This window comes from Faecalibacterium sp. IP-3-29 (assembly GCF_023347335.1).
Classification (GTDB): domain Bacteria; phylum Bacillota; class Clostridia; order Oscillospirales; family Ruminococcaceae; genus Faecalibacterium; species Faecalibacterium duncaniae.
Map to the genome: position 1 here is coordinate 2240679 of NZ_CP094471.1, position 57302 is coordinate 2297980.

Annotated in this window: 55 protein-coding genes and 1 other annotated feature (2 of these 56 cut by a window edge); of the genes, 18 read left to right on the forward strand and 37 right to left on the reverse strand. The window is 58.1% G+C overall.

Annotated elements, in window-relative coordinates:
* The 4 genes from MTP40_RS10700 to MTP40_RS10715 form a co-directional block, all read right to left on the reverse strand.
* Window positions 1-156, reverse strand: partial view of a branched-chain amino acid ABC transporter permease gene (locus MTP40_RS10700; protein WP_005931359.1) — the 5' end (the start) only. 858 nt of this gene lie to the left of the window's left edge; only the first 156 of its 1014 coding nucleotides appear in the window; the start codon lies at window positions 154-156; its stop codon lies beyond the left edge, outside the window.
* A gap of 13 nt (window positions 157-169) precedes the next feature.
* The gene (locus tag MTP40_RS10705) at window positions 170-1048 is read right to left on the reverse strand and encodes a branched-chain amino acid ABC transporter permease (protein ID WP_005931363.1); all 879 of its coding nucleotides are present in this window, start codon (window positions 1046-1048) and stop codon (window positions 170-172) included.
* 128 nt (window positions 1049-1176) lie between these two features.
* Window positions 1177-2379, reverse strand: coding sequence for an ABC transporter substrate-binding protein (locus tag MTP40_RS10710; RefSeq protein ID WP_156065601.1), 1203 nt, complete (start codon window positions 2377-2379; stop codon window positions 1177-1179).
* Window positions 2380-2645: 266 nt separating this feature from the next.
* Window positions 2646-3989, reverse strand: a complete 1344-nt coding sequence (locus MTP40_RS10715; RefSeq protein WP_207683942.1) for an MATE family efflux transporter — start codon at window positions 3987-3989, stop codon at window positions 2646-2648.
* A gap of 277 nt (window positions 3990-4266) precedes the next feature.
* Here MTP40_RS10715 and eno point away from each other — a divergent pair, with 277 nt between their 5' ends.
* Window positions 4267-5565: a phosphopyruvate hydratase gene (eno, locus tag MTP40_RS10720; protein ID WP_223384124.1), complete on the forward strand. Its 1299-nt coding sequence runs from the start codon at window positions 4267-4269 to the stop codon at window positions 5563-5565.
* A gap of 255 nt (window positions 5566-5820) precedes the next feature.
* On the opposite strand, the gene MTP40_RS10725 is transcribed toward eno, so the two are convergent.
* The 9 genes from MTP40_RS10725 to MTP40_RS10765 all read right to left on the reverse strand — a co-directional run bounded on the left by MTP40_RS10725 (window position 5821) and on the right by MTP40_RS10765 (window position 13043).
* Complete coding sequence (locus MTP40_RS10725; protein ID WP_243137945.1) at window positions 5821-6348, reverse strand: hypothetical protein; 528 nt, start codon at window positions 6346-6348, stop codon at window positions 5821-5823.
* A complete protein-coding gene (locus MTP40_RS10730) occupies window positions 6332-6808 on the reverse strand; it encodes a DUF4430 domain-containing protein (RefSeq protein ID WP_249259363.1) in 477 nt (158 codons plus the stop codon). Before MTP40_RS10730 ends, MTP40_RS10725 begins: the two co-directional genes overlap by 17 nt.
* A 130-nt stretch (window positions 6809-6938) precedes the next feature.
* Window positions 6939-7235 carry a DUF2442 domain-containing protein gene (locus MTP40_RS10735; RefSeq protein WP_249259364.1) on the reverse strand — a complete coding sequence of 99 codons (297 nt, stop codon included), beginning with the start codon at window positions 7233-7235 and terminating at the stop codon, window positions 6939-6941.
* 14 nt (window positions 7236-7249) lie between these two features.
* Window positions 7250-7510, reverse strand: coding sequence for a DUF4160 domain-containing protein (locus MTP40_RS10740; RefSeq protein ID WP_097773522.1), 261 nt, complete (start codon window positions 7508-7510; stop codon window positions 7250-7252).
* 53 nt (window positions 7511-7563) lie between these two features.
* Window positions 7564-8493, reverse strand: coding sequence for an ROK family protein (locus tag MTP40_RS10745; RefSeq protein WP_249259365.1), 930 nt, complete (start codon window positions 8491-8493; stop codon window positions 7564-7566).
* Window positions 8494-8654: 161 nt separating this feature from the next.
* The gene (locus MTP40_RS10750) at window positions 8655-10241 is read right to left on the reverse strand and encodes a mannitol dehydrogenase family protein (protein WP_117533413.1); all 1587 of its coding nucleotides are present in this window, start codon (window positions 10239-10241) and stop codon (window positions 8655-8657) included.
* Between the two features lie 8 nt (window positions 10242-10249).
* Window positions 10250-11350, reverse strand: coding sequence for a mannonate dehydratase (uxuA, locus tag MTP40_RS10755; RefSeq protein ID WP_156058461.1), 1101 nt, complete (start codon window positions 11348-11350; stop codon window positions 10250-10252).
* 226 nt (window positions 11351-11576) lie between these two features.
* Window positions 11577-12263, reverse strand: coding sequence for a GntR family transcriptional regulator (locus MTP40_RS10760; protein ID WP_097770429.1), 687 nt, complete (start codon window positions 12261-12263; stop codon window positions 11577-11579).
* Between the two features lie 135 nt (window positions 12264-12398).
* Window positions 12399-13043 carry a phosphatase PAP2 family protein gene (locus MTP40_RS10765; RefSeq protein ID WP_227611480.1) on the reverse strand — a complete coding sequence of 215 codons (645 nt, stop codon included), beginning with the start codon at window positions 13041-13043 and terminating at the stop codon, window positions 12399-12401.
* A 192-nt stretch (window positions 13044-13235) separates the two neighbouring features.
* Between MTP40_RS10765 and MTP40_RS10770 the strand changes: the two genes are divergently transcribed.
* From MTP40_RS10770 to MTP40_RS10795, 6 genes are all read left to right on the forward strand, one after another.
* Entirely contained in the window at window positions 13236-14141 is a 906-nt protein-coding gene (locus tag MTP40_RS10770; RefSeq protein WP_156069092.1) for a Cof-type HAD-IIB family hydrolase, read from the forward strand.
* A gap of 174 nt (window positions 14142-14315) precedes the next feature.
* Window positions 14316-15278 (forward strand): bifunctional 4-hydroxy-2-oxoglutarate aldolase/2-dehydro-3-deoxy-phosphogluconate aldolase, encoded by a 963-nt coding sequence (gene eda, locus MTP40_RS10775; RefSeq protein ID WP_097770432.1) that lies wholly within the window; start codon window positions 14316-14318, stop codon window positions 15276-15278.
* A 93-nt stretch (window positions 15279-15371) separates the two neighbouring features.
* Window positions 15372-16397, forward strand: coding sequence for a sugar kinase (locus MTP40_RS10780; RefSeq protein ID WP_005931436.1), 1026 nt, complete (start codon window positions 15372-15374; stop codon window positions 16395-16397).
* A 26-nt stretch (window positions 16398-16423) separates the two neighbouring features.
* A complete protein-coding gene (kduI, locus tag MTP40_RS10785) occupies window positions 16424-17272 on the forward strand; it encodes a 5-dehydro-4-deoxy-D-glucuronate isomerase (RefSeq protein ID WP_005931438.1) in 849 nt (282 codons plus the stop codon).
* 62 nt (window positions 17273-17334) lie between these two features.
* Complete coding sequence (locus MTP40_RS10790; protein ID WP_156060602.1) at window positions 17335-18135, forward strand: gluconate 5-dehydrogenase; 801 nt, start codon at window positions 17335-17337, stop codon at window positions 18133-18135.
* Between the two features lie 245 nt (window positions 18136-18380).
* Window positions 18381-18872 carry a cytochrome C gene (locus tag MTP40_RS10795; protein WP_207683946.1) on the forward strand — a complete coding sequence of 164 codons (492 nt, stop codon included), beginning with the start codon at window positions 18381-18383 and terminating at the stop codon, window positions 18870-18872.
* An 82-nt stretch (window positions 18873-18954) separates the two neighbouring features.
* Here the strand turns inward: MTP40_RS10795 and MTP40_RS10800 are convergent, their stop codons facing one another.
* The 5 genes from MTP40_RS10800 to MTP40_RS10820 all read right to left on the reverse strand — a co-directional run bounded on the left by MTP40_RS10800 (window position 18955) and on the right by MTP40_RS10820 (window position 24323).
* Window positions 18955-19851, reverse strand: coding sequence for an IS3 family transposase (locus MTP40_RS10800; RefSeq protein WP_249260079.1), 897 nt, complete (start codon window positions 19849-19851; stop codon window positions 18955-18957).
* Window positions 19800-20156: a helix-turn-helix domain-containing protein gene (locus tag MTP40_RS10805; RefSeq protein WP_197039581.1), complete on the reverse strand. Its 357-nt coding sequence runs from the start codon at window positions 20154-20156 to the stop codon at window positions 19800-19802. Before MTP40_RS10805 ends, MTP40_RS10800 begins: the two co-directional genes overlap by 52 nt.
* Window positions 20157-20273: 117 nt before the next feature.
* On the reverse strand, window positions 20274-21155 hold the full coding sequence (locus tag MTP40_RS10810) for an aldose epimerase family protein (RefSeq protein ID WP_117475961.1): 882 nt from the start codon (window positions 21153-21155) through the stop codon (window positions 20274-20276).
* Window positions 21156-21231: 76 nt separating this feature from the next.
* Window positions 21232-22722, reverse strand: coding sequence for a UxaA family hydrolase (locus MTP40_RS10815; protein WP_215698264.1), 1491 nt, complete (start codon window positions 22720-22722; stop codon window positions 21232-21234).
* 86 nt (window positions 22723-22808) lie between these two features.
* On the reverse strand, window positions 22809-24323 hold the full coding sequence (locus tag MTP40_RS10820) for a tagaturonate reductase (RefSeq protein WP_097770441.1): 1515 nt from the start codon (window positions 24321-24323) through the stop codon (window positions 22809-22811).
* Between the two features lie 317 nt (window positions 24324-24640).
* Here MTP40_RS10820 and uxaC point away from each other — a divergent pair, with 317 nt between their 5' ends.
* From uxaC to MTP40_RS10835, 3 genes are all read left to right on the forward strand, one after another.
* The gene (uxaC, locus tag MTP40_RS10825) at window positions 24641-26074 is read left to right on the forward strand and encodes a glucuronate isomerase (RefSeq protein WP_156069084.1); all 1434 of its coding nucleotides are present in this window, start codon (window positions 24641-24643) and stop codon (window positions 26072-26074) included.
* Window positions 26075-26239: 165 nt separating this feature from the next.
* Complete coding sequence (locus MTP40_RS10830; RefSeq protein ID WP_097770443.1) at window positions 26240-26965, forward strand: biosynthetic peptidoglycan transglycosylase; 726 nt, start codon at window positions 26240-26242, stop codon at window positions 26963-26965.
* A gap of 107 nt (window positions 26966-27072) precedes the next feature.
* Complete coding sequence (locus MTP40_RS10835) at window positions 27073-28425, forward strand: MATE family efflux transporter (protein WP_097773512.1); 1353 nt, start codon at window positions 27073-27075, stop codon at window positions 28423-28425.
* Window positions 28426-28480: 55 nt separating this feature from the next.
* On the opposite strand, the gene MTP40_RS10840 is transcribed toward MTP40_RS10835, so the two are convergent.
* The 4 genes from MTP40_RS10840 to MTP40_RS10855 all read right to left on the reverse strand — a co-directional run bounded on the left by MTP40_RS10840 (window position 28481) and on the right by MTP40_RS10855 (window position 31589).
* Window positions 28481-29188, reverse strand: a complete 708-nt coding sequence (locus MTP40_RS10840) for an LrgB family protein (RefSeq protein WP_186850867.1) — start codon at window positions 29186-29188, stop codon at window positions 28481-28483.
* A complete protein-coding gene (locus MTP40_RS10845; RefSeq protein WP_156060578.1) occupies window positions 29169-29630 on the reverse strand; it encodes a CidA/LrgA family protein in 462 nt (153 codons plus the stop codon). Before MTP40_RS10845 ends, MTP40_RS10840 begins: the two co-directional genes overlap by 20 nt.
* Window positions 29631-29761: 131 nt before the next feature.
* Window positions 29762-30697: a GTP-binding protein gene (locus MTP40_RS10850; RefSeq protein WP_249259366.1), complete on the reverse strand. Its 936-nt coding sequence runs from the start codon at window positions 30695-30697 to the stop codon at window positions 29762-29764.
* Between the two features lie 10 nt (window positions 30698-30707).
* Entirely contained in the window at window positions 30708-31589 is an 882-nt protein-coding gene (locus tag MTP40_RS10855; RefSeq protein ID WP_156058473.1) for a YitT family protein, read from the reverse strand.
* 325 nt (window positions 31590-31914) lie between these two features.
* On the opposite strand from MTP40_RS10855, the gene MTP40_RS10860 reads away from it, so the two are divergent.
* On the forward strand, window positions 31915-33030 hold the full coding sequence (locus MTP40_RS10860; protein ID WP_249259367.1) for a hypothetical protein: 1116 nt from the start codon (window positions 31915-31917) through the stop codon (window positions 33028-33030).
* A 58-nt stretch (window positions 33031-33088) separates the two neighbouring features.
* Here the strand turns inward: MTP40_RS10860 and MTP40_RS10865 are convergent, their stop codons facing one another.
* Window positions 33089-34306 (reverse strand): FtsW/RodA/SpoVE family cell cycle protein, encoded by a 1218-nt coding sequence (locus MTP40_RS10865; protein WP_242700807.1) that lies wholly within the window; start codon window positions 34304-34306, stop codon window positions 33089-33091.
* Between the two features lie 274 nt (window positions 34307-34580).
* Between MTP40_RS10865 and MTP40_RS10870 the strand changes: the two genes are divergently transcribed.
* The 5 genes from MTP40_RS10870 (at window position 34581) to upp (ending at window position 38180) form a co-directional block, all read left to right on the forward strand.
* A complete protein-coding gene (locus MTP40_RS10870) occupies window positions 34581-35783 on the forward strand; it encodes a hypothetical protein (RefSeq protein WP_207683952.1) in 1203 nt (400 codons plus the stop codon).
* Window positions 35784-35922: 139 nt separating this feature from the next.
* A complete protein-coding gene (gene tsaE, locus MTP40_RS10875; RefSeq protein WP_156075920.1) occupies window positions 35923-36348 on the forward strand; it encodes a tRNA (adenosine(37)-N6)-threonylcarbamoyltransferase complex ATPase subunit type 1 TsaE in 426 nt (141 codons plus the stop codon).
* Complete coding sequence (gene tsaB / locus MTP40_RS10880; protein ID WP_005931509.1) at window positions 36345-37076, forward strand: tRNA (adenosine(37)-N6)-threonylcarbamoyltransferase complex dimerization subunit type 1 TsaB; 732 nt, start codon at window positions 36345-36347, stop codon at window positions 37074-37076. The genes tsaE and tsaB overlap by 4 nt, the downstream gene beginning before the upstream one ends.
* An 8-nt stretch (window positions 37077-37084) precedes the next feature.
* Window positions 37085-37531, forward strand: a complete 447-nt coding sequence (rpiB, locus tag MTP40_RS10885; protein ID WP_005931511.1) for a ribose 5-phosphate isomerase B — start codon at window positions 37085-37087, stop codon at window positions 37529-37531.
* 22 nt (window positions 37532-37553) lie between these two features.
* Complete coding sequence (gene upp, locus MTP40_RS10890) at window positions 37554-38180, forward strand: uracil phosphoribosyltransferase (RefSeq protein WP_035393712.1); 627 nt, start codon at window positions 37554-37556, stop codon at window positions 38178-38180.
* A 61-nt stretch (window positions 38181-38241) separates the two neighbouring features.
* Here upp and MTP40_RS10895 read toward each other — a convergent pair whose 3' ends face one another.
* The 11 genes from MTP40_RS10895 to MTP40_RS10945 all read right to left on the reverse strand — a co-directional run bounded on the left by MTP40_RS10895 (window position 38242) and on the right by MTP40_RS10945 (window position 49570).
* A complete protein-coding gene (locus MTP40_RS10895) occupies window positions 38242-39261 on the reverse strand; it encodes a TPM domain-containing protein (RefSeq protein WP_098924618.1) in 1020 nt (339 codons plus the stop codon).
* Window positions 39258-40019 carry a LemA gene (locus MTP40_RS10900; protein ID WP_223384142.1) on the reverse strand — a complete coding sequence of 254 codons (762 nt, stop codon included), beginning with the start codon at window positions 40017-40019 and terminating at the stop codon, window positions 39258-39260. Before MTP40_RS10900 ends, MTP40_RS10895 begins: the two co-directional genes overlap by 4 nt.
* Before the next feature lies 1 nt (window position 40020).
* Window positions 40021-41175, reverse strand: coding sequence for a toxic anion resistance protein (locus tag MTP40_RS10905; protein WP_005931526.1), 1155 nt, complete (start codon window positions 41173-41175; stop codon window positions 40021-40023).
* A 131-nt stretch (window positions 41176-41306) separates the two neighbouring features.
* Window positions 41307-41930: a 5-bromo-4-chloroindolyl phosphate hydrolysis family protein gene (locus MTP40_RS10910; RefSeq protein WP_097773504.1), complete on the reverse strand. Its 624-nt coding sequence runs from the start codon at window positions 41928-41930 to the stop codon at window positions 41307-41309.
* Between the two features lie 185 nt (window positions 41931-42115).
* Entirely contained in the window at window positions 42116-42604 is a 489-nt protein-coding gene (locus tag MTP40_RS10915; protein WP_238077414.1) for a DNA-deoxyinosine glycosylase, read from the reverse strand.
* Window positions 42601-43491 (reverse strand): Cof-type HAD-IIB family hydrolase, encoded by an 891-nt coding sequence (locus MTP40_RS10920; protein WP_249259368.1) that lies wholly within the window; start codon window positions 43489-43491, stop codon window positions 42601-42603. The genes MTP40_RS10915 and MTP40_RS10920 overlap by 4 nt, the downstream gene beginning before the upstream one ends.
* Before the next feature lie 245 nt (window positions 43492-43736).
* Window positions 43737-44624, reverse strand: a complete 888-nt coding sequence (locus MTP40_RS10925) for a putative manganese transporter (protein ID WP_097773501.1) — start codon at window positions 44622-44624, stop codon at window positions 43737-43739.
* A 244-nt stretch (window positions 44625-44868) separates the two neighbouring features.
* On the reverse strand, window positions 44869-45942 hold the full coding sequence (gene leuB, locus MTP40_RS10930) for a 3-isopropylmalate dehydrogenase (RefSeq protein ID WP_249259369.1): 1074 nt from the start codon (window positions 45940-45942) through the stop codon (window positions 44869-44871).
* 11 nt (window positions 45943-45953) lie between these two features.
* The gene (gene leuD, locus MTP40_RS10935) at window positions 45954-46442 is read right to left on the reverse strand and encodes a 3-isopropylmalate dehydratase small subunit (protein WP_097770461.1); all 489 of its coding nucleotides are present in this window, start codon (window positions 46440-46442) and stop codon (window positions 45954-45956) included.
* Between the two features lie 19 nt (window positions 46443-46461).
* Window positions 46462-47721 carry a 3-isopropylmalate dehydratase large subunit gene (gene leuC / locus MTP40_RS10940; protein WP_098924611.1) on the reverse strand — a complete coding sequence of 420 codons (1260 nt, stop codon included), beginning with the start codon at window positions 47719-47721 and terminating at the stop codon, window positions 46462-46464.
* Window positions 47722-47917: 196 nt separating this feature from the next.
* A complete protein-coding gene (locus MTP40_RS10945; RefSeq protein WP_207683960.1) occupies window positions 47918-49570 on the reverse strand; it encodes a 2-isopropylmalate synthase in 1653 nt (550 codons plus the stop codon).
* Between the two features lie 61 nt (window positions 49571-49631).
* Window positions 49632-49888 (reverse strand) — a binding site (T-box leader).
* Window positions 49889-50268: 380 nt separating this feature from the next.
* Between MTP40_RS10945 and ftsH the strand changes: the two genes are divergently transcribed.
* Together ftsH and MTP40_RS10955 are read left to right on the forward strand one after the other, a co-directional pair.
* Entirely contained in the window at window positions 50269-52095 is a 1827-nt protein-coding gene (gene ftsH / locus MTP40_RS10950; protein WP_249259370.1) for an ATP-dependent zinc metalloprotease FtsH, read from the forward strand.
* Window positions 52096-52187: 92 nt separating this feature from the next.
* Window positions 52188-52817 carry a transcriptional regulator, IclR family protein gene (locus MTP40_RS10955; RefSeq protein ID WP_249259371.1) on the forward strand — a complete coding sequence of 210 codons (630 nt, stop codon included), beginning with the start codon at window positions 52188-52190 and terminating at the stop codon, window positions 52815-52817.
* A 115-nt stretch (window positions 52818-52932) separates the two neighbouring features.
* Here MTP40_RS10955 and MTP40_RS10960 read toward each other — a convergent pair whose 3' ends face one another.
* The 3 genes from MTP40_RS10960 to MTP40_RS10970 form a co-directional block, all read right to left on the reverse strand.
* Window positions 52933-54957, reverse strand: coding sequence for an InlB B-repeat-containing protein (locus tag MTP40_RS10960; protein WP_249259372.1), 2025 nt, complete (start codon window positions 54955-54957; stop codon window positions 52933-52935).
* A 449-nt stretch (window positions 54958-55406) separates the two neighbouring features.
* Window positions 55407-56336, reverse strand: coding sequence for a sugar phosphate isomerase/epimerase family protein (locus MTP40_RS10965; RefSeq protein WP_156069532.1), 930 nt, complete (start codon window positions 56334-56336; stop codon window positions 55407-55409).
* A gap of 354 nt (window positions 56337-56690) precedes the next feature.
* Window positions 56691-57302: the 3' portion of an ABC transporter permease subunit gene (locus tag MTP40_RS10970; RefSeq protein ID WP_005931572.1), read on the reverse strand. Its footprint extends 387 nt past the window's final position; only the last 612 of its 999 coding nucleotides appear in the window; the start codon falls outside the window, past its right edge; it ends in the stop codon at window positions 56691-56693.

Sequence of the window (57302 nt, forward strand, 5' to 3'; positions counted from 1 at the left end):
GATGATATTGATGCCCACCGTCATCAGCACCTTGTTCTGGTAGGTGGACAGGATATTCCGGGTCAGGTAGGAAAGCGCCACGAACAGCAGAGCCACCAGCACCGCGTTCATCAGGTAGCGCACGGGCATTTTGATCGTTTTACGGTTCTTATTCATCTTCCTGCCCTCCTTACACCTTTTCCTGCACCTTGCGGCCGAGGAAGCCGGTGGGCTTGAACAGCAGCACGATGATCAGGATGGCAAACGTGACGGCATCCTTCCAGGCGGAAAGGCCGATGGCGGAGACGAAGCATTCGCACAGGCCGATGGCAATGCCGCCGATCATTGCGCCCGGGATGGAGCCGATGCCGCCCAGAACGGCGGCAACAAAGGCTTTCAGGCCCAGCATGGAGCCCATGGTGGGGGTAGCCTGCGGGTAGGAGCAGCAGTACAGCACCGAGCCGATACCGGCCAGCGCGGAGCCCACCGCAAAGGTAAAGGAGATGGTACTGTTGACATTGATGCCCATCAGGCGGGCAGCGTCCATATCCTCAGAGACAGCGCGCATGGCCTTGCCCAGCTTGGTCTTCTGCACCAGAAAGGTCAGCACCAGCATGGACAGCACAGTGACCACCAGTGTGATCACGGAGGTCAGGCCCAGGGGCACACTGCCGATCATAAAGGTCTTGTTGCCGTAGTAGGAAGGGATGACCTTTGCGCCGGAACCCATCACCAGCTCAGCGGTGTACTCCAGGAAGAAGGAGACACCAATGGCTGTGATCAGCAGGGAGATGCGGGGCGCGTTGCGCAGCGGGGTGTAGGCGACCTTTTCGATCACCACACCCAGCAGGGTGCAGGTAATAATGGTGGCGCACACGGCCGTCACCGGGCCAAGGCCCAGCTGGTTCATAACGAACCAGGACATGTATGCACCCACCATGATGACATCGCCGTGGGCAAAGTTCAGCAGCAGGATGATGCCGTACACCATGCTGTAACCCAGTGCGATCAGTGCATAGATGCTGCCAAGGGACAAGCCGTTGATCAGCTGACTAAAGAACACTGTCATTGGATGGACACTTCCTTTCTTTCTACCAAAAAAGCGGAGACAACCTGTTCCGGCGGCCTCCGCAAGGGTACATCATTCTCTGGTTCCGGCATTCAGGCCGCACACCGGTGCGCGGCGCAGAAGCGGGATCAGAACATTTCCTTCAGTTCGGGTTTGCCGTCCACATAGGTCAGGATCGCAGTCTTTTTGACGGGATCGTGGTGCTCATCAAAGGTAAAGGTGCCGGTGATGCCCTCGATGGTGCCGGAGGCAATGGCATCGTTGACAGCCTGCTTGTACTCATCGGTACCGGCCTCCAGGCCGGCATCCTCAGCAGCCTGCACACCGTAAACCACGGTCTTGGCGGCATCGTAGCCCAGAGGAGCAAAGCCGTTGGGGTAATCCTCGCCGTACTCTGCCTTGTAGGCATCCTCAAACTCGGGGCTGGAGCCCTTTGCGTAGTTTGCGCAGAAGTAGCTGTCCTTCAGCTGATCGGCAGTGGCATAGCCCTCCAGGCCATCCCAGCCGTCGCCGCCCAGGAAGGGAACATTCAGGCCGACGCTCTCAGCCTGAGACAGGATCTGGCCCACCTCCTCGTAGTAGTTGGGGCAGAACACGGTCTCGGGGCCCTTGCCCATGATGCTGGTCAGCTGGGTCTTGAAGTCCACGTCGCCATCGGAGTAGCTCTCCTGATCGACGATGGTGCCGCCCAGGCTCTCAAACTCGTTGACGAAGTTCTCAGCCAGACCCTCGTTGTAGTCAGCGCCCTTTTTGAAGATGACGGCTGCCTTGGTGTAGCCCAGCTTCTGGTAAGCATAATCGGCCATCTTGATGCCCTGGAACGGGTCGGTGAAGGTGGCACGGAAGACATTCTCGTTCACGGTGTCGGTCTCGGCATCGTAGGTAACGGCCTCAGCGGTAGCGGAAGCAGTGACCATGGGCATGTTGTAATCTGCGCTCTCGGCAGCAACTGCCAGAGTGGGGGTGGTGGTGACATCGCCCACCAGAGCGGTGATGCCCTCGTCCACCATCTTGGTGAAGCAGTTGACAGCCTGCGTAGCATCGCCCTGCTCATCCTCGGTCAGGATCTCGATCTGCTTGCCATTGATGCCGCCGTCGGCGTTGACCTGCTTCAGGTACAGGGCAGCGCCGTTGACAACGGCCTGGCCGTAAACGGAAACGTTGCCGGTCAGGGGGCCCATCACACCGATCTTAATGGTGTCACCGGAAGCAGCGGCAGTGGAAGAAGCGGCAGTGCTGGAGGAGGAGCCGCCGCAGGCGGTCAGGACACCGGCAGCAGCCACGACACCGGCAGCGGTCAGAAAGTTGCGGCGAGAGATCATCTTTTTCATAATACAATATCCTCCTGTTGGAAGTTTTTCGTGTGATAGATGCACAAAGCAGGGCGCTTCCTTCAAAGCGGCCCTGCTTTGTGCGTGTATTCATTATAGTCTCGCCGGGCGGGTTGTGCAATTCACAAACCGTCCATACTTTTCCGGGCATTTTCCGGCATTTTATGTGAAAGCCGCCAAAAAAACCGTGTCATTTTTGGTTATTTTTTCATTTTGTTCACTTTGTTTCATCGTGACATGAAGAGCTTTCACCCATGTCAAAAAAGTTACAGCGTCGTTTTTTCTTCTGCCTGCCGGTAAATAGAGGTACGATAAAACACCATGGAGAGCACGGTGCCCACAAACCAGCCCACAGGCCAGGACAGCCAGATGCCGTTCACGCCCAGCCAGCGGGAAAACAGGATGGCCAGCACCACGCGCAGGAACAGGTCGGAAAGGGTGGTTGCCATAAAGCGGCCCATCATGCCGCAGCCGCGCATCAGACCATCTGAGGTCAGCTTGAAGGCCAGCAGCAGGTAGAAGGGAGCGATCGTCTGCAGGAAGGTCAGGCCGGTGTTGATGGCCTCGCCCGTGGGGCTGTTCATAAAGAGCATGAGCAGCTGGCGGCCTGCCAGCAGGTACAGGGCCGTGAAGCAGAGGCAGATGCTGCCCAGCAGTCTGACACCGGCCCCGAAGCCCGCCTTGACACGCTCGTTCTTACCGGCACCCAGATTCTGGGAGGCGTAGTTGGAAATGCCGCTGCCCAGCGTGGTCAGGGAGGAAATGAGCACATTGTTCAGCTTGGTGGCCGCGGCAAAGCCCGCGATCACGCTGGCACCGAAGGAGTTGACAACGCTCTGGATGATGATATTGCCCACTGAGACAAAGCTCTGCTGCAAAATGCTGGGGATGGCCACCACTGCGATCTGGCCCAGCATCTTCCAGGAGAACCAGACCCGCTCCCCCTCACTCGGGACAGCACGCACCCGCCGGGCCACCACCCACAGGGAGAGCACGCAGCTCACCCCCTGGCACAGAAAGGTCGCCCAGGCCACACCGGCAACCCCCATATCAAAGGCAGCCACAAACAACACGTCCACCGCGATGTTTGCCGTGGAGGAAACCGCCAGAAACAGGAACGGGGTGCGGCTGTCGCCCAGCGCCGTAAAAATGCCCGTTGCCACATTGTAAAGGAACAGGAAGGGCAGGCCCAGGGTGTAGATGTCCAGATACTCTGCCGAGTCGGCCATCAGCTCCGCCGGGGTGCGGATGAGTACCAGCAGGCTCCGGCAGCCCAGCAGGCCCACCGCCATCAGGGCACCGCAGAGCACCACCGTACCAATGAGCGCCGTGGTGACAGCGGTTTTCATGGTGTTGTAGTCCTTTGCGCCAAAGTACCGGGAAACGATGACAGAGCCGCCGATGTTGCAGCCGAATGAGAACGCCAGAAAGATCAGAGTGATCTCGTAGCTATTGCCCACAGCGGCCAGGGCGTTTTCACCGATCAGCTTGCCCGCCACAAGGCTGTCGGCAATGTTGTAGAGCTGCTGGAACAGGATGCTGCCGAACATGGGCAGGCAGAACTGCCACAGCACCTTGGACGGGGAGCCAACGGTCAGGTCTTTGTTCATGTAAAAAAATCCTCCTCAATCTTCGGTTCTCTCTTGTCCATCTATCATTTTACCGTCCCCTCTTTGGAATGTAAACCCACAAATCCACACACTCCCCCATCCTTTTCCCGCGTTCTGCCGGATACGCACCCGCCCCGGCGGGCATCCTATCAATGTTTACAGCGGCAAACATCCGCAGACCCTCTTGCGCAAGGGTGCAGGACGTGGTAGGATAAAGGCAGTTAGTTAGTTTCGACTATCTATATAATATCTCATCGAAAATCGGGAGGTTACTGTGATGAACTATCTGGAAATTGAATCTGTGATCGGCCGCGAGATCCTGGACTCCCGCGGAAATCCCACCGTTGAGGCCGAGATCACTCTGGCCGACGGCACGGTTGCCCGCGGCTGTGCCCCCTCCGGTGCTTCCACCGGCGAGTTCGAGGCTCTGGAGCTGCGCGACGGCGACAAGGGCCGCTATCTGGGCAAAGGCGTGACCAAGGCTGTGGAGAACATCAACACCGTCATCGCTGACGCGGTGGTGGGCATGGATGCCTCCGACATCTATGCCATTGATGCCGCCATGCTCCGGGCCGACGGCACCAAGGACAAATCCAATCTGGGCGCAAACGCCATTCTGGCGGTCTCCATTGCCGCCTGCCGCGCTGCCGCCGCTTCTCTGGAGATGCCCCTGTACCGTTTTCTGGGCGGCGTGAATGGCAACCGTCTGCCCGTGCCCATGATGAACATCCTGAACGGCGGCGCACACGCCACCAACACCGTGGACACGCAGGAGTTTATGATCATGCCCGTGGGTGCGCCCAGCTTCAAGGAGGCCCTGCGCTGGTGCGCCGAGGTGTTCCACGCTCTGGCTTCCATCCTGAAGTCCAGAGGCCTGGCCACCTCCGTGGGCGACGAGGGCGGCTTTGCCCCCAACCTGTCCAGCGACGAGGAGACCATCGAGACCATTCTGGCCGCCATCGAAAAGGCCGGTTATCAGCCCGGCAAGGACTTCATGCTGGCCATGGATGCCGCTTCCTCCGAGTGGAAGAGCCCCAAGGGCAAGGGCTTCTACAAGCTGCCCAAGGCCGGCACCGAGTACACTTCCAGCGAGCTGATCGCACACTGGAAGAGCCTGGTGGAAAAGTATCCCATCATCTCCATTGAAGATGGCTTGGATGAAGAGGACTGGGAAGGCTGGCAGGAGATGACCCGGGAACTGGGCGGCAAGGTCCAGCTGGTGGGCGATGACCTGTTCGTTACCAACACCGAGCGTCTGGCCAAGGGCATCCAGCTGGGTGCAGGCAACGCCATCCTGATCAAGCTGAACCAGATCGGTTCTGTTTCCGAGACGCTGGAGGCCATCAAGATGGCCCACAAGGCCGGCTACACCGCCATCAGCTCTCACCGCTCCGGCGAGACCGAGGACACCACCATTGCTGATCTGGCCGTTGCCCTGAACACCTGCCAGATCAAGACCGGTGCCCCCAGTCGCACCGAGCGCGTTGCCAAGTACAACCAGCTGCTCCGCATTGAGGAGGATCTGGGTGCAAGTGCCGTTTACCCCGGCATGGCCGCCTTCAACGTTAAGCGCTGATCTCCGCAGCTGCAACCTGCTTTCTTTCCTGTTTCCGCAAAAGAGGGTCGCTGCACATTGCTCCGTGCAGCGGCCCTCTTTCTGTTTTGATGGCTCACCCTCTCAGTCTCGCTGACGCTCGCCAGCTCCCCCAAAGGGGGAGCCAAGGGCAATCCCAGATATTGCAGCATCTGTCCTCTGTGATGTCTTGCCTCTCCCTTCGGGAGAGGTGGCATTGCGCAAGCAATGACGGAGAGGGTGAGGATGCCTTCCTTTTCAATTCACTCTCAGCTGCCGTTTGGCTGTCTGCAGCGCCCTGCGCAGGGGGCGGTAGAGCAGCAACATGATGACAAAATTTCCCACGCCGTGCATGGCATCGTAGGAAAGGCCGCTGAGCCACCAGCTCAGGGCAAAGGCCGGAGTTTTTGCCACCAGATACACCGCCGCACACAGGCCGCCGAAGCACAGGCCGTAGATGCCGCTGAACACCGCCCAGCCAAGTGCATTGTCCATCCGGCGCAGCAGCCATGCCAACAGGGCCAGCAGATACCAGACATACAGGTACATGACCCACCACAGCCCAAAGCCGTACAGCACGCCCTGCAGCAGGATGAACACCGTAACGGCCCCCGGCGTTTCCCGGGGCAGCTCCAGTGCAAACAGGATGACAAGCAGCGTCACCGGTTCAATGTTGGGCAGGCCGCTCATGGCCTGCTTGCTCACCACCAGCAGCGCACCCATCAGGCCGCTGAGCACCAGCCGCAGCACCCGGATGTGCACAGGCTCCTTACTTCGTGTAGACAAAGGCATAGCTGTCGCCATCGTGCAGCGCAATGTCTGCCACGCCCACGGTGGTCATCTCGCCGGTGGCATCGGTCAGGCACCACCATGCCTGATCCTTATCCCAGTCGGCGGTCTCGCCGTTGACGGTGGTCACAAAGCCTGCCGCAGCCTCCTCTTCGCTGATAAGACCGGCTTCCACCAGAGCATCGCTCAGCTTCTCGCCATCGGTCACTTCCAGCGTAAAGGTTTGGCTCTCGCCATCCGCACTGGTCACGGTAAATTCTGCCTTGACCTTGGCATCCTCAGCCTGCCCGGAAGCAGCCTCAGAGGAAGCGGCTTCACTGGAAGCTGCCACAGAGGACACGGCCTCAGAAGAGGCGGCACTGGATGCCGTGCCGGAAGCTGCACCGCAGCCTGCCAGCAGTCCGGCAGCCAGAGCGGCACTGATCACAACGGCCAGAAATTTATGCATGGTTTTCATAGAAAAAGAACTCCTTTGTTTGTTTTCCGCGCGCCCTGCGCGCAGGGTCTATCATATCATGGGCGCGCCCAAAAATCAAGGCACAGCGCAGTTACGATGATGCACCAGCGCTGTGCCTTTGTGTTTTGTTTCAGGATGCCTTTTCCAACGGGTCAACGACCACCGGACAGGTCTCATACAGCTCTATCGGGTCAAGGTCGATGCAATTGCAAGGGTCCATGTCACCGCTCACATCCCATGCCGCCGTGTCATTCAGCACCGTCAGCCGGTCACGGAAATAATCCGGGTCGCGCATAGGCTCGAACACTCCCCCCTGTTGCAACAGGGGCTTTGCATCATACAGGCGGACAGAGCCATCACTGAAATACAGGTAGATGGTAAAATTTTCCCCTGCAACAACCTGCAATACTTTTGGAATATATTCCATACTGTACTCCCCTTTCAAATCAATGGTGCCACATGATTCAAGGGCTTTGCATCCCTGGCAAGTTCCCAGTTCTGCATCAGCTCATCTTTATGCAGCTCACACCATGCCAGAATCAATTTCAACTGGCGGCTGGGCAATGCACCACGGATAACACAGGAGTGCTGAATATCCACCAGTGCTTTACATCCACCATATTCCGCATGGAAATGCGGTGGGTTATGGTCACTGTAAAACATTGTGATCCGAATCCCGCAAAACAAACTGATTTCCGGCATTATTCCGCCCTCCTGTCACGCCCAGTATAACACAGCTTCGTGCGTTTTGTCCATCAATTTTCCAAAAACGCCTTCTGGTAGCTTGCAAAAGCACCGATCTGGTTGGCCTCGCTCAGGAATCGGCAGAGCACGATCTCCGGGCGGGGCAGGCAGCGGGCCTGCGCTTCACTGAAGGGATGGCCCCGCAGGATGTACTCTTCATATACCTCGTTCAGGGTCTCCACAAGGATGGGCTGCTTGCTGATGCCGCCGCCGATGGCCACTTTCTCCAGATCCAGCAGAACGTTCAGGTTGTAGATCTGCACGGCAACGGCCCGGCAGAAGCTGTGCAGGGCCTCGTTGGCCTCGGTCTCCCCGGCGTGGACCGCCTCAAAGAAGATGCGTCCATCCATGGGCGCATCGGCAGGCAGACCCTTGCGGGCGCGGTAGCCGCTCAACAGGCCGCTGGTACTGCACTGGCCGGCCATGGTCTTGGAAGGGTCGCTCCAGGCATCGGCGTTCGTATTCATAAAGCTGTATTCGCCTGCCGTGCAGTCCCGGCCGCGCACCAGTTTCCCATCAATGATCAGGCCGCCGCCCACACCGGTACCGATGATGAACACTGCTGCGTTCCTGCAGCCCTTCAGCGCGCCCCGCTCCAGCTCCGCAATGGCAGCCGCTTTACCGTCATTCTCGATCCAGACCCGGCAGCCGCAGGCCTCGGCCAGCCGGGGACCGACAGGCGTACCCACATTGTAGGCCAGCGAGAGTGCCCCGCCGCCCTTGACCACGCCCTGTTCGGCATCAATGAAGCCGGGCAGGCTCAGGGCAATGCCGTCCACCTCGTCCTTGTGGGGCAGGTAGATCTCCCGCAGGGTGTTCAGGAAGTGTTCCTGCGAATCCGCCGGGGTAGGCGTGCTGCCCGTATCGGTCCGGTTCAGCTGCTCATCCATCACGGAATACTTGATCTCGGTGCCGCCCACATCAAAAACCATTACTTTCATGTACAGACCCTCCTGCGCTTTTTTTCTATTATTGCAAATCGCTCTCCAAATGTAAAGAGCCATGCGCTCCGCCATGCCGGAAAACAAAAAAATCCCGCACTGCGGCAAAGCAAAACGCAGCGCGGGAACGAAGATAGCTTAATTCAGGATCGTGTCAGCGCTCAGCGGGCGACAACATACTTGTGCAGGGTCTTGCGGACTGCGCCGTTGCCAGCGTACAGCTCCTTGACCATGCCCTCGATCTGCTCACCCAGGCCGACCTCGTACAGGTCAACACCGAACACATCGGCACGGCTGTACAGGTTCTTCAGGCAGCTGAAGTCCTGCTCGCCTTCCTTGACTTCCAGAGGAGCCACGATGGCCTGCAGCTCAGCCAGCATCGGATCGGGAGAGATCTCAAAGGCCTTGCCGTTGTCATCAATGCCCTTCAGGTAGCGGGCATAACCTGCCAGCACCAGGGGGATCAGCACCAGATTGGACTTGTCCAGACCGCGTGCCTGATATGCCTTGATGGTCTCGCCGAAGCGGATGGCCAGCTTCTGAGAGGTATCGGTAGCGATACGCTGGGGAGCATCGGGCATGAAGGGGTTGGGCAGACGGCGGTTGATGACAGCACCGATGAACTCATAGGGGTTCAGGACACCGGGATCAACGACCACGGGCATTGCCTCGATATAACCGATCTTCTGGATGAAGGAACGCAGATCCTCGTCGGCCATCTCGGCGCTGATGAGGGTGTAACCCAGCATGCAGCCGTAGATGGACATTGCGGTGTGCAGGGGGTTCAGGCAGGTGCACACCTTCATCTTCTCGATCTTGTCAACGGTCTCGCGGTCGCAGTACAGCACACCGCCCAGCTCCAGCGGAGGACGGCCGTTGGTGTAGTGATCCTCGATGCACAGGTACTGGGTCTCCTCTGCGTTGACAAAGGGAGCAGTAAAGGTGTGCTTCTCGGTCACGATGGTGTAGTTGTCCTCAAAGCCGTCCTTGGCCAGCATATCCTGGACCTTTGCGTCGGGACGGGGAGTGATCTTGTCGATCATGCTCCAGGGGAAGGTGATCTTGGTCTCGTCCTGAACGTATGCCAGGAACTCAGCGGGAACCAGACCCTGCTCGACCCACTTGGAAGCGTAGGCGTGGACAGCGCTCTTGACCTTGTCGCCGTTGTGAGAGCAGTTATCCATGCTCTGAACGGTCAGGGGCAGCTTGCCGGCCTTGAAGCGCTCGTACAGCAGAGCGGTGACCTTGCCCATGGCCAGAACGGGGGTCAGGCCGCGCTCCAGGTCAGCAGGAGCAACGCCGTAGCCCTTCTCGGTGATGGTGAAGGAGATCATCTGCAGGCTGGGGTTCTGGAAGATCTCGACCAGACGAGCCCAATCCTCGCCAAAGGAGTAATCAGCCTTCAGGCTCTCAGTCACGGAAGCAATGACCTTCTTCTCGATGTCGCCGGTGGACTTCAGGCAGACCAGCAGGCTCAGGTTATCGTAGGGCTGGTAAGCCTTGTCGATGATCTCGTAGTCAAAGCTCTCAGCAACGATGACACCGCGGTCATACTTGCCGCTGTTCAGGGCCTCGTTCAGGATGGCAGCGGGGAAGGCACGGAAGATATTGCCTGCGCCGAAGTGCACCCAGGTGGGCTCTGCGTGGGTCTTGGCCTTGACAGCCTCCACGTCAAACTTGGGCAGCTCGTAGCCCTTTTCTGCCCACTCGGCGGACAGATTGCCGTTCTTGATATCAGACAGCTTCATAATAGTACTCAGCCTTTCTTTTTCTCTTCGTCCAGACGGTCCAGCAGGTCCCAGACACCCAGCATGTACTGGATACCCAGAGCACGGTCATACTTGCCGTAACCGGGGCGGCAGTTGCCGGGGCCTTCCTCCCACAGCTGACGGCCGTGGTCGGGGCGGATATAGCCCTCGTAGCCGCCGTCATGGTAGGCGCGCAGGATCTCGATGATGCCGGTCTCGCCGCAGCAGTCGCGGTGAGCAGCCTCGGAGAAGTCGCCGTTGGGGAAGTGGTGGATGTTGCGGATGTGAGCAAACGCAATGCGGTCGCAGTGCTTGCGGACGATCTCGGCAACATTGTTGTTGGGGTTTGCGTTCAGGCTGCCGGAGCACAGGGTCAGGCAGTTGTACTCGTCGTCCACCATGCTCAGGAAGCGGTCGATGCTCTCAGCATCCACCAGCAGGCGGGGCAGGCCGAAGATATCCCAAGGGGGATCGTCCATGTGGATGGCCATCTTGATGTCGCACTCGCGGCAGGTGGGCATCAGAGCTTCCAGGAAGTACTTCAGGTTCTCCCACAGCTTTTCCTTGGTAACAGGGGCATAGGCCTTGAACAGCTCGTCCAGCTTTGCCATACGCTCGGGCTCCCAGCCGGGGAAGGTCATGTTGTACTTCTCGGTGAAGCCCAGGATGTAGTCGGCCATGGCCTTGTAATCGTCCTGGATCATGTCCTTCTGGTAGAACAGAGCAGTGGAGCCGTCGCCGACGGGGTGGAACAGGTCGGTACGGGTCCAGTCAAAGATGGGCATGAAGTTGTAGCAGATGACCTTGACACCGAACTTGGACAGGTTGCGGATGCACTGCTTGTAGTTCTCGATGTACTTGTCGCGGGTGGGCAGGCCGATCTTGATGTCATCGTGGACATTGACAGACTCGACCACGTCCATGTCGAAGCCGTAGGCGTGGATCTGATCGGCGACCTTCTGGATCTCGTCGATCTCCCAGATCTCACCAGGCATCTTGTTGTGCAGTGCCCAGACGATGCTGGTCACGCCGGGAATCTGCTTGATGTCGTTGAGGGTGATGGGATCGTTGCCCTCACCGTACCAACGCCAACCCATTTTCATAGGCATAGTGGGTTCCTCCTTGTTTGTTGCTTTGCTTCTTAAATGCCGCGGCGGGTGCCGTGGCACATTCTTGCTTATATTCTAATATATCAGTTTCAAATTGGCAATTGACGTTTTGACAAGTTTTGATGTTTTTTCTTGTATACTTTACACAAAGAAACGGCCACACATGGGATTTTGCCCCCATCCGGCCGCAAAATACACGCCTTTGGCAGTTTGACGAAAGGAATTTTTACCAGGTGTCGCCGTTGCCGATAAAATAATCCGGGTGGGCGGCACGGGCCTGATCCACACTGAGCTTATACCGGTGCAGATGCTCGCTCAGCGCCCGGCTCACATCCTCCTCCGTGCCGTGGAGCACAGCCTCCAGGATGCGGGTGTGGGCCCCACAGACCGATTTGTTCTCATCCGTCTGCAGGCTGAACTTGCGCAGCCGCTCGATGTGCTGAAAGGTGGAAAGCATGTGGTCAAAGTGTCCCTCCATGCCGCAGAGCTCAAAGGCGCGGCGGTGGAAGGCGTTGTCCAGATCCAGCATCCGGGTCTCGCGGTTCTCGGCCTCCGGGTGGCTTTCCAGCACACGGTACTGCTCGATCAGCAGCCGGTAGGCTCTCTCCTGCTCGCCGGTCAGGCGGCCCCGGATCCGGTTCAGAAGCTCTTTTTCCAGCGTGAAGCGCGCAAACTGCTCCATCTCCATCAGCTCCAGATCAATGGGAGCCACATAGGTGCCGCTCTGGGGCTTGATGGTCACCATGTGGGCAATGTTGAGCATGATCAACGCTTCCCGCATGGGGGTGCGGCTGATGCCCAGTTCCTGGGCCAGCTCGTGGTCGTTCAGTTCATCCCCGGGCTTGAGCTCCATGGTGATGATCCTGCTGCGGATGGTTTCGTAGGCTGCCTCGCGGGCGCTCCGAACTGCCATACTGTCTTCGCTCCTTTTGTGCTTCTGCACGCCTTATCCTTGTGTTTTACTAATATATCAGTCTTGATTTTATTGTACTCCACACACTTTGTCCGCGTCAATTGGGAAACTGCCAAAATTAGAAACTTTTTCTTGTCAATCCTGCCGCTTTTTCCACGGGCCATAAAGGATCACGCCCCACACAGCCGCCAGCGCCAGGCCGCAGACCACATCAATGATGGAATGCTGCTTGGTGAACACGGTGGAGGCGCAGATGAGCGCTGCCCACACCCAGGCCGCTGCTTTGAGCCAGGGGCGCTGCTTTGTCAGCGTGCTGCCCGAAAAGGCAATGGCCATGCAGGCCGTGCTCTGGCAGTGGATAGAGGGGCAGACATTGACCGAGGCATCTGCTTTCCAAATGAGCTGCATCAGGGTCATGGCAAAATTCTCCCGGCCGATGGCTTCCGCCGTGGGGCGGATGTCAAGGCCGTTGGGCAGTACCATATAAATAATGAGGCAGAGCGTCATGCCCGAGAACATCATCAGGCAGAGCTTGTCATAGCTGGCGGTATCGAACCACCACAGCAGGGCCGTGACCGCCGCCAGCAGCACGAACCAACTGCAATACGGAAAAATGAACCACTCGTTGAAGGGGATGAGGTCATCCACCGGGGAGTGGATGATGTATTTGGGGTCGGTGACGGTCAGATCCAGCCAAAAGAACCAGATGAGGTAGACCACCCAGTAAGCCTGATACCACAGGTGGGGCTTGAGCCGCGTGCGCAGAGTCTTTGCCTTCATATTCTTTTCTCCTATAAAATCACTCGCCGCATAGCGATTATTTTAACACAGAACCAGCGCTTGCGCAAATATTATTTATGGGATAAAATAAGGGTATCAGCCTCTCCCCTGTCACCTGTTGCGGCAGCTCCCCTGCCAGAGAAGCCATGTTTACGCTGCTGCCGGAGAGGTTCTTAAATCAAAGGAGAAACTATGTCACCTTCTACCCCGATCCGTCTTGTCGCCCTTGATCTGGACGGCACCCTGCTCAATTCCCAGAGCCAGATCTCCCCCCGCACCCGGCAGGCCATTGCCGATGCCGTCGGGCGCAGGGTCATCGTGCTGCCCTGCACCGGGCGGCCCCTTGCCAGCCTGCCGCCGTTGGTGGCGCAGCTGCCCGGCATCCGGTACGCCATCACCGCCAACGGTGCCGCTGTCTGGGATATGGGCACAGACCCGCTGGGTGCCGTATACAGCCGTTACTCCGATGCGGCCCGGCGTCCGACCCATGAACCGGTTCTGCTGGAGCGTCATTGTTTGCCCCCGGAAACCGCCCGGGAAGTGTTTGCCCTCTACCGGGAATATCATGGCCCACTGAGCATTTTTTCGGACGGGCGCTCTTATTTGGACGGTACCGGTATGGCCCTGTTTCAGAACCGTCATATCCAGCGCCATTCCACCGAGGCCAGACAGCCGGACGATGGCCGTACCCATGTTGTGCGGGATCTGGACGAATGGATGAGCCGCCACGCCCACGAAGTGGAAAAATTCTGTATGTTCTTCGACAGCATCGAAATTGCACAGGCCGCTCTCGTCCGTTTCCGGGCGTTTCCCGGCATCGAGGCCGTACAGGGTGCCCCGGACAATGTAGAGGTCACCGCCGCAGGGGTGGACAAGGGTACCGCCCTGCTGGCTCTGGCCGACCGGCTCGGCATCCCCCGGGAGGCCACCCTTGCCATCGGCGACAGCGACAACGACCGCGCCATGCTGGCCCGGGCCGGTGTGGCCGCTGTAATGGCCAACGCCCTGCCCGAGATCCGGGCACTGGGGGATATCGTCAGCACCCGCGACAACGACCATGACGGCGTTGCAGAGCTGTTTGAGCGGCTCGGGCTGTGACCGTTGGGCATTTTTGTGCAATGTATACAAGCTCTTATGCAAAACATTGTGCTTGTTGAGCATTACCAAAAGCGGCCGGGTCGTTTATACTAATACTGTGAACGTATGGTGGGGAGAGTGTGCCCATCCGGCCCTGCCCCGCCCTGAGTGTCAAATAAAAAGGAGAAATGCGTTATGAATCCCATCGTTGAAAAGGTCTATCAGATCGGCATTATCCCTGTTATCGCCTTCAACAGCGTGGACGAGGCCCTGCCCCTGTGCAAGGCTCTGGCCGAGGGCGGTCTGCCCGCAGCCGAGGTCACCTTCCGCACCGCATGTGCTGAGGAGTGCATCCGCAAGATCCACGAAGAGATGCCCGAGATGCTGCTGGGTGCAGGCACTGTCCTGACCTGCGAGCAGGCTGACCGTGCAATGGCAGCTGGTGCTTCCTTCATCGTTGCTCCCGGCTTTGACCCCGAGGTCTGCAAGCACGTGATCGACAAGGGCGGCATTATGATGCCTGGTACCGCTTCTGCCGGCGAGATGCAGCAGGCTATGAACATGGGCTGCGAGGCCCTGAAGTTCTTCCCCGCTGAGGCAAACGGCGGTGTCGGCATGCTGAAGAACATCGGCGCTGCCCTGAAGGGCGCACGCTGGATGTGCACCGGCGGTGTCAACGCAAAGAACGTCAACGATTACCTGGGCTACGACCAGATCTTCGCTGTCGGCGGCACCTGGATGTGCAAGAGCGATGTCATCAAGGCTGGCGACTGGGCAAAGATCACTGCTCAGAGCAAGGAAGCTGTTGACACCATGCTGGGCTTGCGCCTGCATCATGTCGGCATCAACACCGGCAACGAGGAAGAGGCCATGAAGGTCGCCACCCTGCTGGGCGGTCTGCTGAACATGAAGGTCGCTCCCGGCAACTCCAGCATCTTTGTGGGCAACAAGGAATTCGAGATCATGAAGAAGCCCGGCCGCGGCACCAATGGCCACATTGCCATCGCCTGCAACAACGTTGACCGTGCCATCTATCACCTGTCTCAGCGCGGCGTGAAGTTCGATCTGGACAGCAAGAATGTCAAGAACGGCAAGACCATTGCCTGCTACTTTGCTGACGAGATCGCCGGCTTTGCAATGCACCTGGTCCAGGCCTGAGTTCCTGAGCATTTCCACGGCGTTTCCCGCCGCACCGGTCCACCCTGCGGCGGGTGATATAAAACACATCTGATTATAAAGGAGTACACCACAATGAAAGTCGTTACTTTTGGCGAACTGATGGTCCGTCTGCAGCCGTTCAACTATGAGCGCTTTGTCCAGGCTAACAGCCTGGAGTTCACCTTCGGCGGCGGCGAGGCCAACGTTGCTGTTTCTCTGGCCAACTACGGCCTGGACGCAGCTTTCGTCACTAAGCTGCCCGCACACGCCATCGGTCAGGCCGCTGTCAACAGCCTGCGCCGCTACGGCGTTGACACCAGCATGATCACCCGTGGCGGTGACCGCGTTGGTATCTACTACAATGAGAAGGGCGCTTCTCAGCGTGGTTCTGTCTGCATCTACGACCGTGCCAACAGCGCAATCCAGCTGGCACAGCCTTCCGATTTCGATTGGGAGAAGATCTTCGAGGGCGTGGATTGGTTCCACTTCACCGGCATCACCCCGGCTCTGGGCGAGAACGTTGTCGAGATCTGCCGCGAGGCCTGCAAGGCTGCTAAGGCTCACGGCGTGAAGATCAGCTGCGACCTGAACTACCGCGGCAAGCTGTGGACCCGTGAGCAGGCTCGTGCTGCCATGACCGATCTGTGCCAGTACGTTGATGTCTGCATCTCCAACGAGGAGGACGCAAAGGACGTGTTCGGCATCGAGGCCGAGGCTACCGATATCTACGGCGGCAAGCTGAATGCTGAGGGCTACAAGAGCGTTGCCAAGCAGCTGGCTGACAAGTTCCACTTTGAGAAGGTCGCTATCACCCTGCGTGAGAGCCACAGCGCATTCGACAACGGCTGGAGCGCTATGCTGTACGACGTTGCTTCCAACGAGTACTGCTTCTCCAAGAAGTACGACCTGCACATCATCGACCGCGTTGGCGGCGGTGACTCCTTCGGCGGCGGCCTGATCTACAGCCTGCTGACCGGCAAGAGCACTCAGGAAGCTGTTGAGTTCGCTGTTGCTGCTTCTGCTCTGAAGCACTCCATCGAGGGCGACTACAACATGATGACCGTGTCCGAGGTCGAGAAGCTGGCTGGCGGCGACGGTTCCGGCCGCATCCAGCGCTAAACAAGCGTTACAGGAGGTCGTCCGCAATGGATATCCGTTATTCCTGCAACCAGAAAGATTTCAAGCGCTACACCACCGAGGAAATGCGGGACGAGATGCTCATCACCGGCCTGTACAAGGCGGATGAAGTTGTTGCCGTTTACAGCCATGTGGACCGCATGGTCACGCTGGGCTGTATGCCGGTGCACGAGACCGTGTCCATCGACAAGGGCATCGATATCTGGGCAAACTTCGGCACCCACTATTTCCTGGAGCGCCGCGAGATTGGTATGTTCAACATCGGCAAGGATTCCACCGGTATCGTGGTGGCTGACGGCGTGAAGTATGAGCTGGGCTACAAGGACTGCCTGTACATCACCCAGGGCACCAAGGAAGTGACCTTTGCTTCCGCTGATCCCGAGCATCCTGCCAAGTTCTATATGGTGTCTGCTCCGGCACACTGCGCTTACGAGACCCGCCTGATCAAGATGGCCGATGCAAACCATCGTCCTCTGGGCAGCGTGGAAACCTGCAACAAACGCACCATCAATCAGTTCATCCACCCGGACGTGCTGAAGACCTGCCAGCTGAGCATGGGCATGACCGAGCTGGACCCCGGTTCCAACTGGAACACGATGCCCAGCCACACCCATGAGCGGCGGATGGAGATCTACACCTACTTTGAATTGCCCGAGGGGCAGGTGGTGTTCCACATGTGCGGTGAGCCTACCCAGACCCGCCATATCGTGATGCACAACGAGGATGCTGTCATCAGCCCTTCCTGGAGCATCCACAGCGGTGTCGGCACCTCGAACTATACGTTCATCTGGGCTATGGGCGGCGAAAACATGGAGTTTGACGACATGGATAACATCGCTACCACCGACCTGCGCTAAACACAAATAAGACCCCGCACCGGCGATCCGGCGCGGGGTTTTTCAGTAAAGGAGTTCTACTTATGGATCTTACTGCATTTGACCTGAAGGGCAAGGTTGCCCTGGTCACCGGCGGCGCACACGGCATCGGCTTCTCCATTGCCGAGGGCATGGCAAAGTGCGGCGCTACCGTCTGCTTCAACTGCTCCAACGAGGGTAGCCTGGAAAAGGGCCTGGCCGCCTACAAGGCTGTCGGCATCGACGCACACGGCTATGTGGCCGATGTTACCGATGAGGCTGCCGTGAACGCCATGATCGCCCAGATCAAGGCTGAGGTGGGCCCCGTGGACATTCTGGTGAACAACGCCGGTCTGATGAAGCGTGTGCCCATGATCGAGATGAGCCACACCGATTTCCTGCGCGTCATCGACGTGCACGTTGGCGGTGCTTTCAACTGCTCCAAGGCGGTTCTGCCTGATATGATCGCCAAGCGCGAGGGCAAGATCATCAATATCTGCTCCATGATGAGTGAGCTGGGCCGCGAGACTGTCTCCGCCTACGCTGCCGCCAAGGGCGCACTGAAGATGCTGACCCGCAACATTGCCTCCGAGTACGGCGAGTACAACATCCAGTGCAACGGCATGGGCCCCGGCTACATTGCCACCGCTCAGACCGCTCCCCTGCGCGAGATCCAGCCCGATGGCAGCCGCCATCCCTTCGATACCTTCATCTGCGCCAAGACCCCCGCAGGCCGCTGGGGCACCCCCGAGGACATGGTCGGCCCCTGCGTGTTCCTGGCCTCCCATGCTTCCGACTTTGTCAATGGCCAGATCCTGTACGCTGATGGCGGCATCCTGGCTTACATCGGCAAGCAGCCCAAGTAAGTAAAGCACCTCGAAATAGAAAAGACCCTCTTCGTCATTGCTGCGCAATGCCGCCCCTCCCTTTTGGAGGTGCTGGCGGGCATCAGCAGGACGGAGAGGGTCTTTGTCATACTTTTCACACTTTTGTAAAGGATTTGTTATTGTATTCTTCGACACATCCTTGTATAATAGTTGCTTGTGGGTAGCCTTTCACGAGAGCTGCCCACGAGAAAAGATTTTCGTCACGAACAAGGAGAGATTACACAATGAAACTCAAGAATGTTGCTGTTGTTGCCGCTGCTCTGGCACTGGCTGTTGGTATGACCGCTTGCGGCGGTTCTGCTTCTTCCACCACCGCTTCTTCCGTTGCTTCTTCCGCTGCCGCTTCCTCTGAGGCTGCAAGCTCTGAGGCAGCAAGCTCTGAGGCAGCTTCCAGCGAGGCCGAGGTCGAGCCCGCCGAGTACACTGTCTACAACACCACCGGCGAGAACGTCACCGAGCTGTACCTGTACGTTGCCGGCTCTGAGGACAAGGGCGAGAACCTGGCTGCTGACGGCCTGGCTGACGGCGACAGCGTTGTGCTGACTCTGCCCGAGGACGCTGACAAGAGCGCTGAGTATGTCCTGGAGTTCACCACCGAGGGCGGCGACACCCAGAGCTTCGACACCCTGAGCTACGAGGTTGCTCCCATCTCCCTGCTGAGCGTTGATGCTGCTGCAGGTGCTACCCCCATCAGCTTCACCGCTCCGGAGCAGTAAAAAAACGCAGGCCTGAGCCTGTAACATAAAAACTCCCCTGCACTCCATTGATATGAACCCCAAAAGTTAGACAAAAATCAAATTAAGCGACCCCAACGGTCTGAATCCTGTATTGCACAGGGCTCAGGCCGTTTAGTTTTAATTTGATTCGGCGATTGTTGTAATAGTCGATGTAATCGATAATGGCCTTTTCAAGCTGGTCAATGGAATCAAATTTTTCCAAATAGAACAGTTCTGTCTTGAGCAGTCCAAAGAAGTTCTCGGCAACCGCATTGTCCAGACAAGTGGCTTTCCGAGACATACTTTGCGTAATTCCTTTTGCTTTCAGTAGATTCTGGTAGGACTTCATCTGGTATTGCCAGCCCTGATCCGAATGCAGAATCAGATTGTCAACCTTGTCCGGCAGCTTTTGAAAAGCACCTTCCAGCATATCCGTGATCTGTTTGAAATTTGGATGGCGGCTCAGGTTATAGCTGACAACTTCGCCATTGAACAGATCGAGAATTGGAGACAGATAGAGTTTTTGGTCGTTCACTTTGAATTCAGTAACATCTGTGACCCATTTTCGATTTGGCTGGTTTGTCTTGAAGTGCCGTTCCAGCAAGTTTGGCGCAACTTCTCCGACTTCACCCTTGTAGGAGTTGTACTTTCTTTTTGCGCGAACCTGACAGACTAAGCCCAGCTGCTTCATGAGTTTCCGAACCGTCTTGTGATTCACACAAATATCGTTGTTGTGTAGTTCTTGTGTAATTCTGCGATATCCGTATCGCTTCTTGTTCTCATTGAAGATTGTAATGATCTGTTTTTTTACCATCTGGTACTTCGCAGGATTTTGAGACCGATGCAGGTAGTAGTAAAATGTGCTGCGAGGAAGTCCGGCAAGTTGCAGCAATGCTTTCAATGGATATTTCTGCCTTAGCTCCTGAACTACTTGTGCTTTCTGTTTTGGCGTTCCTCTTCCAGTACCAAGGCGTTCAATTTTTTTAAGTAATCGATCTCCATCCGAAGCCGTTGATTTTCTGCAATCAGATCTTCTTCTACTTGCTTATCCAGCTTTGGCTTCCGACCTTTCTGTGTCCCACCGGCGGCACAGGCTCGACCTCGACGTTCTACCAGAAGTGCCTCTTCGCCTTCTTCCAGATAGATGCGCTCCCAATCTTGAAGCGTACGTCTTGGAATTCCATACTTGCTGGATGCTTCATAAAAGCTTAATTTTTCATTGTGAAGCTGTTTGATGATTTCTACCTTTTGAGCTCCGTTGTACTTTCGTTGTCCCTTTGGCATACAAAAACACCCCATTTCCTAAACAGTATACCATACTGTCTAACAAATGGGGTGCAGTTCACATTTTACCGGAATGCAGGGGAGTTTTTTGCGTATCAAAGGTTTCGCAGCGGGGTCTTAGACCTTCTCAATGGTGATGGTCCACTCGCTGGTCATAGCCTCATCGGGCTCCAGCACCTCGTGCTTGCCCTCTTCGTTCACGCTGTTGGCCCAGCCGTTCCAGGGCTCCATGCAGACGAAGTTTTCGGCATCCTGCTGCCACAGCACACCGTTGGTAAAGCTCTCGTCAGCATCCACGGTGACCTTGTGGCCGTTGCCCTTATCCGTAAAGGTCATGGGGAACTCCACGCCAGTCATCAGGCGGATGGAGTTGTCAGAACCTTCCTTGCGGGTCAGGGTGATCTTCTCGGGTGCGGCAGGCTGCTCGCCCTTGGCATCCTCAGAGCAGGTGGCGCACTTGATGTCAAAGTCCACATTCTCCAGAGCAGAGGCCACAAAATAGGGATGATAGCCAAAGCTGAAGGGCATCGGAACATCGCCCTCATTGATCACGGTCATGCTCAGGGAAGCGGTGTTGCCCTGCAGGTTGTAGTTCATCAGGACAGTGAAATCAAAGGGGTAGAGGAACTTGGTCAGGGGGCTGGACTCCAGGATCAGGGTCACGCCGTCGGGGCCGACGCTCTCCACTTCCCAGGGGCACAGGTCAGCCATGCCGTGGATCTCCATGGGATAGGCCTGGCCGTTGAAGATGTGCACGCCGTTGTCGGGCTTGCCGCAGTTGGGGAACAGCACAGGGATGCCGAAGCGGGGGCGGTTGCACTCGCTGAAATTGGGGCGGCGGGTCCAGATGTACTCGTCGCCGTCCAGGGTAAAGCCGGTGACCATGCCGCCGCGCTCGGGGGTGATGGTCAGGGCAGTTTTTGCCACGGGGTCGGTGATGACATACTGCTCAAAGCATGCGCCGCCCTCGGTGACGTACTGGGTAGTGATCTGGTTCATAAGTTGTACCTCCATATCATTTGATACAAAAAGGCCGCCGTACGCGCAAAAAGCACGCACAGCAGCCATTTTTCAATTAAAGAACAACGCCATCCTTGAAGATGGAGATCTCGCGGAAGCCGTGCTTCTCGGCCTTGGTCTGCTCACCGCCTGCAACGCGGATGACCAGATCCAGCAGGTCGCGGGCGGCCTCGTCGATGGTCTTTTCACCGTCCGCAATGACACCGGTGTTGAAGTCGATCCAGCCGGACTTCTTCTCGGCCAGCGGGGTGTTGGTAGAGATCTTCAGGGTGGGGGCCGGGGCAGAGAACGGGGTGCCGCGGCCGGTGGAGAAGAGGATCAGGTGAGCGCCTGCGGCGGTCATGGCCGTTGCGGACACCAGATCGTTGCCGGGGCCGTAGAGCATGTTCAGGCCCTTGGTCACCACGGGGTCACCGTAGCCGATGACATCCATGATGGGTGCGGTGCCGCCCTTCTGGACACAGCCGCAGCTCTTGTCCTCCAGGGTGGTGATGCCGCCCTGCTTGTTGCCCGGAGAGGGGTTGTCGTAAACCACCTCGTTGTGGCTGATGAAGTATTCCTTGAAGCCGTTGATCATGTGCTCGGCCTTGACGAATACCTCCTTGTTGATGCAGCGATCCATCAGGAAGCCCTCGGCACCGAACATCTCGGGCACCTCGGTCAGGACAGTGGAGCCGCCGCGCTGGCCCATCATGTCGGAGAAGCGGCCGATGGTGGGGTTGGCGGTGATGCCGGACAGGCCGTCCGAACCACCGCACTTCATGCCGACCACCAGCTCGCTCACAGGGATAGGCTCACGCTTGAACTGACCGGCGTAAGCAGCCAGCTCCTTCAGGATCTCACGGGCGGCGGTGAACTCGTCGTCCACATCCTGGCAGGTCAGGAACTTGACCCGGTCGTGGTCATACTCGCCCAGCTCTTCCACGAACTGGTCGTGCTGCAGGTTTTCACAGCCCAGATGCAGCACCAGAACAGCGGCGGCATTGGGGTGGCGGACCAGCGCGGCCAGCAGCTTGCGGGTCTGGGCATGGTCGTGGCCGGTCTGGCTGCAGCCAAACGGATGGGTAAAGGTGTACAGACCCTCAATGGAGCCGGTGACCAGATCCTGGTTGTCGTTCACCATCTTCTTGGCGATATCGTTGACACAGCCGACCGTGGGAATGATCCAGATCTCGTTGCGGATGGCAGCACGGCCATCCTTGCGGCGGAAGCCCATAAAGGTCTCAGGCTCCACCTTGGGCAGGGGGGCCAGGTCGGGGGCGGGGTGATAGCTGTACTCCACCTCACCGGACAGATTGGTGTGGACATTATGGGTGTGCATCCAGGTGCCCGGCTCGGCATCGGCGGTCGCGTGGCCGATGGGGAAACCGTACTTGATGACATTTTCACCGTTCTTGATGGGCTTTACTGCCATCTTGTGGCCCTGAGGGATATCCTCCAGCGCGGTCACGGCAAGGCCGTCCACCTCCACCAGAGTGCCCTTGGCAATGGGGTGCAGTGCAACCACCACGTTGTCAAGGGGACTGATATGAATCGCCTGCGGCATAGTTATTCTCCTTAATGACATTTACAAAGCACAAGGAGGCCGCTGCCCAAAGCAGCAGCCCCTTGTTGTGCAGGTGATATTCCAGCTTACAGGCAGCTCTTGTAGGCAGCCTCGGCACCCTGGGTGCGGATCAACTCCAGATCAGCCAGAACAGCGGCCTCCAGGCCCTCGATCTTGGTCAGATCCTGATCCCACATCTGGGTGTTGGTCAGAACGGCATGCACCAGCTGAGCGTCGGTGTCGTCCTTGTGTGCATAGTAGAAGTCCAGTGCCCATGCGTCATCCTGGATCTTGTAGGTGTTGCCTGCGGGGCGCTTGCAGATCAGGCCGTCGGCAGTGCGCTCCTGGATATCATTGGAGTAGAAGGCAATGTAAGCGGCCAGAGACATGGTCAGGCACTTGGGCAGCTGCTTCTGCTCCTCGATGTAAGCCAGGAAGGAAGGCATGTTGCGGGCCTTCCACTTGGAGGTGGAGTTCAGGGAGATGCTCATCAGCTCGTGGTTGACGAAGGGGTTGTTGAAGCGGTCCTCGACGGCGGAAGCGAACTCTTCCAGATCCTTCTTGTCCAGAGGCAGGGTAGGGATGATCTCCTCATGCAGCATCTTGTTCATAAAGCCGCGGACGGTATCGTTGTGCATGCAGTCACGGACGATGTCGAAGCCAGCCAGATATGCGCCCAGAACGAAACCGGTGTGTGCACCGTTCAGGATGCGGACCTTGCGCTTCTTGTAGGGGGTAACATCAGGCACGACCATGACGTTGACACCGGCCTTCTTGAACGGCAGCTTGTCCTCCAGACCTGCAGGGCCCTCGATGACCCACACGCCGAAGACTTCGCCGACATCCAGCACCTGATCATGGTAGCCGTTGGCCTCTTCCATGGCAGCCAGCTCCTTGGGGTCGCGGATGCGGCCCGGAACGATGCGGTCCACCAGAGTGGAGCAGAAGGTGTTGGCGTTGTTCATCCAGTCGATGAACTCAGCTTCCAGATTCCAGTCCTTGGCGTAGTTGTTGCAGCACTTCTTCAGCTCTTTGCCGTTGTTGTCGATCAGCTCGCAGCTCAGGATGACCAGACCCTTATCCGCAGCACCGTTGAATGCCTTGTAGCGCTCGTACAGCACGCGGGTCAGCTTTGCGGGGAAGCTGTTGGGAGGAACCTGATCGAACGCGCTGTCGCCCTGGGTGTAAGCGATGCCGGCCTCGGTGGTGTTGGATACAACCGTTTCCAGATCCTCAGAGCGGGCCAGAGCCAGCACTTCATCCCACTTGCCATCGATGTAGGGGCAGACACAGTCAGACACGCAGGAGATCACGCGCTTTGCATCCACCTTCTGGCCCTTCTCGCTGCCGCGCAGATACAGGGTGTACAGGCCCTCCTGCTCGTTGATCCAGTCAGCCATCTGGGGGAAGTTGCCGATGGGCTGCACCAGCTTGACCTTGCCGTTGTAGCCAGCCTTCTCGTTGGCGATATCATAGAAATAGTCCACGAATGCGCGCAGGAAGTTACCCTCGCCAAACTGCATGACCTTGACAGGGGCATCCTTGAGGATGTAGCCGTTGTAGCCGGTCTCAGACAGAACCTTGTAATTCAGAGTTTCCATATCACGTGTTCTCCTTTTAGCTTGCTTTGCTTCTCTCCGGGGCACCCTTTTGTGCCCCGCACTCTGTCTCTATTGTATGCTGTTGTATACAAAGAAGTCAAGTGTTTTTTGCCAGATTTTTGGCCCAAAACAGGCCATTTTTATAAATTCCAGCGTTTTTTACAAGGAAAAGTCTGAAAATTTGTCAGTTTTTCAGTTGTATACATTATCGTTTTCCGCTATACTAAAGATAGGCTTAACACGCCCTGCGCGGGCGCTGTTAAAGGTACCCCATAGTGATATATTAGTACATTAGAATGAAAAGGAGTTTTCGACCCATGAAAGCATTTATGGACAAGGAATTCATGCTCCAGTCTCCTGTGGCTCAGCATCTGTATCACACCTACGCTGCTGATATGCCCATCTGCGACTATCACTGCCATATCTCCCCGAAGGAGATCTACGAGAACCGCCGCTTTGAGAACATCGCTCAGGTGTGGCTGGGCGGCCGCCAGCCCGACGGCTCTCTGGCAGGCGACCACTACAAGTGGCGCGTGATGCGTTCCAACGGCGTGCCCGAGGAGTACATCACCGGCACCAAGCCCGACCGCGAGCGTTTCCAGAAGTTTGCTGAGGCTCTGCCCATGTGCGTTGGCAACCCCATGTACCACTGGTGCCACCTGGAGCTGCGCAAGTTCTTCGGCTATCAGGGTGTGCTGAACGGCGACACCGCTGAGGAAGTCTGGAACCTGTGCAACGACAAGCTGCAGCACGACGACAGCATGACTGTCCGCGGCCTGATCGAGCAGTCCAATGTTGCTTTCATCGGCACCACCGACGACCCCATCGATGATCTGGCATGGCACAAGAAGATCAAGGAAGATCCTTCCATCAAGTTCACCGTTGCTCCCTCCTTCCGCCCCGACAAGGCCATCAACATCCAGAAGCCCGGCTTCGCGGAGTACATGGGCAAACTGGCTCAGGCCGTTGGCAAGGAAAAGCTGGAGTGCATCAACTGCGTCACCGACGCTCTGACCCAGCGCATCGAGTTCTTTGCCGAGATGGGCTGCCGCGCATCTGACCACGGCCTGGACTATGTGCCCTACCGTGAGGCCACCAAGGAAGAGGTCAACGCCATCTACCAGAAGGCTATGGCCGGTGAGGCTGTGACCGCTGAAGAGGCTGAGAAGTACCAGACCTACATCCTGATCCACCTGGGCAAGCAGTACCACCGCCTGAACATCGCCATGCAGCTGCACTACAACTGCCTGCGCGGTGTCAACCGTAAGATGAACGCCCTGCTGGGACCCGATACCGGTTTCGACATGATCAACACTGCCAAGTGCGGCGGCGAGATCGCTGCTCTGCTGAGCGCCCTGAACGACACCGATGAGTGCCCCAAGGTCATCATCTACAGCCTGAACCCCGCTGACAACGAGCAGATCGGCACCATTCTGGGCTGCTTCCAGAATGATGAGATTCCCGGCAAGATCCAGCACGGCTCCGGCTGGTGGTTCAACGACCAGAAGATCGGCATGGAGAACCAGATGAAGAGCCTGGCAAACCTGGGCCTGCTGGGCAACTTTGTTGGTATGCTGACCGACAGCCGCAGCTTCCTGAGCTACACCCGCCACGACTACTTCCGCCGCATCCTGTGCAATCTGATCGGCCAGTGGGTCGAGGATGGCGAGTATCCCAACGATGAGAAGGCTCTGGAGAAGATCGTCAAGGGCATCTGCTTCGACAACGCAAAGCGTTACTTCGCTCTGTAAGCAGCGCCTCTGCATCCCCTTTCCATAACTTGTAAAAGCGCTCTGCCGGTTTGCCCCGGCAGGGCGCTTTTTTCTTGTGCGGCCGTATTCACAAAAATGTAACTTGCATTCTGTCGTCAAATCGGGTAGGATAACGTTGAATCAAAACCGAAGGGGAACGTGAAGATGCTGAAACGTTTTGTAAAGCGGCTGCTCAGCTGCCTGCTGCTGGCGGCGCTGTTTGTATTGGTGGTCATTGGCGGAACACTGGGCGTACAGGGCTGGCGGCTCTACCGCGCCACAGCGGCGCAAAAGCCCATTGCCGGCCTCTATGATGAGATCAGCTCCCGGCCCGGCTTTGCCAGCTGTGACCAGCTGCCCCAGACCTATATCGATGCGGTCATTTCCGTGGAGGACAGCCGGTTTGAAAGGCACCACGGCATCGACCCGGCGGCCATTGTCCGGGCGCTCTGGGCCGACCTGCGCACCCGCTCTCTGGCCGAGGGCGGCAGCACCCTGACCCAGCAGCTGGCCAAGAACGAGCTGTTCACCCAGGAAAAGCAGATGGCCCGCAAGGCAGCGGAGATGTTTGCCGCCAGGGACATCGAGGATTACTACTCCAAGCAGCAGATCTTTGAGATGTACGCAGGCAGCTGCTACTTCGGCAACCAGTGGTCCGGCGTGGCGCAGGCTGCGCAGGGCTACTTTGGCAAGCCCACCCGGGAGCTGACCCGCGCCGAGTGTGTGGTACTGGCCGGCCTGCCCAACGCGCCCTCGGTCTACGCCGCCAACGGGGAGCTGGCCCGCAGGCGCGCTCTTGTGGTGGTGGAACGGATGGAGCGCGCCAAAAAGCTGACCCACACCCAGGCACTGGAGCTCCGGGATGAAGTCAGTGCCCTGCCCCTTTGGTGAGAAAAAACAGAATTTATCCGGGTTTTCCATAAAATAATGCTAACACCGGAGGCGGCTGCCGTGGTATCTTAATAGCAGATCAAACCCGGAGGGAGCATGTAAAACCTATGGAAGAAACCAAAAAGGGTTCCGGCACCACCGACCTCACGGTGGGCAGGCCGCTGACCCAGATTTTGAAATTCGCCCTGCCACTGGTGCTGGGCACCCTGTTCCAGCAGCTGTACAGCTTTGCGGACACTGTCATTGTGGGGCGGTGCCTGGGCACCGATGCACTGGGTGCGGTGGGTACCACCTACTCGCTGAATTTTCTCATTTTAGGCTTTGTGCTGGGTTCCTGCACGGGTTTTGGCATCCCGGTGGCCCAGAGCTTTGGTGCAAGGGACAGCGAGGATATGCACAAGTATCTGTTCAACGGCGCGGTTCTCTGCGTGGTCCTGAGCGTGGTGTTCACCATCGTCACCACCCTCACTGCTGCCCCGCTGCTGCAGCTCATCCACACCCCGGCCGAGCTGTTCCCGGACGCGGTGGCCTACATCCGCATCATCTTCCTCGGCATTCCGGCCACGGTGCTGTTCAACTACACCTCCACCGTCCTGCACAGTCTGGGCGATTCCCAGCACCCATTCTATTTCCTGCTAATCTCCAGTTTCCTGAACATCGGGCTGGACTGGCTGTTCATCGTACCGCTGGGTATGGGCGTGGAGGGCGCAGCCATCGCCACCGTTGTCAGCCAGCTGTTCAGCGGCCTGCTTTGCACCTGGTGGTTCTTCACCCGGGTGGAGGGCATCCATTTCACCCGGGAAAACTGTGTCCTCTCGGCGGGGCACTGCGGGCGGCTGGCCTATATCGGCCTTCCGATGGGCTTTGAGTATTCCGTTTCTGCCATCGGTGCCTTCATCATGCAGGATGCCATCAACCTGCTGGGCAGCACCGCCGTGGCCGCCCAGACCGCCGGTGAGAAGATTCGCCAGATGTTCACCGTGCCCATGGCAAGCGTGGGCACGGCTATGGCAACTTATGTCGGCCAGAACCACGGTGCCCACCGCACTGACCGCGTCAGGCAGGGCATCCGGGATGGCTGCATCCTCCAGCTGTGCTACTGCGCGGCTGCCTGGGTGGTGCTCTTCTTCGTCAAGGGCTGGGCCGTGGGCCTTGTTCTGGGCGATGCCGACCCTGCCGTGACTTCCGGTGCTGTGGAATACCTGACCGTGATCAGCGTGCTGTTCTGCATCAACGGCCTGCTGATGGTCTTCCGCAACACCCTGCAGGGTCTGGGATACAGTGTGCAGGCCGTTATCTCCGGTGTGGGCGAGCTCATCGGCCGCGCGCTCTGCGGCTGGCTGGCCGTTCATAGTCTGGGCTACTTCGGCATCTGCATTGCCAACCCCATTGCCTGGGGTCTGGCACTGCTCTACTGTGTGTTCATGGTGACCAGAGTTCTGAAAAAAGAGAACGCATAAAAATACCCCTCTCCGTCCGTGCGGCCGCACAGCGGAGAGGGGTGTTTTTATGCGATCAATCAATAAGGCTTACGAACACCGGGCAGAGCACTGCGGTCAGCACACCGGCCACAGCGATGGACAGGCCGCTCATGGCACCTTCCACCTCACCCATCTGCAGGGCCTTGCTGGTGCCCACGGCATGGGCTGAGGTGCCAATGCCCACACCTTTGGCAATGGGGTCGGTGATGTGAAACGCCTTGCAGACCGTCTCGGCCAGCAGGTTGCCCACGATGCCCGTCAGGATGACGATGGCACCGGTCAGGGCCGCAATGCCGCCCAGCTCTGCAGCTACATCCATGCTGATGGCAGTGGTCACGGATTTGGGCAGCAGGGTGGCGTACTGCTCCTGGGTCAGGTGCAGCGCCAGCGCCAGTGCCAGCGCGCTGCCCAGGCTGACCAGCGTGCCCACCGAGATGCCCGCAATGATGGCCGCGGCGTTTGCCTTGAGCAGGTCGAGCTTTTCATACAGCGGGATGGCCAGCGCCACGGTGGCGGGCAGCAGCAGGTAGTTCACCGGGGCGGCGCTGACCTTGTAGTCGGCATAGGGGATGCCGCATACCGACAGGAAAACGATCACAAAGATCGCACCCAGCAGCAGCGGGTTAAAAAATGCCTTTCCGGTCACTCTGTTCACAAGGGCTCCCAGTGCAAAGGCGGCCAGTGTCAGCAGCACACCCCAGGCAACAGAGCCCGAAAGGAACTCATTCAGCAATTCCATCATTGGCAGCAGTCTCCTTGTTCTTTTTGCGGCTGGTCAGAGCCTGGGTGGTCTTTCCGGCGGTCACCATGACCAGAACCGTGACCGGGATGATGGCGATGAGGATGGGCAGCAACATCTCCCCCATCTCCGCCCAAAGCTCCATCACGCCTGCGGCGGCGGGCACAAAGAGCAGCGGGAAGATACCGGTGAGGAACACGCCCACCTCTTTTACGTCCTCCAGCTGGATCAGCCGGAAGTTCAGGGCCAGCAGCAGCAGCACAAGCCCGTACACACTGGCCGGAACCGGCAGCGGCAGTACGGCATGACATACTTCCCCCAGAAAGCAAAACGCGAGGATACGCGCAAATTGAAACAGATAATTCGTAAAAAATCCCCCTTGTCTAACAGCTAAGTCAAAATTATAGTCCAAAACCTCCGGGGGCGCAACAGCAATATCTGACAAGGATTGTTATATTTTGCCGGAAAAACTGTGGAAAAGAAAAGGGCCCGGCAGAAAGCGCACGCCCACGTGCCGCGATCTGCCGGGCCGATGCACCGCAAAGCGGTGTTTTTCTGTGTTTCCCGCACGCTCCCTCAGTTCCGCAAAACAGCTTCGATCCGTTCCTTGTCCAGCCCTTCGCCGATGACGATGAGCACCTCCTGCCCTGCCGGAATGGGGGCCGCAGTCAGGCCGTCGGCGGTGGCATTCAGCTCCACCCAGCCGGCGGCATCCTGCACAAAGCCCTTGACCCGCAGCACCCGGCCGCAGGCGGCATCCGTGAACAGGCTGGGAATGCGTGCTTCCAGCTGCTGCCGGGGCAGGCCCAGCTCAAGGAAATACGCCGAACTGAATGCATCGTGCGCATCAAAGCAGAGCTTTTCGCAGTCGGTATGCTGATAGCCGCAGGCATCCAGCGCCGCAAGATCTCCATCCTCCAGGTCGGCCCAGTCCTTGATCAGAAAATCCTCTTCCGTCAGGGTGCGGCTGCACTTGCAGGCCGCAAGGGCACGCTTCAGGTGGTCGATGGCGCCTTCCCGCTGGGCCTGGGTGGCCAGCTGACTGCGGGAGAGCAGGATGCGTCCGGCGCTGGCAGCTTCCGATGCCAGAATGTACTCTGCCTGCGGGGAAAGCGTCTCGGGCAGCAGGGCATCCACAACGGCAAACACATTGCCCAGTGTATACCACCGATCCAGCGGCTCATCCCGCAGGACATCAAAAAACTCGTCCACATCAAAAATGCCGCTGGGCTCCACCACCACCCGGTCGAACCCGCGCATAGCCATTGAGATGAGCTTGGTGCGCATCCGGCGCTGGTGGGTATCACAATCACACCCGCCGCTGATGGTCTCGATCTCGCAGCGTTCCCCCAGCAGATCCTGCACCAGCATGGCATCCACGTTCACAGCGCCAAAGTCGTTTTCCAGAATGCAGACATGATGCCCCTGTGCGGTCAGATACGCAGCATATCTGCGCAGGAACGTTGTCTTGCCCGCACCCAGAAAACCGGTGATGAGATCGACCTGTACCATACGTTCCTCCTTATGCGTGGTTGAAGCCCTTGCCGAACACCTCAGTGGTGCTCAGCATGGACATGAAGGCGTTCAGATGCTGCTTGTGGATAAAATCCTGCAGCTGGTCGGCCTCGCGGCGGGTCAGGGTGGTGTAGATGATGTAGTGGGGCTTGTCGGTGTATGCGCCGAAGCAGGGCGTATAGGTTGCGCCGCGCATCAGCTTGCGCATGACAAAATCACAGATGGGTTTCCTATCGTCGCAGACGATGAGGATGGCCTTGCACATCTTGATCTTTTCCAGCACGGCATCAATGACCAGTGATTTCACGGTCAGACCCACGAAGGAATAGAGGGCGGTGTACAGGTCGAACACGAAGCAGGCCGCAATGACCATGAACAGGTCGGTCAGGAACAGCGCCACTGCCACGTTGTGGATGTGGGTATACTTTTCCACGATGAGGGCAATGACATCCGTGCCGCCGGAGGAAGCGCCCACATTGAACAGCAGAGCCGACGCAATGGCCGGCAGGGCAATGGCAAACAGCAGGTCGAGCATGGGCTGGTTGCTCAAGGGGCCGCGCAGGGGGCAGATCTTTTCCAGCGCCATCAGCTCCAGCGACATGACCACAGTGGCATAGCCGGTGGTCATGGCAAACTTTTTGCCCAGGAAGATCAGGCCCACACCCAGCAGGATCATGTTGGCCGCCGAGGAAAAGGCCGAAGCCGACAGCGGGGTGAGCTTGGCCGCCAGCGCCGCCATACCGGTCACGCCGCCAAAGACAAAGTTGTTGGGGAATTTGAAAAAGTACACACCCACCGACATGATGGAAATGCTCAGCGTGATCATTGCATACTGCTTGACATATTCAATGACCTCGTTCTGCATGGAAGATTCCGCGTTCGTATCCATAAAATTTACCGTTCAATACTCCTTTTTTGTGTTCCGCAGCCCAAACAGACAGGCTGCACCGGAAATATTGTAACACGGAACGCCCCGGGGTCAAGGGCCAATTCCACACACGCCGTCTTTTACGGGTGAAAACTGTCAACTCCACCAAAATTCTTCCTCAAATTTCAGCGGTTCTCCCATCGGGAACTGTTCCTTCTTTTCTTGACGCACCTCCCACCGTCCATTACAATAAAATCAGAATGGTATGGTATTTTTCTCCAAAACCGAAAGAGCGCGCCATGGCTCTCATTCCGCATTGTTCGTTTCCATGAAAGGAGGGAACGGTATGAAAAGCTGCTCTCACATCTTTGCTCTCATCACTGCCTGTGTGTTCCTGTTTTGTGGCTGTTCCAACTACCTTTCGCTTTCCAAAGCGTCCTCTGTTCCCTACCCGCAGACAGAATACGATACTGCCTTGAAGGCATACCGTGATTCTCTGGAAATGCCCCTCTCTCCGGTAGATGCCGAGCACGGTGAGGACGCTCCCATTGTCTGGGAAGATACCGGAATGGAGGCCGCTGTCCGGCTCCTGTTGAACCGCCCGGAGGGCACCATCAACCGCAGCGATGTCTGGGATCTCAGCACACTGACCATCACCGAACGCACCATGTTTGAGGGCGATTCGGGCACGACCACCATCGTGACCGTGACCGCCCAGCAGGGAGATGCCACACTGGAACAGGAAATATCGGCAGTCGGAAAAGAAAGTCCGCTTCCTGCGCTGGCCTCTCTGCACGATCTGCAATATTTCGACGGCCTGCAAGCCTTTTCCTATTCTACCTCGCCGACGGCCAATCAGGCATTCACTGATTTTTCTGGGATTGAAACCATGTCCCATCTCGAACGCTTCAGCGTGAACGGGGCACGGCCCGAAACGTTGGAACCGCTTTCTCACCTGTCCCAGCTGAAACAACTCTCCCTGACCGAATGCGGCACCCTCGACCTGACACCTCTGGAAGGTCTGGACCAGTTGGAATCGCTGATCCTCTCTTCAAACGACAGGATCGTTTCGCTGGAACCGGTCACCAAACTCCCTGCACTGCGGTCGCTTTCCCTCAGCTCCGGCACAGCAGTTCCCAGTCTGGAGCCGCTGGCTCAGACCAATCTTGCCGTTCTTGATCTCGGCCTCGGGGTCGGGCAAAGCGGGCTTTACAAAGAAATTGATTATTCGCCCCTGTCCCAGCTGCCCGATCTGGTCTGTCTGAACCTGACAAATCACACCAGGGTCACCACAAAGTTCTGCAAACAGATCCTTGCCCATTCTCCTGACCTGCGTTTTCTGAACATTCAGAACACCCCTGCTTCGGAGGGCAGTGCGCTGGATGTGGAATACCTGCGGGCTTACACGGAAGCAGATCTGCTGAAACGGCTTGCCAACAAGCTGCGCAACACCCTTGGCTGACACGCAAAAGCGGCCCCGGAGAGTTTTCCTTCTCTCCGGGGCCGCGTTCTGTTCCGGCTCAGCCGAACAGCTTTTTTGTGTTGTGGGTGTAGACCGAGAGCACCAGGCCCACACAGATGTACAGCATCAGCACCGAGCTGCCGCCCGCCGAATAGAACGGCAGGGTGACACCGATCACGGGCAGGACGCGCAGGTTCATGCCCACGTTCACGGCGATCTGGGCCATCAGAGCGCCGCCGATGCCGGCGCAGATGAAGGTGCCCAGCAGATCCTCGCTGCGGGCACCGGTGAGGAAAGTCTTGATGACCAGTGCGAAGAGCACGCCCAGCACCACACAGCAGCCCACAAAGCCCGCCGCGTTGCCGATCCAGCTCAGGATGAAATCGTTGTGGGCGTTGGGCACGCTGTAATAACTGCCGCCAAACAGCCCATTGCCAAAGATGCCGCCCGAGCCCAGCGCGATCTCGCCGCGCTGCTGCTGGTAGATGATGTTCTTCCAGATGGTCTCGCTGGGGGCCCAGCCGGTCTTGTTATCAGGATCGATGACAGCAAGGATACGGTACCACTGGTATCCCTTGCCGATCTTATCGCTGAAAAAGGCGAACGCCGTCGCCATAGCCACTGCCGCCGCCGAGACCGCCCCCAGGATATACTTCCAGCTCAGGCCCGCCGCAAACATCATGCAGCAGCCGATGATGGCATAGATGATGGCGGTGCCGTCATCGCCCTGAACATGGATGATGAGGATGGGCACTGCCAGATGCAGCAGCAGCTTGCCCAACTCCTTCGGCTCGTTGAGCCGGGTCCGCACATTGTTCAGGTGCATGGCAAAGGTCAGGATAAAGCTGATCTTGGCCAGCTCTGTGGGCTGCAGGGTAAAGCCCCCCAGCTTGTACCAGGAATAGTTGTCGGTATCACCCGCGTTATAGCCGATGGTCAGCGGGCCGATGCTCACATTGCGCAGCACCAGCGTGGGCAGCACCATGCCCCAGGTCAGGGCCACGTGCACCGGCCACACCTTCACCAGGCTGCGGTAATCGATATTGGACAGCAGCACCGCAATGACCAGCCCGATGAGGGCTGCACCCGCCTGCACCGCCGCCCGGCGGTAATCGCCCAGCCCGGTGATCTGGCCTGTGATCTCATCCACGGCAAAGCCATTGCCCTGCTTGGCTGCCCAGCTCGAAAGCGCTGTCACTGCCATCACGCTGCTGAAGATGCACAGCAGCAGGTAAGTTTTATCAGTGCGCCTGAAGTAACGCCGAATGTTTTCCAACCGAAAACACCTCTTTCTTTCATTGGATCGCCCGCTCAGGTCTGCTTCGCTCGTCCGCAATGCCGGAGAGGGCGTAAACTGCTCCATTATGTAATATCAGTATACCGCACCGCCCTTTTTTGCGCAAGATTGCGGGAGTTTTTTCCACAGATCTTTTCATCCTGTGACAACTCTGCAAAATATTGGCCGCAGCCTTGACAAAGCCCCCTCCACCTTCTAAAATGGAAGCTGGAGACCTGCTTTTCGGCAGGATTTTTCCGGAGGAACTTCCAAGATGAAAACAAACTCTCATCGCTTTCTGTGCGCGCTCTGCGCACTGGCTGTTTTTATTTCCGCACTCTTCCCTGCTTCTGCCTTTGCCGCACAGGCAGCCGACAGCGTGGCCCAGACCACGCTGACCACTGCCGATGCTCAGGAGATGCAGCAGGCCGACAGCGCCGTGACCGCCCTGACCGGCAGCGACGCTTACGCTGAGATGACCCGTGCCCAGCGGCTGGATGCCGCCGTGGCACAGCTGCAGCAGCTGGCCGAGGAAGGGCTTGTTTTGGCGCGCTCTCTCCATGTGGACGAAGAAAACGGCATGGTCAGCTTTGCCTACAGCTGCGGCGCGCTGGGCGGCGTTCTGGTGGAGGACCCGGACGAGGAAAATACTCCCTTCGCCCTCTCCGAACTGCCCGCTGTGGACCTGCACGAAATGTCCAACGCCCCGCAGGGTGATCTGGGCAGCGCCATGATCTACTACGCCTTTGACAACACCGTGAACAGCTCCCGCTACCCGTACTACTCCTATATGAAGGGCTTCTGGACCGCGATGGGCCTGCACACCCGAATCGATAGCACAGTCACCGTCTCTGACCTGAAACGGATGAACGATTACGGGCTGTGCATCCTCAGCGCCCACGGCTCCTACTACACCTACACCTCCGGTTTTCTGTTCAAGCAGACCCGTACCGAGCCGGTCATCCTGCTGACGGAGGAATCGGATTTCTATAAGGACCTCTACTACGGCATCGATCTGCTGACCCACCGGGTCATCAAGATCAACGGCCTGTACTGCATCACGCCCAGCTTTTTCCGGGCGGCATACCGGGGCGGCCAGCTCAAGGATACCGTAGTGCTCTCCGAGACCTGTGAGTTCCTTGGCGTGAGCGGCAGTCTGGATACCTCCATGGCCGATGCCCTGCTGGCCGGTGGTGCCAAAGCAGTGGCAGGCTATGTGAACAACGTCTACACCGTGTATTCCCGCAGTATGCTGTGGGATACCGTCAACCACCTGATCCTGGGCCAGACCCTGCAGGAATCCGTTCAGCATTCCATGGATACCTATGGCGCGGATGATCTGGTCTGGTACAATGCACAGGGCGGCAAGCGCCCCCATGCGGCGGCAGCTTACCCGCTGCTGTTCGGTGATGTTGGGGTCCGGCTGATCGAACCGAACGCGGCATCTGCCCCGCAGGAAGTACAGCAGGCCGCTTGAGCGTTGCACTTTTGCTCGATTTATATTATACTGGGGGATGGCAGAAGCTTCTGTCATCCCTTTTGATTTACCTCTCAGTCTGCTTCGCAGACAGCTGGCAAAACGGGAAAGTTCAAGCTTCAAGATAAAGGAGCATTGTATGTCTGAATATATTACACATTCCAGAGAAGAGACCGTTGCGCTGGGCCGGAAGCTGGCGGCAGTGCTGCCGGACGGGGCCTTGATCGCCTTCACCGGCGGTCTGGGCGCGGGCAAGACCGCCTTTTGTGAGGGCCTGGCCGAGGGGCTGGGCTGCACCGACCCGGTCAGCAGCCCCACCTTTGCCATCGTCAACTATTACCGCGGCCCCCGTCCGCTGGCCCACTTCGACCTCTACCGCATTTCTACCGAGAACGACCTGTGCGCCGCCGGTTTCTACGATTATCTGGATCAGGGTGCCATTGTGGCCGCTGAGTGGAGCGAAAACTTCGCCGACCTGCTGGCCCCGGAAGACCCGATCTACATCAACATCGACCGGGTGGATGACACCACCCGCCGCATCACCATCGAGGGGGTCAGCGTATGAATATCTTAGCCGTAGACACCGCCGGTAAAACACTGGGCGTGGCCCTGCTGCAGGACGACCGCCTGAAGTACGAGTGCTATCTGGACGGCGGCATGACCCACAGCGAGACCCTGATGCCGCTGGTGGATCACTGCCTGAAGCTGTGCGGCCTGACCTGTGCAGACATCGACCTGTTCGGTGTGAACGCAGGCCCCGGCAGCTTTACCGGCCTGCGCATCGGGCTGGCCGCCGTCAAGGGGCTGGCCTTCCCCCGCGAGACCCTCTGCGCTCCGGTCTCCACACTGGAAGCGCTGGCCGCTGCCCACACCGGCGAGGGCACCGTGCTCTGCGCACTGGATGCCCGCCGTGCCCAGGTGTACAGCGCTGCGTTTGACCTGGCCACCCACACCCGCCTGCTGGATGATGATGCCCGGGCTGTGGCCGATCTTGCCCAATTTGTAGAAAATTGCAAAAAGCCCCTGTTTTTTGTTGGTGATGGCGCATCTCTGTGCTATAATAAATACAGCAATGTTCCGGGCGTGCTCACTGTTCCGCCGGAGCTGCGGGGCGGCAGGGCCGCTGCCGTGGCCCTGGTGGCCAAGCAGATGGCCCAGCGGGGCGAAGCCGTTCTGCCCGAGGCCCTGCTGCCGGACTATCACCGTCTGAGCCAGGCCGAGCGGGAACGCGCCGAACGCCTTGCTGCCGAGGCCGCTGCCCGGAACAACGATACGGAAAACGGAAAGGATTGAAATTTCTCATGGCAAAACCCATTGCGCTTGCCGCCGACCATGGCGGTTTTGAACTGAAGGAAGCCGTCAAGGCTCATCTGGACGAGCTGGGGCTGGAGTATATCGACTTTGGCACCCACAGCACTGCCAGCGTGGATTACCCCGATATGGCACTGCCTGCCTGTGACGCTGTGGTCAGCGGCCAGTGCGACAAAGCCCTGCTGTTCTGCGGCACCGGTGTCGGCATCAGCATGGCCGCCAACAAGGTCAAGGGCATCCGCGCCTGCTGCTGCTCCGACAGCTTCAGCTGCGAGTACACCCGCCGCCACAACGATGCCAACGCCCTGTGCATGGGCGGCCGCGTTGTCGGCCCCGGCCTTGCCTGCCAGCTGGTGGATCTGTTCCTGAACACCCCGTTTGAGGGCGGCCGCCACGAAAAGCGCATTGCAAAACTGATGGCAATCGAAACCCGATAAACATAAAAAGGAGCGTGTATTTATGACCCCTATGATCGTTGAGCATCCCCTGCTGCAGCACAAGCTGAGCATCCTGCGCAACAAGCAGACCGGTACCAAGGAGTTCCGTGATCTGGTCGGCGAGATCGCAACCCTGCTGTGCTACGAGGCCACCCGTGACCTGCCCATGGAGGAGGTCGAGATCGAGACCCCCATCACCATGGCAAAGACCAAGGTGCTGGCAGGCCGCAAGCTGGCTCTGGTGCCCATCCTGCGTGCAGGCATGGGTATGCTGGACGGTATGCTGACCCTGCTGCCCGCTGCAAAGGTCGGCTTCATCGGCCTGTACCGCAACGAGGAGACCCTGCAGCCCGTGGAATACTTCTGCAAGCTGCCCCAGGATATCGCCGAGCGTGACGTTCTGGTTCTGGACCCCATGCTGGCAACCGGCGGCAGCGCCATTGATGCCATTACCCAGATCAAGAAGCACGGCGCAAAGCGCATCAAGTTCATCGGTCTGATCGCTGCTCCGGAAGGCATTGAGGCCCTGCACAAGGCTCACCCCGATGTTGACATCTACCTGGGCGCTAAGGACGACCACCTGAACGAGAACGGCTACATCGTTCCCGGCCTGGGCGATGCCGGCGACCGCATCTACGGCACGAAGTAAATCTGAATCAACAAAAAGTGGACGGTTCACACGAACCGCCCACTTTTTGTTTACTCAGATATTACCGCCCGCGGCCACCGCCGCCGCCATGGAAGGAGCCGCCGCCTGCGTGGAAGCTGCCGCCCCCGCCAAAGCTGCCGCCGGAGCGTCCGCCGCCCATGCCGCCGCCAAAGGAACCACCGCCGAAGCCGCCGCCCCCACGGGGAGGACGCGGCCCGCCGCCGCGGGGCGGTCTGGGCCCGCGCGGGCCACGGGGGCCGCCGGGGCCCCAATCATCATACGGAGGTCTGCGCCGCCGTCTGCTGCCCAAGCCGTAGCCCAGCCCGAAACCGAAGAAGGGGCCAAACCCGCCGCCGCCAAAGCCGCGCCGGATGCCGCCGAAGATGGAGGTCAGGGCAAACACCACGATCACCACTGCCAGAAGGGTGAGGAAGGGCGACTGATAGGATGCTGCCGGGGCCTCATAGTAATCATTTCCGTTGTTATAACCATCCGTATTGCCATTGCTGACCGTGCCGGTGGTCCCGCTCAGGGTCACACCGTAGAGATCGGCAATGGTGCTGGCCACATTGTTGGCACAGGTGGTCACAGCCGCGTCATAATCGCCCGCCGCGAAGGAATCCTCCATGGTCTGGGCAATGGCGCTGGCCTGCTTTTCCAGCGTGGTATTGCGGAAGCCGTCACCGGTGGCAAGGTAATAGTCGCCATCGGCGTACTGCTGGGACTGCATGACCAGCAGGATCAGCACACCGTTGTTTTTGCTGGAGCTGCCCAGCCCCCAGGTGTTGGCGGCCTGCACGGCGTAATCCTCCGTGGATAAACTTCCCGTATAATCCACAGTCAATACGCCGATCTGTGCACCCTCGCACTGCTGGGTGAGCTGTGCATTCAGGTTCTCAATGGCCGTTTTGGTGCTGCTGCTCAGGATGTTGGCATCATCCACCACGCACTGACTGCTGGGCAGATCGGGCAGCTGGGCCTTGGTGGCCGCAAAGGCGGCGGGCACCAAAGCCGTCAGGCTGACGGTCAGCACCACGAACAGGGCGCAGATGCGGGCGGCAAATCGTTTCATCGTTTTCATGCGAAGGGTTCCACCTCCTGTACGCCGAACAGCCTGCCCAGCATACTGGCCGGGAAGCCGCCGACATCGTTCTGATACTCATACACTGCATCATTGTACTGCAGATTACCGATGATGGTGCCGGCGCTGTTGAACTGGCCGTACTGGCCCTGCACTGCCCCCATCTTCATGGGGTCAGCAGCCTGCTCCTGCATTTTTGCGTAGAGCTGGTCGATCACAGTGCCCAAGGCCTCATTGGCCTGACAAAGGGCGTGCATGGCACTGCCCTGATAATAGGGCAGCGAGGTCAGGGACTGCTTTTTGCTGCCGTTCTGCACTGCTTCCAGGCAGGCAGAGAAATCATCCAGCGCTGCCTGTGCGGCCTGCACCTCGGCGCTGTCAACCCCCAGCGTGTTTGCGCCGGTGGTGATGATATTTGCCGCCGTGTTGGCACGGGTGGTCAGCTCCTCGCTCAGGGCATAGCCGTTGTCGGCCGAAACGCCGGTGGTGAACCACTGGCGGGCCTCGTTGTACTTTCCCCTGACCTTGGCACCGCCAAAGCCCACGAACGCCGCCAGCATCACCACCACGCTCAGCACAAGGGCTGTGCCCTGCTTTGCCAGTGCGGCGGGCAGCGCCTTTTCCAGCCCGGCCAGCTTCTGCTGCAAGGGGGTCAGGCGTACTGTCTCGTTGTCCGGGCGCTTTGCCTCGCGGTAGCTGCCGCTGTCAAAGCCGCCGGGCGTTTGATTCTGTTCTCTGGAAAAATCAGCGTTTGCCATTTCAGCTCCGGATCTCCATCATTTTCTGTTTCAGCTCGTCCTCGATGCGGGTCAGCTCCTGCTCGGCAGCCACACGCTTTGCGCGGCCCTCGGTCTGGATCTTGTTCAGCTCGTCCAGGGTCTCGATCAGGCTCTTGTTGGTCTGCTGCAGGGTCTCGATATCCACCACGCCGCGCTGGCTCTCCTTGGCGGTCTCGATGGTGCCCATCTTGAGGGCATCGGCATTCTTCTTGAGCAGGTCGTTGGTCATGTCGGTCACGGCGCGCTCGGCCTGCATGGCCTTCTGGGTGTGGGCCAGACCCAGCGCCAGCACCATCTGGTTCTTCCACAGCGGGATGGTGTTGACGATGGTGGACTGGATCTTCTCAGCCATCATGGTGTTGTTGTTCTGCAGCAGGCGGATCTGGGGGCCCATCTGCAGGCTGATGTTCCGGGTCAGCTCCAGATCGTACAACTTTTTCTCAAAGCGCTCGCACTGGTCTGCCAGGTCGCGGGCGGCCTGAGCATCCTCGGGCAGGCCGGACTGCTTGGCCTTGTCCATGGCCTGCTGCAGCTCGTTTGCACGGACCTCGGCCAGCTTTTTCTTGCCGGCCAGGATATACATGCTCAGCTCCTTGAAGTAGGCCATGTTCAGCTCGTACATCTTATCCAGCATGGCGATGTCTTTCAGCAGCTGGACCTGATGGCCCTCCAGCATGGACTGGATGTTCTCCACGTTGGTCTCGGCCTTGTTGTACTTGGTCTTCAGGTTGTCCAGCTCATTGCCCTTCTTTTTGAAGAAGCCCAGAATGCCCTTCTGCTGCTCCTCATTGGCATCAAAGCTCTTCAGCTCCCCGATGAGGTTGGTGATCATATCGCCCACCTCGCCCAGATCCTTGGTGGACACCTTGGCCAGAGCAGCCTCGGAGAAATCGCCGATCTTCTTCTGGCAGGCGGAGCCATACTGCAGCACCTGCTGGCTGTTGGTGATATCGATCTTTTCCGCAAAGGAATCCACCATTGCCTGCTCCTCAGGGGTCAGCTGCACCTCCGGCTGCTGGGCCGCAGGGGCGGGCTCGGGCTTTTTCTCCTCCGCAGCCTCCGGGGTGGGGTCCAGCGTCAGGGTGGGCACTGCAGGAGCATCGAGGTCGAAGTTCAGAGTGTTGTTGTCAGCCATTGTTGATTCCATCCTTTCCAATTAAGACAGCGCCTGCCGCCTATCGGCGTGCGCTATTTTCTAACCGGTTTGCCAAGGGCTCCCCCTTCGGGGGAGCTGGCAAAGCCGTCAGGCTTTGACTGAGAGGGTTGTTACAATCCCTGCCCTTTCAGCATATTCTGCAAAACGGTCAGGTCTGCCGAAAGGTCCATGCTCTCGGCAGCATACAGGGCATCCAGCTGATTTTCAAATGCCGTGGCAATGGAGGCTGCGTTGCGCTCCACCTCCGCGCGGATGGAGGCGGCATTCTCGCCCCGCACCCCCTGCTTTGCCAGCTTGGCATACTGCTGCAGCACGTTCACGGCATCGGGCAGATAGTAATTGGCAAACCGCCGCACCTGCTTTGCCTTGGCGGGGGTGGCTTCCACCGTTTCCACAATGGAGCGGCCTGCCTTTTCCATCCGGGCCATGGCGGCGGAGAGCTGCGGGTCCGGCAGGGCTTCGTTCAGGGCATGGAGGGTGTCCAGCTGCTGCTGCATCTCGGTCAGCATGGCATCCACATCGTCCACACCGGTATGGAAGGGCACTTCCGTCTCCACCACCCGGGGCGGGCAGATCTTTTTGGCCCCGGCAAAGGCCAGCACAGCCGCGCCCAGCGCCGCCAGCAGTGCCCACAGCCGATAGACCGGAAGCACAGCGCACAGCACCACAAATGCCAGCGCCGCCGCGTAGTACGGCAGGACACTGGGCTTCCGGGTGCGAATGATCTTGCTCATGGGTTCCTCCTTTTCCGGGAGCTGCGCCCCCTGTATCTTTCATAATAAATCCTTTTCCAGCGGGGCGCAAGCGTTTCACGAATTATTTACAGGTTTGAAATCGAAATGTCAAACCTCTCAGGCGCTTGCGCGCCAGCTCCCCTCATAGGGGAGCCCCTGGCAGATCGGGTAAGTCCGCGCGGCATTCAAGGCAGGATCCAGTTCGACAATTCTTTCTGCCAGATCTCCCGTAATTTTTCCGGCCTGCAGGCGGCATTGGCGGGGCTGGTGCTGGGCAGCCTGACCGCCGGGATGCCGCTGACCGGCTCGAGATACTTTGTATAGATCTTATATGCCGTAGCCCCGTTGCAAAAAACAGCCTCAATGGGTGCTTTTGCCAGCAGACCGGCAATATCATTGGGCACCACGTCCCGGATGGACGCATCCGACGCGCCGGTGATGGTGCAACTTTCCAGCGTATCCCACAGGGCCAGCCCGTGGCGCAGGATGATCTGCTTTTTCGCTTCGATGTCCTCCCGGGCGGGCACAGGCTCCCCGGTCAGGGCCGCCAGCATGGGCCAGAAGCGGTTTTGCGGGTGGCCGTAGTAAAAGGCCACCTCCCGGCTTTTGGGGCTGGGCCATGTGCCCAGGATCAGCGCCCGACTGTGTTCATTGTAGACCGGTGCAAAGCTCACTGCTTTTCCTCCGCGGCTTCCATCTGGCCCCAGGGAGAGCCAAGTTCATGGCCCGAGGGCTCCGCGCGGGGGCCGTTGAACCACAGCTCCTCAATGAGGGCAGCAAGGCCGTCCTCCCGCACATCCCCGATGATGCGGTCTGCGGCTTCCTTGGCATCGTCCGAGCCGTTGGCCATGCAGCAGCCCAGTCCCGCCGCCTTCAGCATCCCCACATCATTGGCGGAATCGCCCACCGAAACAGCATCGGCCAGCGTCAGGCCCACGGTTTCACACAGGTCAGCCAGACCCACCCCCTTATCAATGCCCTCCCGGACGATATCATAGCAGTGCCAGCTGCCCTCACGCACAGCACCCACCATCATAAAGCGGAGGTTCAGGTGGCCGTACTTCCGGTTGAACGCCTCCAGCGCCTCATCGGGCAGGCAGGCAAAGGCGGCATGGGGCATATCGATGAGATGGCGGTCCTGATCCTCGCCATCCTTGCAGGTCAGGCCGCTGCCGCTCAGCTGGGCGTAGAAATCCCGGAGGCTCTCGTATTCGCAGTAGGCATAGTAGCCATCCCGGAAATTGAACTGCAGGGGGTAGTTGTAATCCTCGCAGAAATCCACCAGTGCGTACATTTCCTCATTGGTCATCGGGTGCTCGGCGATGATCGCGCCGTCCCTGTCCACCACGCAGGCTCCGTTGTTGGTGATGGCGTAGTCGAACCGGATGCCGCCCAGCTGCTGCTTGTTGATCACGCAGTAGCCGCGGCCGGTGCTCAGCACAAATTTGCCGCCTGCGGCCTGCATCTTTTTCACGGCCTTGACCACCGCCGGGCGGGGGCAGGGCTCACCAAAGGGAACAAGGGTATTGTCGAAATCGCTTGCCAGAAGTTTATATTGCATAGTTGCTCCTATTTCAGCATCCTCACCCTCTCAGGCCGCTTCGCGTCCAGCTCTCCCAAAGGGAGAGCTTTTGACATAATCGGAAACTTCCCAAAGACTGTCAAGACCTCCCACTTTGGGGGAGGTGGCATCGCGCAAGCGATGACGGAGAGGGTGAGCCATTTTATCGTTTTGATACTGTCTAGTATAACACAAAACGCCGCTCCGGGATATCCCGAAACGGCGTTTTGACTGAATATTTTACTTTAACCGAAAATGGCTACCACGATCTGGATCCCAACACCCACAGCCGCACCGGCGGCCCAGGTCAGGCCGGTGATAAAGAGGTTCTGCTTCCAGGAGGGGTTTGCCCGCCAGAGAACGGCCAGGCCCACGCCCGCGCCGGTGCACAGCCCCGCCACCAGACTGGAAAAGCGGAGGGCTCCCTCCACATAGAGCTGGGTCAGCAGGACGCTGGCGGCACAGTTGGGGATCAGCCCCACCAGTGCGGCCACCACCGGCTGGAAGAAACCCATCCGGCCCAGAGCGTCGGCAAAGACATCCTCACCCACGCCCTCCACAATGAGGCCGAACACCAGACTGAACACAAAGATGAACACGAAGATCTCCAGCGTGTGGCGAAGGGCGGCTTTCCAGATGGGGGCGGGCTTCCCCTCCTCATCGCTGTGCTCCTCGTGGCAGTCGATCTCATCGGCGCTGCCGGTATAGCCGCCCCGCAGGCTCCTGGGCAGAACGCCCCGCAGGACAAAATCCAGCACCAGGCCCACCGCAATGGCGTAGAGCACCTTGATGACCATGAGCAGCACCAGCTTATCCCAGTAGGCAGGCATGGAGACCAGCAGCGGAACCGCTTCATCACTGGTGGCGAGGAACACGGCCATCAGTGTGCCCAGGCTGATGACCCGGGACGCATAGAAATTGGACGCAATGGCAGAGAAACCGCACTGGGGCACACAGCCCAGCAGTGCCGCCGGAACAGAGCCCCAGCGCCCGCCCCCCGCCAGAATGGCTTCGATGCGCTCGCCGTGGCGGTTCTCCACATATTCAATGAACAGATAGGCCAAAAACAGGAAGGGCAGCATCTTGGCGGTGTCCACCAGAGATTCGCCCAGAACATCCAGAAACAATTCCATTTGATACTCCAAAACAACTGTAATGTGCTTTATTGCAGTAAATTGCAATCAATTTGCATTTTCGTGCAAGGGAGATTATACACGCTTCGGATGCAAATTGCAAGAGGAATTTGCAAAAAGATTGCATTTTTGTTTTTGAGAGAACGAAAATGCCCTCTCAGTCAAGGCCGCAGGCCTTGCCAGCTCCCCCTTCGGGAGAGGTGGCAGCGCGTTCACGCTGACAGAGAGGGCGATTCATTTCAGATCAGATCTCGGCCAGGATCGCATCACCCATAGCGGTGCAGCCCAGGCAGGTGCAGCCTTCGCTCATGTTGTCGGCCGTGCGCATGCCCTTGTCCAGCACCTTGTTCACAGCATTCTCAATGGCATCGGCCTCCTCAGCCATGCCAAAGGAGTAGCGCAGCATCATGGCAGCAGAGAGGATGCAGGCGGTGGGGTTGACGATATCCCTGCCCGCAATGTCGGGGGCCGAGCCGTGGATAGGCTCGTACAGGCCCCGGGTGCCATCGCCCAGAGAGGAGGACGGGATCATGCCGATGGAGCCGGTGATCATGGAGGCCTCATCGGAGAGGATATCGCCGAACATATTCTCGGTGACGATGACATCGAACTGCGCGGGGTTCTTTACGATCTGCATGGCGCAGTTGTCCACGAACATCTCGCTGTACTCCACGTCCGGGTACTCGGCCTGCAGGCGGTGCATCACACTGCGCCACAGGCGGCTGGTATCCAGCACGTTGGCCTTATCCACACAGCAGAGCTTCTTGCGGCGCTTCTGGGCGGTCTCGAAGCCGATGCGGCCAATGCGCTCGATCTCGTGCTCGGAGTAGGGCATGGAGTCGATGGCCTGCTTTTCGCCGTTCTCGAGGGTGTGGGTCTCGTGCTTGCCGAAATACACGCCGCCGATCAGCTCCCGCACGATGATGAAGTCAATGCCCTGTGCCACGATCTCAGGCTTCAGAGGGCTGGCCGGGGCCAGCTGGGGCCAGATCTTGGCGGGGCGGTTGTTGGAGTACAGGCCCATGCCCGCGCGCAGGCGCAGCAGACCCTTTTCCGGGCGCTGCTCACCGGGCAGGCCCTCCCACTTGGGGCCGCCCACGGCACCCAGCAGGACACTGTCGGCCGCAAGGCACTTGTCCAGCTCGTGCTGGGGCAGCGGGTCGCCGTACTTGTCAATGGCTTCGCCACCCATGGCGGCATCGGTATAGTGGAAGGTGTGGCCGTACTTTTCAGCCACCTTATCAAGCACCCGGATGGTCTGTTTCACGATCTCGGGGCTGGAGCAGTCGCCCCAGATGACAGCAATGTTTTTTTCCATGGGAAAGCTCCTTACTTCTTATTTTTGATGGACTTCATCAGGCCACCGTCGGCAATGATCTTCTGGATAAACGGCGGGAAGGGTTCCGCCTGGAAGGTCTTGCCGGTGGTCTCATCGGTGATGAGGCCGGTAGTAAAATCCACGCTGACGGTATCCCCTGCGCTGATGGCATCCACAGCCTCGGGGCACTCCATGATGGGCAGGCCGATGTTGATGCTGTTGCGGTAGAAGATACGGGCAAAGCTCTTGGCAATGACCACCGAGATGCCTGCGGCCTTGATGGCCACAGGGGCGTGCTCACGGGAGGAGCCGCAGCCGAAGTTCCAGCCGCCCACCATAACATCGCCGTCCCTGACGTTCCGGACAAAGTCCTTGTCGATGTCCTCCATGCAGTGGCTGGCCAGCTCCTTGGGGTCCTGGGTGTTCAGGTGGCGGGCCGGAATGATGACATCGGTATCCACGTTATCCGGGTATTTGAAAACAGAACCTTTTGCGTTCATCGTTGTTTCTCCTTTTCGATCAGACCGTGCGGGGGTCGGTGATATAGCCAGTCAGGGCGCTGGCAGCGGCAGTGGCCGGGCTTGCCAGATAGACTTCACTCTTGACATGGCCCATGCGGCCCACAAAGTTGCGGTTGGTGGTGGAGACACAGCGCTCCCCCTCGGCCAGGATGCCCATGTAGCCGCCCAGGCAGGGGCCGCAGGTGGGGGTGGACACGATGCAGCCCGCATCAATAAAGGCTTCAGTCCAGCCGCGCAGGATGCATTCCTTATAAACCGCCATGGTGGCCGGAATGATGATGCCCCGCACGCCCTTGGCGATGTGCTTGCCCTTGAGGATGTTGTAAGCGGCCTCCATATCCTCCAGACGGCCATTGGTGCAGCTGCCGATGACCACCTGATCGATCCGGATGTCCTTTCCCTCGCTGGCGGGGTGGGTGTTCTCCGGCAGATGGGGGTAGCTGACCGTGGGCTCCAGCTTGTCCAGGTCGATCTCGATGGTCTTTTCGTATTCGGCATCCGGGTCAGCCTCGTAGTAGACCGGGGTGCGCTGGCTGCGGCCGTTCAGATACGCTCTGGTGACCTCGTCCACAGGGAAGATGCCGTTCTTGGCACCGGCCTCAATGGCCATGTTGCAGACGCAGAGGCGATCCTCCATGGTCAGGGAAGCCACGCCCGGGCCGGTGAATTCCATGGACTTGTACAGTGCGCCGTCCACACCGATCATGCCGATGATGTGCAGGATCAGGTCCTTGCCGGATACGCAGGGGCTGAACTTTCCCTTGAGTACAAACTTGATGGCAGAGGGTACCTTGAACCATGCCATGCCGGTGGCCATACCGGCGGCCATATCGGTGGAGCCCACACCGGTGGAGAATGCGCCCAGTGCACCGTAGGTGCAGGTGTGGCTGTCGGCACCGATGATGCAGTCACCGGCGGTCACGATGCCTTTTTCGGGCAGGAGGGCGTGCTCAACACCCATCTGACCCACATCGTAGAAGTTGAGGATATCATACTTGTTGGCAAACTCGCGGCACTGCTTGGACTGGGTTGCGCTCTTGATGTCCTTATTGGGGACGAAGTGATCCAGCACGATGGCAATGTGCTCCTTGTCGAACACGCCGTCAAAGCCTGCCTTCTCAAACTCGTTGATGGCGACCGGGGTGGTGATATCGTTGCCCAGCACGATATCGAGCTTGGCATTGATGAGCTGGCCTGCCTTGACCTCCGGCAAACCCGCATGTGCGGCCAGAATTTTTTGCGTCAGAGTCATTCCCATAATACTCTCTCCTTTTATTTTCCATGGTCACGCTGTCCTTCGTACAACCTCTCAGTCTCGCATTCGCTCGACAGCTCCCCTAGTAGGGGAGCCCTTGGCATTGCGTAAAGCCTTGCCTCTTTGCCAAGGCCTCTCCTACTAGGAGAGGTGGCAATGCGTTAGCATTGACGGAGAGGTTGAACAGAGTATCCGTTCATCATTTACTGTTAATTGCCGAAACCAGCGCCCTGATGCCGGCGACGATGATGTCCGTGTCGGTGCCGGCACCCCAGGTCACGCTGCCATCGCCCCAGGCAAGGCCCACATAAGAAGCCGCGCGGGAGGTGCTGCCCTCGTCCAGGCTGTGCTCCGAGTAGCTTTCCAGATGGAAGTCCATCCCGGTGGCGCTCTGGATGGCGTTGGCCACAGCATCCAGACGACCATTGCCCACCGAAGTGACCACCTTGCGCTGACCGTTCAGATCCAGGGTGACCGTGGCGGTAATGCCGTTGACCTGTGCAAAGTGGGCCTCCACCACACGAAGGGGCTTTTCACGGTTGAGGAAACTCTCCTCGAAGATGCGGAGCACCTCGCCTGCACTCAGCTCCTTGTGGCTGTGGTCGGACACGCTCTTGACCTTGTAGCCCAGCACCTCGCGCATCTTGGGGGGCAGATTATAACCGTAGTTCTGCTCCAGCACAAAGCCGATGCCGCCCTTGCCGCTCTGGCTGTTGATGCGGATGACATCGGCATCATAGGTGCGGCCGATATCGTGGGGGTCGATGGGGATGTAGGGGCAGGTCCAGCGGTGCTCGCCCCGCTCCTTGCGGTAGGCCATGCCCTTTGCAATGGCATCCTGATGGCTGCCCGAGAAGGCTGCAAACACCAGCTGACCGGCGTAGGGGGTGCGCTCGTAGATGTGCATCCGGGTCACGCGCTCGTAGGCAGCGCAGATGGCGGGCATATCGGAAAAGTCCAGCCTGGGGTCTACGCCGTGGCTGTACAGATTCATAGCCAGAGTCACGGCATCCACGTTGCCGGTGCGCTCACCGTTGCCGAACAGGCAGCACTCCACGCGCTGGGCACCGGCCAGAACGGCCATTTCGGCGCAGGCAACACCGGTGCCGCGGTCGTTGTGGGGATGGGTAGAGATGATCACACTGTCGCGGTACTTGAGGTGCTTGTCGCAATACTCGATCTGGTTGGCGTAGACATGGGGCATACTCATTTCCACCGTGACGGGCAGGTTGATGATCATGGGGCGGTCAGGGGTGGGCTGCATGATGTCCAGCACTGCGTTGCAGACCTCCACAGCATAGTCCACCTCGGTGCCGGTAAAGCTCTCGGGGCTGTACTCAAACAGGAAGTTGCCCTCGTACTCCTGGCTCAGCTGTTTGACCAGCTTTGCGCCGTCGGTGGCGATCTTCTTGATCTCTTCCCTGCTCTTGTGGAACACCTGCTCGCGCTGGGCCACGGAGGTGGAATTATAGAAGTGGATGACTGCGCGGGGAGCACCCTTGACGGCCTCGAAGGTCTTGCGGATGATGTGGTCGCGGCACTGGGTCAGCACCTGCACGGTCACGTCCTCCGGGATCATGTTTTTCTCAATCAGGGTGCGCAGGAACTCGTACTCGGTATCGCTGGCGGCGGGGAAACCCACCTCGATCTCCTTGAAGCCGATCTTTACCAGCATCTGGAAGAACTCCAGTTTTTCCTCCAGGCTCATGGGCACGATCAGGGCCTGATTGCCGTCGCGCAGATCCACACTGCACCAGGCCGGGGCCTTTTCAATGTGATCCTTCTTCACCCAGCTGTCATAACCGGCGGGGACAGGGTAATATCCCGGTGCGTACTTGGTTGCGTCCATCATTCTCGTTTCCTCCAGATCCTACAATTAAAGTAAAAGGCCCTCGTCTCCAAGGCGATAAGCCTTGAGAGACGAGGGCCTGTCATTTTTTCTGACAGAGCACCCGTGGTACCACTCTCTTTGCTGGAAAACCAGCCACTCACACGATCAGCTTTTGGCGGCGAATCGCTGCCCCGGTAACGGTGGGCATCCGTCAGAGCCTACTCTCCGTTCAGCTCTGCCGCTCAGGGGCCAGTAACCGAAACCCTCCGCACTGCCTTGCACCGCCCGGCAGCTCTCTGAAGCAGAAGAAGATCGTTTTTTCCCCGTCAACGCATTTGGTCTTTGTGTTTCAAAGTGAGCTTATTGTACCAAACGCCGGATTTGCTGTCAAGAAGTTTGGTTCACATCAAGAATGAAACAAATTCACATCATGGGCGGCACAATTTTCCAAATTTTGCGCTTTCTGCATCGAATCGCAGAGCGCTGGGAAAGCGGGGGATGCCCACGCTTCCCTCCCGCCAGGCTTCGGGGTTTGTTAAGAATCTGGGAAGTTTTTGGAAACAAGCCCTCGAAAAGCTTTTTTGTTAATTTTCGTTGTGTTAAGATAAGCTTACCGAAAGAATAAGGCCCCTGACCGATTTGTCAAAGGCTCTCCCTTTGGGAGAGCTGGCTGCGAAGCAGACTGAGAGGGCGAGGCCGTTTACCGAGGAGGAAATCCTATGAAAGAAGTCAAGACACCGCGCAAGCCGTTGGCGATCTACTACGCCCTCGTGCTGCTGATGCTGCTGCTCCTCAACCTTGTGCTGCTGCCGTGGATGGAGGAGCGCCAGATCAAAGAGGTGGACTACGGCACCTTTATGACCATGACTGAGGAGAAGAACATCGGCCGTGTGGACATTGAATCCAACCAGATCATCTTTACCGATAAGGACGAGACGCAGGTCTACAGGACCGGCCTGATGAACGACACCGGCCTGACCGAGCGGCTGTACGATGCCGGAGCCACCTTCTCCAGCGAGATCGTGGAACAGTCCTCGCCGGTACTGAGCTTTTTGATCTGGTTCGTCCTGCCCATCATCCTGTTCTCGGCCATCGGCAACCAGATGAACAAAAAGCTGATGGAAAAGGCCGGCGGCGGCCCGGGCTCCATGATGTTTGGCGGCATGGGCAAATCCAACGCCAAGGTCTATGTGCAGTCCACGGCAGGCATCCGCTTTGCGGATGTGGCCGGCGAGGACGAGGCCAAGGAAAACTTACAGGAAGTCGTCAACTATCTGCACGACCCCAGCAAGTATGAGAGCATTGGTGCCAAGATGCCCAAGGGCATCCTGCTGGTGGGCCCTCCGGGCACCGGCAAGACCATGCTGGCCAAGGCTGTGGCCGGTGAGTCCAACGTGCCCTTCTTCTCCATCTCCGGCTCCGAGTTCGTGGAGATGTTCGTGGGCATGGGTGCCTCCAAGGTGCGCGACCTGTTCAAGCAGGCCAAGGAGAAAGCGCCCTGCATCGTGTTTATTGATGAGATTGATGCCATTGGCCAAAAGCGCAGCGGCGGCCAGTACGGCGGCAACGATGAGCGCGAGCAGACCCTGAACCAGCTACTGACCGAAATGGACGGCTTTGAGGGCAACACCGGTGTCATCATTCTGGCCGCCACCAACCGTCCCGAATCCCTTGACCCTGCCCTGACCCGCCCCGGCCGCTTTGACCGCCGGGTGCCCGTGGAGCTGCCCGACCTCAAGGGCCGCGAGGAGATTCTGAAGGTCCACGCTAAGAAGGTCGCGCTGGCCCCGGGCATCGACTTTACCACCGTGGCCCGGATGGCCTCCGGCGCGTCCGGTGCCGAGCTGGCCAACATCGTCAACGAGGCCGCGCTGCGGGCCGTCCGCGCGGGCCGCAAGAGCGTGACCCAATCCGACCTGGAGGAGAGCATCGAGGTGGTCATTGCAGGCTACCAGAAAAAGAACTCCATCCTGACCGACCACGAAAAGTGCATCGTAGCCTACCATGAGATCGGTCACGCTCTGGTCGCCGCCAAGCAGACCCACTCCGCCCCCGTGCAGAAGATCACCATCATCCCCCGCACCTCGGGTGCTCTGGGTTACACCATGCAGGTGGACGAGGGCAACCACTACCTGATGAACAAGGAGGAGCTGGAAAACAAGATTGCCACCCTCACCGGCGGACGTGCCGCCGAGGAAGTGGTGTTCCACTCCATCACCACCGGCGCTTCCAATGATATCGAGCAGGCCACCAAGCTGGCCCGCGCCATGCTGACCCGCTACGGCATGAGCGATGAGTTTGACATGGTGGCACTGGAGACCGTCAACAACCAGTATCTGGGCGGCGACACTTCCCTTGCCTGCTCTGCCCAGACCCAGTGCGAGATCGACCAGAAGGTGGTGGAGCTGGTCAAGGCCCAGCACGCCAAGGCTGTGCAGATCCTGACCGACAACCGCGCAAAGCTGGATGAGCTGGCCCAGTATCTGTACCAGAAAGAGACCATCACCGGCGATGAGTTCATGGAGATTCTGAACCGGGAGGAATAATTTTTACACCCCCTGCAATAAACAAGCCGCCCGTTCCGTATTCATTACAGAACGGGCGGTTTTTCGTCCATAGTACAGGAGGTATATTTCTTATGAAGATTCTGAATACAATGCTGGGCCGTCAGGCCATTGCCGCAGCCCTGGTGCTGTCCCTTGCCATCCCCATGAGCGTCGGCGCATTTGCCGAGGAGCCTGCCGCTGCGGCTGCCGCCGATGACACCGTTGTCGCAGGCTACCTGCCCCCGCAGGACGAAAGCGTGATGCTTCAGGGCGAGATCGCGCTGCACAGCGGCGACATTGCCGTGGGCGAGACTGACCCCGCCTACGGCGGCTACGGCGCACCGGAGGGTGACCCCATTCAGGGCGACATCATGCTGATCTCCGCTGACGAGGCAAAGACCACCGAAGCCCGTTACACCGTCAAGGGCCTGCTGGGCCGTCAGGTCCTTTACACCGCCCGGCAGGAGGGCCGTGTCCTGACGCTGGACGTGCCGGACTGTGCCGCCACCTTCCGCACCACCATTCAGGATATGAAGACCCTGATGGATCAGGGCGTGTCCACGCTGGTGCTCACCACGGAGAAGGGTTCCACCACCCTGAACCTTTCCCTGCTGTGTGAGGGCCAGACCGACACCCAGCGGGTGGTGCTGCGGCAGCTGGGCGACAGCGCTTTCCTGACGGTCGGCCTGCGCTGCCGCCGCGACCTCATCGTGGGCCGCTGAGTGGGGTGTGTTCCCCTTTCCTGAAGCTTAACAGAAACACAACAGGAGCGCTCTGCCGGTATGACCCGGTGGGGCGCTCCTGCTGTGTTTGGGAAATATCAGAGGATGTCAAATTTTACTGCGCATTCTGCTTGAGGTCCTGTGCCTTCTTCCAAGCACGCAACACGCTGATCTTGGTAACCATGTTGTCCGGATAGAACTTCACCTGTTCAGGGGGCAGCTCTGTATCCTGATCGTTCAGGTCAGGCATGAGGTCGTGCTCCATGGCCCAGCGGGCAGCATGCTGCAGATCCATATCCTGTTCTTCCTGGCCAACATCGGGGTAGAGGATCTCAGATTCCGGCATAGGCTTGCCTGCATCCTCCCACAGCATCATTGCAAGAGCACTGCGGTTGCTGGGGAAGTAAGGCAGACCCCACATCTGGCCCACAAGATCGGTGCCCAGCGTGTAGCCGACCAGTGCGCCGCCAGCCACAACAGCCGTACCGACAATGATGGGGCCAACAACATCAGAACCATCCTCAATGTCAGCGCTGCGGTACTGTGCGGCCACATCCACATCATCATTCATGGTAAAGGTAATGGACTCTGCCTTGTAATCCTGATCCAGCGGCAGTTCGCCGGTAGACCAGAGATCAAACACCATACCCTCGGGAACCTTCGTCTGGTCCAGCGTCACGGTGACTTCTGCACCATCCGGCACAAGGCAGGTCTGCTTGCCGCTGGCCTCATCGGTGCTGGTTTCCAGTGTATCGGTCACATCAATGTCGCCGTCTTTCACAGCAAAGGTGCCGCCGGTCACGGTCAGGGTATGATTGACGACAGGCTCATCCTTCTTCCACTGTGCCGTAAACACTTCATCACCCGTCAGGACAAGCTCACTCTCAGCTTTATAGAGCTTACCGCTAAGGCTCAGCCATCCAGCAAACTGGTAGCCTTCTCGTGTGGGAGCCGCTGCAAGCTTCACGCTCTCATTTTCATGGTAGAAAGCATCGTTGTAATTGGCAGTTGCGTCGCCAATGCCTTCATTCAGGTTGTACTGGAGACGGTACACACTGGCAATTTCCTTATGTGTTTCAAACCAGCCGCAGTAGTTGCAGGTCTTCGTCACATCACGCATCTCATTTCGTGCGTCGATCCTTGTCCACTCCGAATAGGTGGTGGTAAAGGCTTTGTCCTGCTCACCATCGGTATAGGAGTGTGTCTGCATCTTGCCGTTTGTCCAGACCAGCTCACCGTTCAGATATACATCTGTTTTACCCTTGTTGTTAGTAGCTGCTTTACCGCCAAAGCCAAACATCTGCGAGCAGGTCGTCGTTTTATCCCGGGCAGCAGTAATGGTCTTGGGATCATTGATATTGATGATGTACTTATGGCTGCCCATGTTGCTGTCGTTGATGTTCAGCGCAGTTTTATTGTTACTGAACATTGATACATAGGACTGGAAGTTGGAATTCACGGTGCAGTTGTTAAAGTTAACCGTAATGTTATGACTTCCTGCACTGTAATCCGTGTAAACATTGATTACTTTTCCGTTCGCATTAAAGGTGCAGGTATCAAATGTCATGGTCGGGGAGCTATACGTCCAGAGTGCATAATTAGAGCTTGGTGCATTGAAGGTCGTATCCTTGAACACTGCACTGGTATAGCCCCAATAGTCTGTCTTGCCGTTGATGACGCAGTTTTCCACCACTGTATTGTCAATACGGATGAAGCCCAGATAATCCACCACGCCAGAGCGAAGCGTCATATTTTTGAAGGTAACTGTTTTGGCACCATCAAAGCTGTAATCGCCGTTATATTCTGTGCCGAACTTGTTCGGGTCCGGCACCTCATCACCGATATTCCAAGCCGTTTTGTCAGTTCCCTGCCCCACAAAGGTCAGGTCTTTTCCCTGGGTGCTACCAACGCTGGGGACACCGTACAGTGTATAATTGCCCTCGCCAAGCTCGATGGTATCACCGCTCTGTGCCTCTGCCACAGCAGTTGCCAAAGACGTATATGTCGTACCCGTTCTTTTGTTCCGTACTTCTCCGGTGCCGAGTGCGTCCTCCGCAAAAGCCAGCATGGGAAGCATCTGAAGCATCATTGCCACTGCCAGCAGGGCCGCAAAAAACCGGTTTTGACTTTTCTGTTTCAACTTTCTTCATTCCTTTCATCGCTATTTGCATTTTTGCAACGGATTCCCCGCAAGGAACCCTCCAGATTCCTACCGCACTGTCACCTCCCCTGTAGGTTCCATTCTCCGCATTGCAGGTCTCAGCCAGGTTGCTGAGTGCTTTGTTCTCAAAGGAATTTTCTGTCATTTCATTATACCCCCCCTAAATTAAAATCAAGTATTTTGAAAACTTTTGTTGATATTCACAAATCAGGTATCCTTTTTCAGTCATTTTCACGAAACTGCCTTTGACAAAGAAAAAAGCGGCCTGCCAGTGACTGACAAGCCGCCAAAATATTGCCATATTCCAAATGAAAAGCTGCTGACAGCATAGGGCCCAGCTTTTTTGCCGCAAACAGCAGAAGCCCCCCGCCGGTTCTCCCGGCGGGGGGCTTCTGTTGTGGCAGCTTATGGTAAACGGAGAGTGGATATCAATTGAGAATGGGATTCAGGATCTCGACCAGTGCATGATACTGGGTGGCGTAAGCTTCTGCGCCGTCCTTGGGGCGGCCCGGCTCGGCCATCTCGGACTTCATCTTCTCGACGATCGGGTTATTCTCAAATTGGAGCTTCTGGCTCTTTCCGCCTTTGGCTCCTGGTGCAAAGAAATCAAACATCGCCAGATGGGGCTCCAGCGTCAGGAAGCCGTGGTAGCCCTCCTCGCAGAAAGCACGGCGAAGCAGCTCAGGGATCTTGCCAAGGCCGGTGCCTGCGGGCACATTCAGCAGGTAGCCGGGCAGAGCATCCTTGATGTGGATATAAGCGATCTGGTCATGGAGCAGTTCCCAGCACTCCGCGGTGTCCTGCTCACACTGGACAAAGTTGGCAAAATCAAACGCCGCCTTGAAGTGGGGGCAGGCCAGCCGGTCGAACAGCAATTTGCAGCGGGCACCGGTGTCTCCGTAGATGCCCTTCTCATTTTCATGGAGCAGGACAATGTCATGCTTTTCCGCGATCCGGATAAACTGACGCAGCTTATCCAGCACCACATCGGTATAGCTGTCTGCATCGGCATCCTTGGGGATGAGGAAACTGAACATCCGGATGAAGGAGCAGTCCAGCAGCCTGGCCGTTTCGCAGAGTGTTTCCAGCTGCTCCAGCTGCTTGGCAAAGCCCTCTTCATCGTCTACCTCCACCTTGCCGATGGCCGTACCAAGGCTGGAAACGCCCACGCCTGCGGCCCGCAGTTTTGGCAGAAGAACGGTGCGTACTTCCTCGGGGGTGTAATCGGCAATGCCCTTGTGCTCGGCGCTGCGGATGCAGATATACTTCATCCCCAGATCCGTCACAGTTTTGAGCTGCTGGTCAAAGTCCTGGCTGATCTCATCCGCAAAACCGGAAATTTTTTCGTAAACACTCATAAGACACACCTCATTCACCGATCTTTGTTTTCCAAACTTAACAGCACTGTTCCTGGCTTGTAGTATACCACTCTTCCGGGAGCTGTGTTATAATAAATCGAAGGAAAATATCAAAATTCAAAGAACGTTCATAAATTCAACACAACCGCCAAACAAGGAGGCACGTTCTTGTGCAATTCAACGAAAAAGAAAAAGTTCTCCAACTTTTTTCGGAGAGTGGGCGAGAAAACGCGGAGGGCAGGAGGGGCTGACACCCCGCCAATACCGCCTGCAGCAGCGGCAGCTGGGAAAATAACAGCAGAAGCCCCCCGCCGGGAGAACCGGCGGGGGGCTTCTCTGTATGCGAATGAGGAGTTACTTCTTTGCCAGGTACTTACGGATATCGATGGCCACAGCCACGATGATGACAAGGCCCTGGACGATATAGGTGTAAGAGGAGTTGACGTTCATAAACTGCAGAGCGACCTTCATCAGCTCAAAGACCAGAACGCCGACCAGAATGCCGGGCACGGTGCCGACACCGCCGGTGGTGGAAACGCCGCCGATGGTGGAAGCTGCGATAGCGTCCAGCTCATAGCCCATTGCAGTGTTGACGGATGCGCCGCCGGACTTTGCAGCCAGCAGGCAGCCTGCCAGACCGAACATGCAGGAGGCCAGGATGTAAATGCGGATCTTGGTGGCGTAAACGTTGACACCGGCCACCTCAGCAGCAGCTTCGTTGCCGCCGATGGCGTACATGTACTTGCCGTGACGGGTCTTGTTGTACAGGAACCAGAAGCACACAGCCACGACCAGGGCGATCCAGATCAGCACGGGGACCTTCAGGATGGTGTTGGAGGCCAGAGAGGTAAAGTTCTTGTTCAGGGAGCCGATGGGGGTACCGCCGGTGTAGACCAGGCAGATACCGTAGACGACCTGCTGCATACCCAGGGTAGCGATAAAGGGCTGGACCTTCAGGTAAGAAAC

Bases quoted from the DNA above. Each gene is read 5' to 3' on its own strand.
- MTP40_RS10705 (WP_005931363.1), bottom strand. From the start codon at position 1,048: ATGACAGTGTTCTTTAGTCAGCTGATCAACGGCTTGTCCCTTGGCAGC.
- MTP40_RS10710 (WP_156065601.1), bottom strand. From the start codon at position 2,379: ATGAAAAAGATGATCTCTCGCCGCAACTTTCTGACCGCTGCCGGTGTC.
- MTP40_RS10715 (WP_207683942.1), bottom strand. From the start codon at position 3,989: ATGAACAAAGACCTGACCGTTGGCTCCCCGTCCAAGGTGCTGTGGCAG.
- eno (WP_223384124.1), top strand. From the start codon at position 4,267: ATGAACTATCTGGAAATTGAATCTGTGATCGGCCGCGAGATCCTGGAC.
- MTP40_RS10730 (WP_249259363.1), bottom strand. From the start codon at position 6,808: ATGAAAACCATGCATAAATTTCTGGCCGTTGTGATCAGTGCCGCTCTG.
- MTP40_RS10735 (WP_249259364.1), bottom strand. From the start codon at position 7,235: ATGGAATATATTCCAAAAGTATTGCAGGTTGTTGCAGGGGAAAATTTT.
- MTP40_RS10740 (WP_097773522.1), bottom strand. From the start codon at position 7,510: ATGCCGGAAATCAGTTTGTTTTGCGGGATTCGGATCACAATGTTTTAC.
- MTP40_RS10745 (WP_249259365.1), bottom strand. From the start codon at position 8,493: ATGAAAGTAATGGTTTTTGATGTGGGCGGCACCGAGATCAAGTATTCC.
- MTP40_RS10750 (WP_117533413.1), bottom strand. From the start codon at position 10,241: ATGAAGCTGTCTGATATCAAGAACGGCAATCTGTCCGCCGAGTGGGCA.
- uxuA (WP_156058461.1), bottom strand. From the start codon at position 11,350: ATGCCTATGAAAATGGGTTGGCGTTGGTACGGTGAGGGCAACGATCCC.
- MTP40_RS10760 (WP_097770429.1), bottom strand. From the start codon at position 12,263: ATGGCAGTTCGGAGCGCCCGCGAGGCAGCCTACGAAACCATCCGCAGC.
- MTP40_RS10765 (WP_227611480.1), bottom strand. From the start codon at position 13,043: ATGAAGGCAAAGACTCTGCGCACGCGGCTCAAGCCCCACCTGTGGTAT.
- MTP40_RS10770 (WP_156069092.1), top strand. From the start codon at position 13,236: ATGTCACCTTCTACCCCGATCCGTCTTGTCGCCCTTGATCTGGACGGC.
- eda (WP_097770432.1), top strand. From the start codon at position 14,316: ATGAATCCCATCGTTGAAAAGGTCTATCAGATCGGCATTATCCCTGTT.
- MTP40_RS10780 (WP_005931436.1), top strand. From the start codon at position 15,372: ATGAAAGTCGTTACTTTTGGCGAACTGATGGTCCGTCTGCAGCCGTTC.
- kduI (WP_005931438.1), top strand. From the start codon at position 16,424: ATGGATATCCGTTATTCCTGCAACCAGAAAGATTTCAAGCGCTACACC.
- MTP40_RS10790 (WP_156060602.1), top strand. From the start codon at position 17,335: ATGGATCTTACTGCATTTGACCTGAAGGGCAAGGTTGCCCTGGTCACC.
- MTP40_RS10795 (WP_207683946.1), top strand. From the start codon at position 18,381: ATGAAACTCAAGAATGTTGCTGTTGTTGCCGCTGCTCTGGCACTGGCT.
- MTP40_RS10805 (WP_197039581.1), bottom strand. From the start codon at position 20,156: ATGCCAAAGGGACAACGAAAGTACAACGGAGCTCAAAAGGTAGAAATC.
- MTP40_RS10810 (WP_117475961.1), bottom strand. From the start codon at position 21,155: ATGAACCAGATCACTACCCAGTACGTCACCGAGGGCGGCGCATGCTTT.
- MTP40_RS10815 (WP_215698264.1), bottom strand. From the start codon at position 22,722: ATGCCGCAGGCGATTCATATCAGTCCCCTTGACAACGTGGTGGTTGCA.
- MTP40_RS10820 (WP_097770441.1), bottom strand. From the start codon at position 24,323: ATGGAAACTCTGAATTACAAGGTTCTGTCTGAGACCGGCTACAACGGC.
- uxaC (WP_156069084.1), top strand. From the start codon at position 24,641: ATGAAAGCATTTATGGACAAGGAATTCATGCTCCAGTCTCCTGTGGCT.
- MTP40_RS10830 (WP_097770443.1), top strand. From the start codon at position 26,240: ATGCTGAAACGTTTTGTAAAGCGGCTGCTCAGCTGCCTGCTGCTGGCG.
- MTP40_RS10835 (WP_097773512.1), top strand. From the start codon at position 27,073: ATGGAAGAAACCAAAAAGGGTTCCGGCACCACCGACCTCACGGTGGGC.
- MTP40_RS10840 (WP_186850867.1), bottom strand. From the start codon at position 29,188: ATGATGGAATTGCTGAATGAGTTCCTTTCGGGCTCTGTTGCCTGGGGT.
- MTP40_RS10850 (WP_249259366.1), bottom strand. From the start codon at position 30,697: ATGGTACAGGTCGATCTCATCACCGGTTTTCTGGGTGCGGGCAAGACA.
- MTP40_RS10855 (WP_156058473.1), bottom strand. From the start codon at position 31,589: ATGGATACGAACGCGGAATCTTCCATGCAGAACGAGGTCATTGAATAT.
- MTP40_RS10860 (WP_249259367.1), top strand. From the start codon at position 31,915: ATGAAAAGCTGCTCTCACATCTTTGCTCTCATCACTGCCTGTGTGTTC.
- MTP40_RS10870 (WP_207683952.1), top strand. From the start codon at position 34,581: ATGAAAACAAACTCTCATCGCTTTCTGTGCGCGCTCTGCGCACTGGCT.
- tsaE (WP_156075920.1), top strand. From the start codon at position 35,923: ATGTCTGAATATATTACACATTCCAGAGAAGAGACCGTTGCGCTGGGC.
- tsaB (WP_005931509.1), top strand. From the start codon at position 36,345: ATGAATATCTTAGCCGTAGACACCGCCGGTAAAACACTGGGCGTGGCC.
- rpiB (WP_005931511.1), top strand. From the start codon at position 37,085: ATGGCAAAACCCATTGCGCTTGCCGCCGACCATGGCGGTTTTGAACTG.
- upp (WP_035393712.1), top strand. From the start codon at position 37,554: ATGACCCCTATGATCGTTGAGCATCCCCTGCTGCAGCACAAGCTGAGC.
- MTP40_RS10895 (WP_098924618.1), bottom strand. From the start codon at position 39,261: ATGAAAACGATGAAACGATTTGCCGCCCGCATCTGCGCCCTGTTCGTG.
- MTP40_RS10900 (WP_223384142.1), bottom strand. From the start codon at position 40,019: ATGGCAAACGCTGATTTTTCCAGAGAACAGAATCAAACGCCCGGCGGC.
- MTP40_RS10905 (WP_005931526.1), bottom strand. From the start codon at position 41,175: ATGGCTGACAACAACACTCTGAACTTCGACCTCGATGCTCCTGCAGTG.
- MTP40_RS10910 (WP_097773504.1), bottom strand. From the start codon at position 41,930: ATGAGCAAGATCATTCGCACCCGGAAGCCCAGTGTCCTGCCGTACTAC.
- MTP40_RS10920 (WP_249259368.1), bottom strand. From the start codon at position 43,491: ATGCAATATAAACTTCTGGCAAGCGATTTCGACAATACCCTTGTTCCC.
- MTP40_RS10925 (WP_097773501.1), bottom strand. From the start codon at position 44,624: ATGGAATTGTTTCTGGATGTTCTGGGCGAATCTCTGGTGGACACCGCC.
- leuB (WP_249259369.1), bottom strand. From the start codon at position 45,942: ATGGAAAAAAACATTGCTGTCATCTGGGGCGACTGCTCCAGCCCCGAG.
- leuD (WP_097770461.1), bottom strand. From the start codon at position 46,442: ATGAACGCAAAAGGTTCTGTTTTCAAATACCCGGATAACGTGGATACC.
- leuC (WP_098924611.1), bottom strand. From the start codon at position 47,721: ATGGGAATGACTCTGACGCAAAAAATTCTGGCCGCACATGCGGGTTTG.
- MTP40_RS10945 (WP_207683960.1), bottom strand. From the start codon at position 49,570: ATGATGGACGCAACCAAGTACGCACCGGGATATTACCCTGTCCCCGCC.
- ftsH (WP_249259370.1), top strand. From the start codon at position 50,269: ATGAAAGAAGTCAAGACACCGCGCAAGCCGTTGGCGATCTACTACGCC.
- MTP40_RS10955 (WP_249259371.1), top strand. From the start codon at position 52,188: ATGAAGATTCTGAATACAATGCTGGGCCGTCAGGCCATTGCCGCAGCC.
- MTP40_RS10965 (WP_156069532.1), bottom strand. From the start codon at position 56,336: ATGAGTGTTTACGAAAAAATTTCCGGTTTTGCGGATGAGATCAGCCAG.